The organism is Mesorhizobium sp. B3-1-6 (assembly GCF_006439555.1).
In the GTDB taxonomy this organism is placed as follows: domain Bacteria; phylum Pseudomonadota; class Alphaproteobacteria; order Rhizobiales; family Rhizobiaceae; genus Mesorhizobium.
The window spans coordinates 1-56,390 of record NZ_VFTM01000028.1 but is presented as its reverse complement, the minus strand read 5'-3'; the positions used below and the strand labels follow the sequence as shown (position 1 = coordinate 56,390).

49 protein-coding genes, 3 tRNA genes and 3 pseudogenes (1 of these 55 running past the window's edge) are annotated in these 56,390 nt (G+C 61.7%); 17 read left to right on the top strand and 38 right to left on the bottom strand.

Annotation, left to right across the window (positions count from 1 at the left end):
* Nucleotides 1–1,136, bottom strand: the 5' portion of a protein-coding gene (tig, locus tag FJ414_RS23230) for a trigger factor (RefSeq protein ID WP_140646722.1). Its footprint begins 349 nt before the window's first position; 1,136 of the gene's 1,485 nt are visible here — the first part of the coding sequence; the start codon lies at nucleotides 1,134–1,136; the stop codon falls past the left edge of the window.
* Between the two features lie 441 nt (nucleotides 1,137–1,577).
* Here tig and FJ414_RS23225 point away from each other — a divergent pair.
* Both FJ414_RS23225 and FJ414_RS23220 read left to right on the top strand, forming a co-directional pair.
* Nucleotides 1,578–1,662 (top strand) — tRNA-Leu (locus tag FJ414_RS23225).
* 332 nt (nucleotides 1,663–1,994) lie between these two features.
* Nucleotides 1,995–2,927 (top strand): hypothetical protein, encoded by a 933-nt coding sequence (locus FJ414_RS23220; RefSeq protein ID WP_140646721.1) that lies wholly within the window; start codon nucleotides 1,995–1,997, stop codon nucleotides 2,925–2,927.
* A gap of 47 nt (nucleotides 2,928–2,974) precedes the next feature.
* Here the strand turns inward: FJ414_RS23220 and FJ414_RS23215 are convergent, their stop codons facing one another.
* Both FJ414_RS23215 and FJ414_RS23210 read right to left on the bottom strand, forming a co-directional pair.
* Nucleotides 2,975–3,556 carry a GDYXXLXY domain-containing protein gene (locus tag FJ414_RS23215; protein ID WP_140646720.1) on the bottom strand — a complete coding sequence of 194 codons (582 nt, stop codon included), beginning with the start codon at nucleotides 3,554–3,556 and terminating at the stop codon, nucleotides 2,975–2,977.
* Nucleotides 3,553–4,671, bottom strand: coding sequence for a DUF2157 domain-containing protein (locus tag FJ414_RS23210; protein WP_140646719.1), 1,119 nt, complete (start codon nucleotides 4,669–4,671; stop codon nucleotides 3,553–3,555). Before FJ414_RS23210 ends, FJ414_RS23215 begins: the two co-directional genes overlap by 4 nt.
* Before the next feature lie 234 nt (nucleotides 4,672–4,905).
* Between FJ414_RS23210 and FJ414_RS23205 the strand changes: the two genes are divergently transcribed.
* The 5 genes from FJ414_RS23205 to FJ414_RS23185 all read left to right on the top strand — a co-directional run bounded on the left by FJ414_RS23205 (nucleotide 4,906) and on the right by FJ414_RS23185 (nucleotide 7,728).
* Nucleotides 4,906–5,046, top strand: a complete 141-nt coding sequence (locus tag FJ414_RS23205; protein WP_095765031.1) for a DUF1127 domain-containing protein — start codon at nucleotides 4,906–4,908, stop codon at nucleotides 5,044–5,046.
* A 51-nt stretch (nucleotides 5,047–5,097) separates the two neighbouring features.
* The gene (locus FJ414_RS23200) at nucleotides 5,098–5,238 is read left to right on the top strand and encodes a DUF1127 domain-containing protein (protein WP_084508100.1); all 141 of its coding nucleotides are present in this window, start codon (nucleotides 5,098–5,100) and stop codon (nucleotides 5,236–5,238) included.
* A gap of 402 nt (nucleotides 5,239–5,640) precedes the next feature.
* Complete coding sequence (gene trmFO / locus FJ414_RS23195; RefSeq protein WP_140646718.1) at nucleotides 5,641–7,050, top strand: methylenetetrahydrofolate--tRNA-(uracil(54)-C(5))-methyltransferase (FADH(2)-oxidizing) TrmFO; 1,410 nt, start codon at nucleotides 5,641–5,643, stop codon at nucleotides 7,048–7,050.
* Nucleotides 7,051–7,121: 71 nt separating this feature from the next.
* Entirely contained in the window at nucleotides 7,122–7,412 is a 291-nt protein-coding gene (locus FJ414_RS23190; RefSeq protein WP_140646717.1) for a type II toxin-antitoxin system ParD family antitoxin, read from the top strand.
* On the top strand, nucleotides 7,396–7,728 hold the full coding sequence (locus tag FJ414_RS23185; protein WP_181181690.1) for a type II toxin-antitoxin system RelE/ParE family toxin: 333 nt from the start codon (nucleotides 7,396–7,398) through the stop codon (nucleotides 7,726–7,728). Before FJ414_RS23190 ends, FJ414_RS23185 begins: the two co-directional genes overlap by 17 nt.
* A 7-nt stretch (nucleotides 7,729–7,735) precedes the next feature.
* Here FJ414_RS23185 and FJ414_RS23180 read toward each other — a convergent pair whose 3' ends face one another.
* The 7 genes from FJ414_RS23180 to yajC form a co-directional block, all read right to left on the bottom strand.
* Nucleotides 7,736–8,686, bottom strand: coding sequence for a sterol desaturase family protein (locus tag FJ414_RS23180; protein WP_181181689.1), 951 nt, complete (start codon nucleotides 8,684–8,686; stop codon nucleotides 7,736–7,738).
* A complete protein-coding gene (locus FJ414_RS23175) occupies nucleotides 8,686–9,111 on the bottom strand; it encodes a hypothetical protein (protein ID WP_140646715.1) in 426 nt (141 codons plus the stop codon). Before FJ414_RS23175 ends, FJ414_RS23180 begins: the two co-directional genes overlap by 1 nt.
* An 82-nt stretch (nucleotides 9,112–9,193) precedes the next feature.
* On the bottom strand, nucleotides 9,194–10,060 hold the full coding sequence (locus tag FJ414_RS23170) for a phytoene/squalene synthase family protein (protein WP_246672482.1): 867 nt from the start codon (nucleotides 10,058–10,060) through the stop codon (nucleotides 9,194–9,196).
* On the bottom strand, nucleotides 10,061–10,450 hold the full coding sequence (locus tag FJ414_RS23165) for an Mth938-like domain-containing protein (protein ID WP_140646714.1): 390 nt from the start codon (nucleotides 10,448–10,450) through the stop codon (nucleotides 10,061–10,063).
* 125 nt (nucleotides 10,451–10,575) lie between these two features.
* Nucleotides 10,576–13,125, bottom strand: coding sequence for a protein translocase subunit SecDF (secDF, locus tag FJ414_RS23160; protein WP_140646713.1), 2,550 nt, complete (start codon nucleotides 13,123–13,125; stop codon nucleotides 10,576–10,578).
* 89 nt (nucleotides 13,126–13,214) lie between these two features.
* Nucleotides 13,215–14,228, bottom strand: coding sequence for a hypothetical protein (locus FJ414_RS23155; protein WP_140646712.1), 1,014 nt, complete (start codon nucleotides 14,226–14,228; stop codon nucleotides 13,215–13,217).
* Between the two features lie 52 nt (nucleotides 14,229–14,280).
* The gene (gene yajC, locus FJ414_RS23150; RefSeq protein WP_095765024.1) at nucleotides 14,281–14,619 is read right to left on the bottom strand and encodes a preprotein translocase subunit YajC; all 339 of its coding nucleotides are present in this window, start codon (nucleotides 14,617–14,619) and stop codon (nucleotides 14,281–14,283) included.
* A gap of 267 nt (nucleotides 14,620–14,886) precedes the next feature.
* Here yajC and FJ414_RS23145 point away from each other — a divergent pair, with 267 nt between their 5' ends.
* Nucleotides 14,887–15,759, top strand: a complete 873-nt coding sequence (locus FJ414_RS23145) for an ATP-binding protein (RefSeq protein ID WP_140646711.1) — start codon at nucleotides 14,887–14,889, stop codon at nucleotides 15,757–15,759.
* A 135-nt stretch (nucleotides 15,760–15,894) separates the two neighbouring features.
* Here the strand turns inward: FJ414_RS23145 and FJ414_RS23140 are convergent, their stop codons facing one another.
* A complete protein-coding gene (locus tag FJ414_RS23140) occupies nucleotides 15,895–17,406 on the bottom strand; it encodes a peptidoglycan DD-metalloendopeptidase family protein (protein ID WP_140646710.1) in 1,512 nt (503 codons plus the stop codon).
* Between the two features lie 382 nt (nucleotides 17,407–17,788).
* Between FJ414_RS23140 and FJ414_RS23135 the strand changes: the two genes are divergently transcribed.
* On the top strand, nucleotides 17,789–18,496 hold the full coding sequence (locus FJ414_RS23135) for an outer membrane beta-barrel protein (RefSeq protein ID WP_140646709.1): 708 nt from the start codon (nucleotides 17,789–17,791) through the stop codon (nucleotides 18,494–18,496).
* Between the two features lie 110 nt (nucleotides 18,497–18,606).
* Here FJ414_RS23135 and FJ414_RS23130 read toward each other — a convergent pair whose 3' ends face one another.
* The 12 genes from FJ414_RS23130 to FJ414_RS23075 all read right to left on the bottom strand — a co-directional run bounded on the left by FJ414_RS23130 (nucleotide 18,607) and on the right by FJ414_RS23075 (nucleotide 33,308).
* Nucleotides 18,607–19,260, bottom strand: a complete 654-nt coding sequence (locus FJ414_RS23130) for a protein-L-isoaspartate(D-aspartate) O-methyltransferase (protein WP_140646708.1) — start codon at nucleotides 19,258–19,260, stop codon at nucleotides 18,607–18,609.
* Nucleotides 19,261–19,290: 30 nt separating this feature from the next.
* Nucleotides 19,291–20,049, bottom strand: a complete 759-nt coding sequence (gene surE, locus FJ414_RS23125) for a 5'/3'-nucleotidase SurE (protein ID WP_140646707.1) — start codon at nucleotides 20,047–20,049, stop codon at nucleotides 19,291–19,293.
* Nucleotides 20,050–20,053: 4 nt separating this feature from the next.
* Nucleotides 20,054–21,679: a serine--tRNA ligase gene (gene serS / locus FJ414_RS23120; RefSeq protein WP_140646706.1), complete on the bottom strand. Its 1,626-nt coding sequence runs from the start codon at nucleotides 21,677–21,679 to the stop codon at nucleotides 20,054–20,056.
* 190 nt (nucleotides 21,680–21,869) lie between these two features.
* A complete protein-coding gene (gene tatC / locus FJ414_RS23115) occupies nucleotides 21,870–22,733 on the bottom strand; it encodes a twin-arginine translocase subunit TatC (protein WP_140646705.1) in 864 nt (287 codons plus the stop codon).
* The gene (tatB, locus tag FJ414_RS23110; RefSeq protein ID WP_140646704.1) at nucleotides 22,730–23,443 is read right to left on the bottom strand and encodes a Sec-independent protein translocase protein TatB; all 714 of its coding nucleotides are present in this window, start codon (nucleotides 23,441–23,443) and stop codon (nucleotides 22,730–22,732) included. The genes tatC and tatB overlap by 4 nt, the downstream gene beginning before the upstream one ends.
* 83 nt (nucleotides 23,444–23,526) lie before the next feature.
* Nucleotides 23,527–23,745 (bottom strand): twin-arginine translocase TatA/TatE family subunit, encoded by a 219-nt coding sequence (locus FJ414_RS23105; protein WP_027167260.1) that lies wholly within the window; start codon nucleotides 23,743–23,745, stop codon nucleotides 23,527–23,529.
* Between the two features lie 179 nt (nucleotides 23,746–23,924).
* Nucleotides 23,925–24,680, bottom strand: a complete 756-nt coding sequence (scpB, locus tag FJ414_RS23100) for an SMC-Scp complex subunit ScpB (RefSeq protein ID WP_095765016.1) — start codon at nucleotides 24,678–24,680, stop codon at nucleotides 23,925–23,927.
* Complete coding sequence (locus FJ414_RS23095) at nucleotides 24,677–25,477, bottom strand: ScpA family protein (protein ID WP_140646762.1); 801 nt, start codon at nucleotides 25,475–25,477, stop codon at nucleotides 24,677–24,679. The genes scpB and FJ414_RS23095 overlap by 4 nt, the downstream gene beginning before the upstream one ends.
* Nucleotides 25,478–25,539: 62 nt before the next feature.
* Entirely contained in the window at nucleotides 25,540–26,559 is a 1,020-nt protein-coding gene (gene nagZ, locus FJ414_RS23090) for a beta-N-acetylhexosaminidase (RefSeq protein WP_140646703.1), read from the bottom strand.
* 132 nt (nucleotides 26,560–26,691) lie between these two features.
* Complete coding sequence (locus FJ414_RS23085) at nucleotides 26,692–30,156, bottom strand: SPOR domain-containing protein (protein WP_140646702.1); 3,465 nt, start codon at nucleotides 30,154–30,156, stop codon at nucleotides 26,692–26,694.
* A 103-nt stretch (nucleotides 30,157–30,259) separates the two neighbouring features.
* Nucleotides 30,260–32,017, bottom strand: coding sequence for an arginine--tRNA ligase (gene argS / locus FJ414_RS23080; RefSeq protein ID WP_140646701.1), 1,758 nt, complete (start codon nucleotides 32,015–32,017; stop codon nucleotides 30,260–30,262).
* A gap of 61 nt (nucleotides 32,018–32,078) precedes the next feature.
* Nucleotides 32,079–33,308 (bottom strand): deoxyguanosinetriphosphate triphosphohydrolase, encoded by a 1,230-nt coding sequence (locus FJ414_RS23075; RefSeq protein ID WP_140646700.1) that lies wholly within the window; start codon nucleotides 33,306–33,308, stop codon nucleotides 32,079–32,081.
* Between the two features lie 70 nt (nucleotides 33,309–33,378).
* On the opposite strand from FJ414_RS23075, the gene erpA reads away from it, so the two are divergent.
* From erpA to FJ414_RS23055, 4 genes are all read left to right on the top strand, one after another.
* Nucleotides 33,379–33,726, top strand: coding sequence for an iron-sulfur cluster insertion protein ErpA (gene erpA, locus FJ414_RS23070; protein ID WP_140646699.1), 348 nt, complete (start codon nucleotides 33,379–33,381; stop codon nucleotides 33,724–33,726).
* A gap of 4 nt (nucleotides 33,727–33,730) precedes the next feature.
* A complete protein-coding gene (locus FJ414_RS23065; protein WP_140646698.1) occupies nucleotides 33,731–34,123 on the top strand; it encodes a VOC family protein in 393 nt (130 codons plus the stop codon).
* Nucleotides 34,124–34,130: 7 nt separating this feature from the next.
* Complete coding sequence (gene xth, locus FJ414_RS23060) at nucleotides 34,131–34,925, top strand: exodeoxyribonuclease III (protein ID WP_095765010.1); 795 nt, start codon at nucleotides 34,131–34,133, stop codon at nucleotides 34,923–34,925.
* A gap of 71 nt (nucleotides 34,926–34,996) precedes the next feature.
* Nucleotides 34,997–35,290, top strand: coding sequence for a hypothetical protein (locus FJ414_RS23055; RefSeq protein WP_140646697.1), 294 nt, complete (start codon nucleotides 34,997–34,999; stop codon nucleotides 35,288–35,290).
* Nucleotides 35,291–35,613: 323 nt separating this feature from the next.
* Here the strand turns inward: FJ414_RS23055 and FJ414_RS23050 are convergent, their stop codons facing one another.
* From FJ414_RS23050 to FJ414_RS23010, 9 genes are all read right to left on the bottom strand, one after another.
* Nucleotides 35,614–36,453, bottom strand: a complete 840-nt coding sequence (locus tag FJ414_RS23050; RefSeq protein WP_140646696.1) for a tetratricopeptide repeat protein — start codon at nucleotides 36,451–36,453, stop codon at nucleotides 35,614–35,616.
* Complete coding sequence (gene ilvD / locus FJ414_RS23045; protein ID WP_140646761.1) at nucleotides 36,440–38,164, bottom strand: dihydroxy-acid dehydratase; 1,725 nt, start codon at nucleotides 38,162–38,164, stop codon at nucleotides 36,440–36,442. The genes FJ414_RS23050 and ilvD overlap by 14 nt, the downstream gene beginning before the upstream one ends.
* A 290-nt stretch (nucleotides 38,165–38,454) precedes the next feature.
* Nucleotides 38,455–39,699, bottom strand: coding sequence for an OmpP1/FadL family transporter (locus FJ414_RS23040; RefSeq protein ID WP_140646695.1), 1,245 nt, complete (start codon nucleotides 39,697–39,699; stop codon nucleotides 38,455–38,457).
* A gap of 363 nt (nucleotides 39,700–40,062) precedes the next feature.
* Nucleotides 40,063–42,846: a valine--tRNA ligase gene (locus FJ414_RS23035; protein ID WP_140646694.1), complete on the bottom strand. Its 2,784-nt coding sequence runs from the start codon at nucleotides 42,844–42,846 to the stop codon at nucleotides 40,063–40,065.
* Between the two features lie 235 nt (nucleotides 42,847–43,081).
* Nucleotides 43,082–43,879 (bottom strand): PopZ family protein, encoded by a 798-nt coding sequence (locus FJ414_RS23030; protein WP_140646693.1) that lies wholly within the window; start codon nucleotides 43,877–43,879, stop codon nucleotides 43,082–43,084.
* A gap of 285 nt (nucleotides 43,880–44,164) precedes the next feature.
* Complete coding sequence (locus tag FJ414_RS23025) at nucleotides 44,165–45,547, bottom strand: TolC family outer membrane protein (RefSeq protein WP_140646692.1); 1,383 nt, start codon at nucleotides 45,545–45,547, stop codon at nucleotides 44,165–44,167.
* 186 nt (nucleotides 45,548–45,733) lie between these two features.
* Complete coding sequence (locus FJ414_RS23020; protein WP_140646691.1) at nucleotides 45,734–46,408, bottom strand: protein-L-isoaspartate O-methyltransferase; 675 nt, start codon at nucleotides 46,406–46,408, stop codon at nucleotides 45,734–45,736.
* Nucleotides 46,409–46,500: 92 nt separating this feature from the next.
* Nucleotides 46,501–46,574 (bottom strand) — tRNA-Cys (locus FJ414_RS23015).
* 164 nt (nucleotides 46,575–46,738) lie between these two features.
* Nucleotides 46,739–46,999 carry a hypothetical protein gene (locus FJ414_RS23010; RefSeq protein WP_140646690.1) on the bottom strand — a complete coding sequence of 87 codons (261 nt, stop codon included), beginning with the start codon at nucleotides 46,997–46,999 and terminating at the stop codon, nucleotides 46,739–46,741.
* Nucleotides 47,000–47,207: 208 nt separating this feature from the next.
* On the opposite strand from FJ414_RS23010, the gene FJ414_RS23005 reads away from it, so the two are divergent.
* Together FJ414_RS23005 and FJ414_RS31575 are read left to right on the top strand one after the other, a co-directional pair.
* Nucleotides 47,208–47,282: transfer RNA gene (locus FJ414_RS23005), tRNA-Asn, on the top strand.
* Nucleotides 47,283–47,479: 197 nt separating this feature from the next.
* A complete protein-coding gene (locus FJ414_RS31575) occupies nucleotides 47,480–48,541 on the top strand; it encodes a hypothetical protein (protein ID WP_181181688.1) in 1,062 nt (353 codons plus the stop codon).
* Nucleotides 48,542–49,030: 489 nt separating this feature from the next.
* Here the strand turns inward: FJ414_RS31575 and FJ414_RS22995 are convergent, their stop codons facing one another.
* Complete coding sequence (locus FJ414_RS22995) at nucleotides 49,031–49,615, bottom strand: hypothetical protein (protein WP_140646688.1); 585 nt, start codon at nucleotides 49,613–49,615, stop codon at nucleotides 49,031–49,033.
* Nucleotides 49,616–50,245: 630 nt separating this feature from the next.
* Here FJ414_RS22995 and FJ414_RS22990 point away from each other — a divergent pair.
* A complete protein-coding gene (locus tag FJ414_RS22990; RefSeq protein ID WP_140646687.1) occupies nucleotides 50,246–50,740 on the top strand; it encodes a hypothetical protein in 495 nt (164 codons plus the stop codon).
* 104 nt (nucleotides 50,741–50,844) lie between these two features.
* Here the strand turns inward: FJ414_RS22990 and FJ414_RS22985 are convergent.
* The 4 genes and pseudogenes from FJ414_RS22985 to FJ414_RS22970 form a co-directional block, all read right to left on the bottom strand.
* Nucleotides 50,845–51,759, bottom strand: a pseudogene (locus FJ414_RS22985) (IS630 family transposase).
* 379 nt (nucleotides 51,760–52,138) lie between these two features.
* Nucleotides 52,139–52,719, bottom strand: a pseudogene (locus FJ414_RS31675) (transposase); the annotation flags it as partial.
* 28 nt (nucleotides 52,720–52,747) lie between these two features.
* Nucleotides 52,748–52,879, bottom strand: a pseudogene (locus FJ414_RS22975) (phage integrase N-terminal SAM-like domain-containing protein); the annotation flags it as partial.
* Between the two features lie 342 nt (nucleotides 52,880–53,221).
* Entirely contained in the window at nucleotides 53,222–54,919 is a 1,698-nt protein-coding gene (locus FJ414_RS22970) for a hypothetical protein (protein WP_140646686.1), read from the bottom strand.
* A 172-nt stretch (nucleotides 54,920–55,091) separates the two neighbouring features.
* Here FJ414_RS22970 and FJ414_RS32030 point away from each other — a divergent pair, with 172 nt between their 5' ends.
* Nucleotides 55,092–55,226, top strand: coding sequence for a hypothetical protein (locus FJ414_RS32030; RefSeq protein WP_281405805.1), 135 nt, complete (start codon nucleotides 55,092–55,094; stop codon nucleotides 55,224–55,226).
* A 65-nt stretch (nucleotides 55,227–55,291) separates the two neighbouring features.
* On the opposite strand, the gene FJ414_RS31570 is transcribed toward FJ414_RS32030, so the two are convergent.
* Complete coding sequence (locus tag FJ414_RS31570; protein WP_181181687.1) at nucleotides 55,292–55,480, bottom strand: hypothetical protein; 189 nt, start codon at nucleotides 55,478–55,480, stop codon at nucleotides 55,292–55,294.
* Nucleotides 55,481–56,390 lie beyond the last annotated feature (910 nt).

Here is a 56,390-nt window from a genome sequence, read left to right as displayed (position 1 = left end):
AGTTCCTCGTCCGACACGGTGACGCCGGCCTTCTCGCCGATCTCGGCGAGCACGAGGCCAAGGCGCACGCGACGCTCGGCAAGACGCATATATTCGGCGCGCGCCTCTTCTTCCGTCGTCTCCTCGTCGGCGAAGGTCCGGCCGGCGGCTTCGAGGTCGCGGTTGACCTGGGCCCAGATGTTGTTGAACTCGGCCTCGACGAGCTTGGAGGGCGCTTCGAACGAGTAGGACGCGTCGAGCTGGTCGAGCAGCTGGCGCTTCACCTTCTGGCGGGTCATCGAGCCGAACTGGTTCTCGATCTGGCCGCGCACGATCTCGCGCAGGCGCTCCAGCGATTCCAGGCCGAGATTCTTGGCCGTCTCGTCATTGACCTCGAGCGCGCCGGGCGCCGACACCTCCTTGACGGTGACGTCGAAGGTGGCTTCCTTGCCGGCCAGATGCGCCGCCTGGTAGTTTTCCGGGAACGTGACGGTGACCTGTTTCTCGTCGCCGGCCTTCGCGCCGATCAGCTGGTCCTCGAAGCCGGGGATGAACTCCTTTGAGCCGAGCACCAGCGGCTGGTCGGTGCCGGCGCCGCCGGCGAAAGCCTCGCCGTCGATCTTGCCGACATAGTCGATGCTCACACGGTCGCCCTCGGCGGCCTTGCCGGTCTTCGGCTCGTAGCTGCGCGCCGATTCCGCAACGCGCTTGACCTGGTCGTCGACTTCCGATTCCGGCACGTCATAGACTTGACGCGTCACCTTGATGTCGGAGAAATTCTTGATCTCGATCGGCGGGATGACTTCGTAGTTGAGGCTGAATTCGAAATCGGCGCCGCCGGCCAGGATCTTCTCGGCCTCTTTCTCGTCCTCGGTCATGATCACTTCGGGCTGCATGGCGGCCTTTTCGCCGCGCCCCGAAATGATCGAACGGGTCGAGTCGTTGAGGATCTCGTTGACGACCTCGGCCATGAACGACTTGCCGTACATTTTGCGCAGGTGCTGCACCGGCACCTTGCCCGGGCGGAAGCCGTTGATGCGCACCTTGTCGCGGGCGTCGGTCAGCCGCGCCATCAGCTTGGCTTCCATGTCACCGGCCGGCACGGTGATCTTGATCTCGCGCTTGAGACCGGAGTTGAGCGTTTCGGTGACCTGCATCCTAGAACCTTTGTTTTCAACAATGAGACTGCCAAACGGTTCTTAGCCGTTTACAGCCTGCCGGTATGATCTTGCCGGAAATGGCTTTTGGGACGGAACCTGGCGATTTGACCGCTAATGCGGTTCAAATCCTCCTGAACTGCGCCTTGCCAAATGCGAATAAGTTCTTGTTTTTACTATAACTTTTCGCACCTTGCAGAGGCGGAAATTCACATTCCGTCACATTCGACACGCCTTTTGTCACAGGCTAGGCTAATTTTCAACCATCTTCGCTTCAATGCATGCCGCCCAAAAGTGCGCGGCGGTTTTGGGCGAAAGGCATGCATCAAAAGACTTAAAGCGCGTCACCTGAATCCATTTCGACGCGACGCGCTTTAACGGATAGCATGACTTGGGCGCCGACATTGACAGAATGATGGCTACATGGGATTGCCGGGGAAAGCGGATGTGGCGGAATTGGTAGACGCCCTGGATTTAGGTTCCAGTGCCGAAAGGCGTGGGGGTTCGAGTCCCTTCATCCGCACCATCCTTCGCTCTTCGAGCTTCGGATGGCAGGCCACCACCTGAGGCTCGAAGAGCCGAAGGTATCCTCCGAAGCCTTGTCGAAGGAGGACCGGCGCCATCTCCTGGCGGCGCACGCAAGGCCCTCACGCTCTCGGAGACAACCCCGCTTTGCTCATCCAGATGCACTTGAAATAGCCCTTTAACCGGTTCTTACTTGCAATAGGCGGGTCGGGGCTCTGTCAGATTGTGCGTGTAATTTCTCTAGTCCTGGGGGTTGGGTCAGCTCTCGCGGCAGCAGCGTCTCAGGTTGAGGCGTTGGAGTACACTCCTGCTTCTCTTCCGGGTCAGCGGCCAATGCTCATTGTCTCCGGTGAGTTTGGCGCCAATGAGTCCTTGAACGGCTTCAGCCGCGCGGTTGTGAGCAGCGGGGCCAAGGTGATTGTATTCAACTCCCCTGGTGGCAATGTGGGCGGTGCTATTCGGTTGGGGCGTATGATCCGCGCAGCAGGTTTGGATACGCTTCAGGTTAGCCAATTGCAGTGCGCTTCAGCCTGCTCACTGGCCTTCCTGGGTGGCATACACCGTGTTGCCGAACCAAGTTCTATCGGCATTCACCGGGCGTTTCTCAAACCGGCTGACAGGATGTCCACCGAAGAAGCGAAGGCCCGCGTCCAGCTCGGAACGGCTGCAATCACATCCTATGTGGTCGAGATGGGAGTGGACCCCAAGCTGATAGAATTGGGTTCGAGCTATGGCAAGCATGACATAAGGTATCTATCGGCCAGCGAAATGGCTGAGTTGCGTGTGACCAATGCCGCAGCGAACCAATCGCCGGCAGATATTTCACAGGTGTTAACGAGGCCAAATCCTGCGCCCGTGTCCGCTCCTGCACCAGACGCCAGGCAACTGCCGGAAAGCATTGCGGTCGCCTTCGTCAGGGATCTCATCGAGCATCATGGCGACAACGACGATTTCGCTCTTGCCCAAGTTCAGGCGTCCTACGCTCCCAAGGTCGATTATTATGGCAGGCTGACGAACTTGAGGTCGATCATTGACAACAAGAGGAACTATTACCGGCGATGGCCTGAACGCGGATATAGCGTCCGCAATGACAGCATCGTGGTCACCTGCACTAAGGATCGCTGCATGGTCTCGGGCGTCTACGACTGGGCTGTGCGCAGCCCCTCGAAACACAAGCAGGAAAAAGGCGCAGCAAACTTTAGCTATACGATTTCGATCGGTCCCTATCCCAAAATTATCGCAGAGACAGGGAGTGTCCAGCGATAACCGGACCACCGATAGCGCGGACACTGACCTCAAGCCCTCTATACACTCTAATAAAGCGGCTCCTCGAACAGCGTCTTGTCGCCGTCCATCAGCGCCTTGATCTGTGTCGTGCCGTCGGACGCGAGCGCGAGCTTGATGCCGAACGGCCGCACACGCATATCGTCCTGGATAGCCACTCCTTCGCCTTCCGGTAGATAGAAGCGGTCGATCCCATAGTCGGGCGCGATCGTCGCTTCCGGATCACGAAGGTCCCAGCCCTCCGCGACGCGTCCGCCAATGTTGGCTTCGTCCGGGCCGGCAGGCGCCGGCGCCCGGCCGAACCACGCCGCGGCTGGCTGCCAATAACCGTCGGCGCCCTTTTTCAGCCGGACCACGATCGATGTGTCATCGCTGGAGAACTTGCCTTGCGGGACATTGGCGATCAGCTTCACCGGGATGCGTGAAATGTTGTTGTTGAGCGAGATATAGTCGCCGCGCAGGAGATCGCGCGGATCGACGGGTTGGACTTTCAGGAGCACTTCCTTGCCGTTGCGCAGGATCGCGGCCCGGCCGGCGATGATCCAACTGAGGAAGCCGATCTGGACGAGCGCCAGCACCAGCGCCGAGATGATGAGTTTGTTGCCGGTCATGCGGCTGCTCCTGTCTCGGCGGGCGCTCTCATGCGCTTCTCGATGCGGATGATGATCAGCGCCAGTATGCCGAGCAGCACGGCAGCCGCCAGGAAGAAGCCGGCCGTATCCAGCATCGACCGCAAGGTGACGCCATAGATAATGGCGAGTTCGAAGGCGAAGCCGGCATAGGCCAGCCAGCGCAGGCCCCTGCTCTCGCGGCCGGCCAGCATGATCGCCGCCACGATGCCGGCAAGCGCCACGATCGAGGCGACGGCGAAACCATTGTTGTAAGTGCTTTCATCCGCCAGCTCGAACTGGACGATCGCCATGCCGGTGAGGAAGCCGAACAAGGCGTGCAAGGGCAACCGGCCGCCCAGCTGAAGGATCCTGTCGATCGGATCGCCCGTAAAGACCGAAGCGGCAAACAGCAGCGCCGATATGACGGCCAGCGAAACCGCCACCGGCAGCGTGTCGTGATCCGTCGCCAGCAAAACCAGATAGAAAATGACAGACAGAATGATGAGGTGGCGCGCGGCCCGGCTGCGCGTCCAGAACGAAATGGCGAACAGCACGACCGCCATGACGATGAAGAGATGCGGGATCTCCGCGCGCCAGTAGAAGCCGAACCCCTTGAGGACCAGCCAGGCGTCGGCGATGCCGACCGCCGCCACGGTCAGCGGATTGGAACGCAGCGCCACCGCCGCCAGCGCCGTGCCGGCGCACCATGTCAACAGCGCCGAGGCCTCGTCGCCCGAGAGGTGGTACATCTGGCCGATGAGTGCGATCGAGCCGCCGAAGGCGGCGGCGGCGACGATCCACAGCGCCTCGCCGACCGCGGCATGGTCGCGCGTCTTCAGCACCGCGCCGCCGACATAGCCTGCGAGGATGACGGCAAACAGGGCCGCCACGCGAACGAGCCGCGGGATGGCCTCCCAGTTGGCGGCGACGAAAATCAGGATCGCTGCGCCGAACAAAAGCGCCGCCATCATCGCCAGGATGGAGCCGAAACTCAGTGACGCCCGCTCGTTGGCGGCGACGTCGCGTGTCAATGCCTCCGCCGTGGCGGGATCGATCAGCCCGGCCTCCCGCCATCGCGCGATATCCGCCCTAACCTGTGTTGCATAGCCCGCCATGCTTTCCCCCGAAGCCTGGTCATTTCCTTAGCCGGAACAGCCAAGCCGTTGACGCGGCGGCATTTTCCGATTCGGCCTTCTTTGTGACGCAGGCGTGAATGGCCGTTAATGTTGCATTGCACAATTTGCATTGCTGCCATGCGCCAACGGCACTTTTAAACCGATATGATCCCACCTATTTTCTGTTCGTACGCAAACGGAATGATCCGAACCAAAGACGAAACGAGAAGTACCATGAACCTGATCCGCAACTACCGCAACTGGCGCCGCTACCGGGACACCGTCTCCGAGCTGAACCGCCTGTCGAACCGTGAACTGACCGACCTCGGCATCAGCCGCAGCGACATCCACTACGTCGCCCGCAAGGCGGTCTAATCCGCTTCGGACCGCAAATGGTCCGAACCAGTTTTGAAGAGAGTTAAGACAATGAACCTGATCCGCAGCTATCGTAACTGGCGCGTCTATCGCGACACCGTTACTGAGCTGGGTCGGCTTTCGAACCGCCAGCTCCACGATCTCGGCATCGTTCGCGACGAGATCAAGATGGTCGCCCGCAAGGCGATCTAAGGAATTTCGCCAGGGTCGACCTCCTCCCCGACCCTGACGGATACGGTCAACCTTCACCTCCTCCCGAGGGTTGACCACTGAAACGGCGCCCGCCGGACCTCCTCCCCCGGCGGGCGTTGTTCCCGAAGCGAACGTAGTTCGTCTTCGAAGGTTTCGCCCCTTCTCAAAGGCGAAAAGAATTTTCGTCCTCAAGGGCGATAAGGAATTTCGTCAAAGCCGACCTCCTCCCCGGCAATGGCGAATAAGGTCGATCTTCACCTCCTCCCGAGGATCGACCCCCAAAACGACACCCGCCGGACCTCCTCCCCCGGCGGGTGTTGTTGTTTTCGGCGCAGGCTTCTGACTTCGCCCGTTGCCGGCCGGCAATTGCAATCGTGCCGCCAAGCGACTATTGCGGCGCTCATGAGCAAAAATCCCGTACATGTCATTGGCGGCGGCCTCGCCGGTTCCGAGGCTGCATGGCAGATCGCTGAGGCCGGCGTTCCGGTCGTGCTGCATGAAATGCGCCCGGTGCGCGGCACCGACGCCCACAAGACCGACAGTCTGGCCGAGCTCGTCTGCTCGAACTCCTTCCGCTCCGACGACGCCGAAAACAATGCGGTCGGCCTGCTGCATGCCGAAATGCGGCTTGCCGGCTCGCTGATCATGAGCGCCGGCGACGCCAACCAGGTTCCGGCCGGCGGTGCGCTGGCGGTCGACCGCGACGGCTTTTCCGATGCGGTCACCGCGAAGATCGAGGCGCATCCGCTGATCGCCATCCAGCGCGAGGAAGTGCCGGGACTGCCGCCCAAGGATTGGGACCAGGCGATCATCGCCACCGGCCCGCTGACGGCGCCTTCGCTGGCGCAGTCGATCGCCGAGGCGACCGGCGCCGATGCGCTCGCTTTCTTCGACGCGATCGCGCCGATCGTGCATTTCGACACGATCGACATGAACACGGCCTGGTTCCAGTCGCGCTACGACAAGGTCGGCCCCGGCGGCACCGGCAAGGACTACATCAACTGCCCGATGGACAAGGACCAGTATCTCGCCTTCGTCCAGGCGCTGCTCGACGGCCAAAAGACCGAGTTCAAAGAGTGGGAAGGCACGCCCTATTTCGACGGCTGCCTGCCGATCGAGGTGATGGCCGAGCGCGGTGTCGAGACCCTGCGCTACGGGCCGATGAAGCCGATGGGGCTGACCAACGTCCACAACCCGACGGTCAAGGCCTATGCGGTGGTGCAGCTTCGCCAGGACAATGCGCTGGGCACGCTCTACAACATGGTCGGCTTCCAGACCAAGCTGAAGCATGCCGAGCAGGTGCGCATCTTCCGCACCATCCCCGGCCTTGAAAACGCGGACTTCGCGCGTCTCGGCGGCCTGCACCGCAACACCTACATCAACTCGCCGACGCTGCTCGATCCGTCGCTGCAGCTCAAATCGCGTCCGGGCCTGCGCTTTGCCGGCCAGATCACCGGCTGCGAAGGCTATGTCGAAAGCGCCGCCATCGGCCTGCTCGCCGGCCGCTTCGCCGCCGCCGAACGGCTTGGCCAGATGCCCGCCCTGCCGCCGCCGACCACCGCCTTCGGCGCACTGCTCAACCACATCACCGGCGGCCACATCGTCTCGGACGACGAGCCCGGCAAACGCTCCTTCCAGCCGATGAACGTCAATTTCGGCCTGTTTCCACCCGTGGAAGCAACGAAGACCGAAGGCAAGCGTCTGCGCGGCAAGGACAAGACCGTCGCCAAAAGGCACGCCATCACCTCCCGCGCCCTGGCTGAATGCAGGGCATGGTTGGGGCTGCCGGGCAGAGCTGAGGCAGCCGAATAAGCTTTTCTCTCCCACTGGCCATGCATATAAAGTAGGATATCATCCCACTTTATATACATGGAGCGATGTCAATGGAATCTGCCGAGAAACTATCCATCACCGTAACGCCTGCCATGGCGCGCATGATCCGCGAGAAAGTCGAGGACGGGTCTTTCGGCTCGGCCAGCGAAGTCGTCCGCGCAGCGCTCCGCGCCTTCCAGCGCGAAGAGGAAGAACATGCCGAGCGAATGGCATCGATCCGGGCGCGGGTGAAGGCTTCGATCGAGGACAAGAGGCCGAACCTTTCAGGAGAACAGGTGCGCGCTCATCTTCAAGGGCTGTTTGCCGAGTATTCGAGCCCCGACGATGATTCAGCGGCTTGAAGTCGAATACAGCCAAAGCGCGAGAGATGATCTCGCTAATATTTTCAGACACATAGTCGAGGCTAGCGGAAACCCTCACGTCGCGTTGAAATTCGTTCTGCGCATCGAAGACCGCTGCCAGAACATCGGCAACGCCCCTCGCGGCGGCCGAACTCGCGACGATATCGTACTAGGCTTGCGAACCGTCCCTTTCGAGCATTCTGCCGTCATCATCTACGTTGTCGAAAGCGATGTCGTTCGCATCATCAACATCTTCTACGGCGGTCGCGACTACGAGACATTGATTCGAGACGGTGGGTCGAGCGCTCCATCCTGAAGGGGTCCTACTCCGCCGGCTCGGCACCCATCCCTGGCAATCCGGGCTTTCCTGCCTCTCCCGGATTCCTCCGCACATAAGCCGCCTTCAGCGTCTCGGACGTATCGCGCGAGCCGTCATGGCTCCAGCCCGGCGGCTGGATGAGATAGTTCAACCGCTGGGCAAGCGTCAGCCCCGGCGCAAGCGCATCCTTGAACATGCCGATCCATTCATGGAATGCCACCTTCAGCGGATTGAAGGTGCCGATGTTCTTGACGATGCCGTAGCGCGGCCGGTCCTGCTCCAGTTCCTCGACGAAGGTGCCGAACATGCGATCCCAGATGATCAGCGTGCCGGCATAGTTGGCGTCGAGATAGCGCGGATTGGTGGCGTGATGGACGCGGTGATGCGAGGGCGTGTTGAAGATGAATTCGAACCAGCCCCACATCTTGCCGATCGTCTCGGTATGGATCCAGAACTGCCAGACAAGGTTGAAGCCGAAGACGAAGGCGATCACCGCCGGATGGAAACCGAGCAGCACCAGCGGCGCTTGCAGGATGAAGGTGAAGGTGAATAGCCCTGTCCAGCTTTGCCTCAGCGCCGTCGAGAGATTGTAGTGCTGGCTGGAGTGATGGTTGACGTGCTCGGCCCACACCCAGCGCACCCGGTGCGCGATGCGGTGATAGACATAGTAGCGCAAATCATCGAGCAGGAAGGCGGCCAAAAACACCCAGATCGACGGGCCGAGATTGAAGAAGCGGAACTGCCAAAGCCAGAGCAGCGCCCAGTAGGACACGACGCCGAGCAGCAGTCCGGCGACGACATTGCCCGTTCCCATCATCAGGCTGGTCAGCGTATCGCGCGTTTCGAACGATCCCTTGGCGCGGCCGCTGCGCACCAGCCAGAGCTCGATCAGGATCGCCGCGACGAAGAACGGAATGGCAAGCTGGGTGACCTGCGGGAAATTATACTCATCCATCACGCAGCCTTTCGGATCTGATCACGGCCTTGCAGCGCCGCCGCCACGGCCAGCGCGCCGGCCTCGTCGGCAAAGACGAACGTGCCGCCCTTCCAGGTGAAATCGTTCGACCGCATCGACACCACATTCCCCTCCCTGGCCAGCACCAGAACGTCTCGCGGCCTGACGATGCGCGTCAGAAAACAGTCGCCTATGCTCTGGACGATGCCGCAACGCTGCGGGCCAAGATCGAGAAACGCGGCATGGCTGTCGGCTGTCAGCCGCACGATACTCGGCCTCTCGTCGGGAAAATCCTCGGCAAAGCGTGCGAGCGCCTGATCCGGTCCGGCAAGCATCGCGGTCGTCGTACCGCCGGTGAAGTGCACGGCGGCGACGGACAAGGCGATGCCGAACACGACAAGAACGACCAGGACTGGCAGGCTCATGGAAAGGCTACTCCTCCGGCGGCCCGCATTTCTTCGACGCGAGTCCACATAGACGGAATCCCTAGCATGATTGACGTTTACGTCAAAGGGGCGTCCAGCCCCGCATCGCATGACGCAGGAGCAGCCAATGGCGGCGCAGGGTGGAGAGCGTCGTCGTCGAGCCGAGCGGCGACCCGCCCGCCTTCTCCATCTTGTCGAGATAGGCGCGCGTCAGCGCCAACGGCAGGAAAGCAGGCCGCAGCGCAACAGGAAGCGCCGGCGCGCCTTTCTCGAAGGCGCTGAGATGCTCCCGCGCCAGCGCGATCATAGCAGCGACCGCGCGTTCGGCGCCGGCCCCGCCCTCGCCTTTGACGAACTCTTCCGGCGTCGTGCCGGCGGCCGCCAGGATGTCCGCGGGCACGAAACACTGGCCGCGCCGGCGATGCAGCGGCAGCAGAAGCAGCAGGCCGGTGATGGCCTGAGCGCAACCGGCCCGGCCCGCCAGTTCGGCAAAGCGCGGCGCCACGACCGGATCGAGCGCCATGGCCGCAAGCTGGATCAGCGCAGCGGCCGTTTCGCCGCAATAGCCCTCAAGGTCGGTTCGCGACGGCATCGGATCGTCATAGAGATCGAAGATGCGCGCCTCGAGCATGTTGTCGAAAGCGGATTTCGGCAGATGATTGCCGACGATCGCGGCCTTCAGGGCATCGGCGATCGGATGGCCGGTCTCCTCCGGCCCGTCGGTCGCGATGACGTCGCGCCACCATTGCAGCCTGACCTCACCCGGCAGTGGCTCGTGGATGCGATCGCGCACGCCGGCGATCTCGGCGTTGAAGGCGTAGAGCGCGAGCAGCATGTCGCGCCTGTCCGCCGGCGCGTAGAGCGCCGACAGATACCGGTCATGGTCGGCGGCGCGCACCGCATCCATGACGACGTCGCCATTCTTGGCGATGTTGGACGTGCCGGCCATTCAGTCGACGGCGATCAGCGCTGCGGCCACCGCGCGGTCTTCGGCGAGCAGCACGTTGTAGGTCCGCACCGCCGCCCCGGTCGACATCGGGTCTGCCGAGATCCCGGCCTCCTTGAGAGCGGCGCGCAGCGCCGCCGGCAGCGGCCGCAATTCCTTGCCCATGCCGACCAGCAGGATCTCCACCCTGCCGGCCTCGGCGAACAGCCTGTCGAAATCCGAGGCCTTCAGCGCCAGCGGATCGGCCGGCTCCCAACCATGGATGCCCGACGGCAGGACGAGCAGCGAGCCCCGATGCGACATGTCGGCAAAACGGAAGCCGCCATTGCCATAGGCCTCGATCGGCGCCTTGCCCGGGAAATGCGCCTCGCGGATGATGATGCCTTTGGCCATGGGTCTAGAGCATGATGCCGAAAAGTGTGGAGCGGTTTTCGGACGACATCATGCTCTATCTCTTTGATTTGGAGCCGGATGATTTTCAGGTCGGCTCGACCTGAAATCATCCGGCTCTGACGGCGTCAGGTCGCCACGGCCTTGCCGTTCACCGGCTTCTTCTCTTCTTCGGTCGCGGCCTGCGGCCGCAACCGGAACAGGATCAGCAGCGGCGCGGCGATGAAGATCGACGAATAGGTGCCGAACACCACGCCGAACAGCATTGCCAGCGTGAAGGAGCGGATCACCTCGCCGCCGAACAGCACCAGCGCCAACAGCGCCAGGGATGTGGTGACAGAGGTCAGCGTGGTTCTCGACAGCGTCTCGTTGATGGCGTTGTTCAAGAGCTGCGGCAGCGGCATCTTCTTGTATTTTCGCAGATCCTCGCGCACGCGGTCATAGACGACGATGGTGTCGTTCAGCGAATAGCCGATGATGGTCAGGATCGCCGCCAGCGACGATTGGTTGAACTCAAGTCCTGTCAGGACGAAGAAGCCGATCGTCATCACCACATCGTGCACCGTGGCGACGATGGCGCCGACGGCGAACTGCCATTCGAAGCGGAACCAGACATAGAGCAGGATGCCGGCCAGAGCGATCAGCATGGCGATGGTGCCCTGCTTGGCGAGCTCGCCGGAAACCGTCGGACCCACCACTTCGACGCGGCGGAAATCATACTGGTCCTGCAATTCGCCCCGCACCTTGTCGATGACGGTCTGCTCGGCGTTCTCGCCGGCGTCCTGCGTGCCGACACGGATCAGCACGTCGTTCGGCGCGCCGAACTGCTGCACCTGGATCTCGCCGATGTTGAGCTCGGAGAGCCTGCTGCGGATATCGCCAAGATCGGCATCGCCCTTTTTGGACTGCACCTCGATCAGCGAGCCGCCCTTGAAGTCGATGCCGTAGTTGATGCCAAGTGTCAGGAACCCGACGACCGACAGGATCGACAACGTGCTGGAGAGAGCAAATGTCCAGCGGCGGATGCCCATGAACGGGATCTTCGTGCCCGGCGGAATGAAGGTGACCGGCGCGCGCGGCAATTCCTTCGGACGAGCGCGGCGCAGCCAGATCGACACCAGCATGCGGGTGAAGGTGAAGGCGGTGAAGACCGTCGTCAGAATGCCGATGGCATAGGTGATGGCGAAGCCCTTCACGGGACCGGTGCCCAGAAAGAACAGCACGACGGTCGCGATCAGCGAGGTGACGTTGGAATCGACGATTGTCGCAAGCGCCTTGGAGAAGCCGGTGTCGATCGCCTGGATGACCGAGCGGCCGTTGCGCCGCTCCTCGCGGATGCGTTCATAGATCAGAACGTTGGAGTCCACCGCCATGCCGATGGTGAGCACGATACCGGCGATACCGGGCAAGGTCAGCGTGGCGCCGAGCAGCGACAGCGCGCCGACGATCATCGCCACGTGCACGGCCAAAGCGATATTGGCGATGAAACCGAGGAAACCATAGGCGACGAACATGAAGGCGACGACGAGGATTGAGCCGATCACACCCGCCACCTTGCCGGCGTGGATGGAGTCCTGACCAAGGCCCGGGCCGACGGTACGCTCTTCGATGATGGTCAATTTGGCCGGCAGGGCGCCGGCGCGCAGCAAGACGGCGAGGTCGTTGGCGCTCTCGGCCGTGAAATTGCCGGAGATCTGCCCGCTGCCGCCGAGGATCGGCTCGCGGATCACCGGCGCCGAAATCACCTGGTTGTCGAGCACGATGGCGAATGGCTTGCCGACATTCTGCTGGGTCGCCTGGCCGAACCGCGTCGCGCCGCGGGAATTGAAGGTGAACGAAACCACCGGCTCATTGGTCTGTGAATTATAAGTCGGCGTCGCATTCGACAGGTCTTCGCCCGAGACGATAACGCGGTTCTCGACCAGGTAAGGAACCGGAGGATCGTCCTGCGAATAAAGGATCGAGTCGCCAGCCGGCGGGCGATTCTTCATCGCGTCCTGGACCGGCACCGACGTGTCGACCATCTGGAACGTCAGCTTGGCGGTCTGGCCGATAATGTCCTTGAGCCTTTGCGGATTCTGGAGCCCGGGCACCTGGACCAGGATGCGATCGTCGCCCTGCCGCTGCACGATCGGCTCGGTCGTGCCTAGCGCGTTGACGCGTCGCTCCACCACTTCAATCGCCTGCGAAAGCGCGGTCGAGGTACGATATTTGATGCCGGCATCCGTAACGGTGAACTTCAACAGCCCCGGCTCGGAATCGTCCAGCGCCATCGACTGCACGGAACCACCGGCAAACAGACCGGCCGTGACCGGGTTGGTTATCGGCTTCAGCGCGGTCTTGGCGGCGTCGACCTGGCTCGCATCGTTGATGCGGACCTGCACGGTTCGGCCTGTTCCGCCAAGGCCGGTATATTGGATCTTGGCGTCGCGCAGCAGCGTCCTGATCTCGTCGCGCGTCGTCTGCAGTTGATCCTTGATCAGGTCGTTCTGATCCATCTGCAGCAGGATGTGCGAGCCGCCCTGAAGGTCGAGGCCGAGCGTCATCTGCCGCTTCGGCACCCAGCTCGGCAGTTGCGCCAGCGTGCTTGCCGGGAAAAGGTTGGGCGCGGCGAGGATCACTGTGATGGCCACGGCGAGCCAGATCAGGATCATCTTCAGGCGCGAGAAATAGAGCATTCGTTCTTATCCGTTCAGGCGTACAAGCGGCAGCGTTCCGCCATCGGCTAGATTATCAGCTATGGTTTGCGTTCCAACCACGGTCGGCCCTATCGTGCTTCCTCGACGATTGTCAATCTCGCCGGCAGCGCGCCGGTGCGGAATAACAGGGCAAGCTCCTTGGCGCTGTCGGCCGTGAAATTTCCCGATATCTGCACGGTGCCATGCTCGATGGGTTCACGGATCATAGGTGCCGAAATCACCTGACCGTCCAAAATCACCGCAAATGGCTTGCCGATATTCCGAGTGGTTGCCCACTTGAAACGTTGCGTACCCTTGGAATCGAGCCGGAATGCGACGACAAACTGTTCTGTCGAACTGTCGCGGATCGCTTCCGCGTCCAGAACGCTGTCACCCGACACGAGCACCCGGTCTTCGACCAGATAGGGAACTGGCGGATCATCCAGCGTGTAAAGCACGCTTGAACCGGCAGGCGCCTGGCCGTTGACCGCATCGTTCACAGGCGTCGACGTATCGACCAATTGGAAGCTCAGTCGGCCTTGCCGCTCAAGGGTTTGCGCCAAGCTGTGCAAATCCGCGACGCCTGGCGCCTGAACCAGTATGCCGTCATCCGTCAACTGGACCGCGGGATCGGCCACGCCAAGTTCGTTGAGGCGATTTTTGATGACCTCGATCGACTGTGTGAGCGCGGCATAGGTTCGATACTTCGCGCCGGCATCGGTCATGGTGAACTTCAACAGGCCGCGCTCGCTATCGTCCAGCGCAAACTCCTGGACCGGACCTTCCTTGCCCGCAATGGAATCGATCACCGCCTTGAGTGCCGCTTTGGCGGTCTCGACTTGCGCGGGATCGCCAATGCGCAGTTGAACCGTGAGGCCCGATACGACAAGGCCGCTATAGCTGATCCTGGGTTCGGCGTCGCGAAGCAGCGTCCTGATCTGGTCGCGCATTGCTTCCAGCCGGCGGGTTTTTACCTGGTCGGTATCCAGGCGAAACAAGATATGCGCGCCGGGCACCGCGGCGAGAACATTCGGCGCGCCGAAGGCCATCGAGATCAGGGCAAGCCCGATCAAAATGACCTTCAGGCGCGAAAGATAGACCATATGCCGCCGTTCGTCAGAACCCTGCCCGCGGCCATCACCGCTGGGATTTCGCCTACTTCTTGGCGTTCTGGTTCGCCACCGGTTCGCCCTTGACGCGCACGTCCGAGATCGTCGAGCGCAGCGCGGTCACCTTGGTTCCGCCGCCAAGGTCGATCTCCAGCTCATTGTCGTCGATCACCTTGGTCACCTTGCCGACGAAGCCGCCGCCGGTCACCACCGTGTCGCCGCGGCGCACCGCCGAAAGCATTTCCTGGCGCTTCTTCAGCTGCGCGCGCTGCGGCCGGATGATCAGAAAATACATGATCACGAAAATCAGGACAAACGGCAAAATCGAGATAAGCATGTCTGGCGAAGCGCCGACGCCCTGGGCGTATGCCGGTGTAACGAACATCAAGAAACTCCTGGATGGTGAAATACCGCCGGGGCGGCCCCGCGAAAATTTGGCCGGAATATAGTCGGTAAACTTGCCAATGCAACTGCGCTGCGAGGCCAATCCGTTGCTTTTCCAGCCGTTTGCGGCGTGCTAGAGCGTCGCAGCGGAAGCCGCTTCGAGGCCACCGAAAAGATCATGCTCCAACAAAAGCTTGGACCTGGTTCTTGCAGCGACGCCGTGGAAGCTGCTCCCACATGCTGAAATATCACAACAAAAAGACCTGATATGACCGACAGCCTGGATACATTGAACAAGAAACTCGACCGCCTGATCGAAGCGGTTTCCCGCCTCGCCCCGCCGCCGGTTCCGCAGACCGACCTAGGCGTTGCCGACTGCTTCGTCTGGCAGGCGGACCCTGGCTTTCTGGAACCGGTGCGCAAGGTCAATCGCGTCGACATCGGCCTGATCCGCGGCGTCGACCGCGTGCGCGATATCCTGCGCGACAACACCGAGCGCTTCGCATCCGGCTATGCGGCCAACAACGTGCTTTTGTGGGGCGCGCGCGGCATGGGCAAATCATCCCTGGTCAAGGCCGTGCATGCCACCGTCAACGCCTCCGACAAGCTCGACCGGCCGCTGAAGCTGATCGAGATCCACCGCGAGGACATCGACACGCTGCCCAAGCTGATGGGCCTCCTGAAGGCAGCGCCCTACCGCTTCATCCTCTTCTGCGACGACCTCTCCTTCGACCATGACGACACGTCATACAAGTCGCTGAAGGCGGCGCTCGAAGGCGGCGTCGAGGGCCGCCCCGCCAACGTCATCTTCTACGCCACGTCCAACCGGCGGCATCTGTTGCCGCGCGACATGATCGACAATGAGCGCTCGACCGCCATCAACCCCTCGGAAGCGGTGGAGGAAAAAGTCTCGCTTTCCGACCGTTTCGGCCTGTGGCTCGGCTTCCACAAATGCTCGCAGGACGAGTATCTCGACATGATCGACGGCTATGTCCGCTATCACGGCCTGGCGACCGACCCCGAGCAGCTGCGCGCCGAGGCGCTGGAATGGGCAACCACGCGCGGCAGCCGCTCCGGGCGTGTCGCCTGGCAGTTCACCCAGGACCTCGCCGGCCGGCTTGGCAAGCCGCTGAAGGATTAGGCCTGGCCATGATCGCGAACCGAGCCTTCGGTTCTCACGGCCAAAGCAAAAACTGAAAAAGCCCGCTCCTTGCGGAGCGGGCTGAAGACGGCGGGGCGGACTGGAGGTCAGGCGGCCCGCAAAACGGTTCTTGTTCTATTCGAGATAGCCGGTCGGATCGACCGGGGCCGAATTCTTGCGCACTTCGAAGTGCAGCTTGGGCGAGTCGGTCGTGCCGCTCATGCCCGACAGCGCGATCTCCTGGCCGCGCTTGACCTTCTGGCCGCGCTGCACCTCGATCGAGCTTGCGTGGCCATAGACGGTGACCAGGCCGTTCTCGTGCCGCACCAGCACGGTGTTGCCGAATTCCTTGAGACCGTCGCCGGCATAGATGACGACGCCGTTCTCGGCCGCCTTGATCGGCGTTCCTTCCGGCACCGCGATGTCGACGCCGTCCTTGCCGGAACCGAAGCCGGAGATCACGCGGCCGCGCACCGGCCAGCGCATCTTGCCGATGCCGGTCGCGTCGGGCGCCACCGCATCGTCGTCCTCGGCCTGCTGGATGACCTTGGCGTCTTTCTTCGGCGGCGTATAGGAGGCGAGCGTCTGCGACGGCGTGGTCTTCGCCGGCGGCGGCGTCGTCGCGGTTGTCACAGGATCGACGGCAGGCTTGGCAGCGGCAGACTTGGCGGATGCCACGACCGTGCCGCCGGCCGGAACCTTGAGCGTCTGGCCGATCTTGAGGAGGCCGTCCTGCATGCCGTTGGCCTGCTTCAGCGCCACGACGCTGACGCCGGTCTTCCTGGCGATCGAGGACAGCGAGTCGCCCTGCTGCACGGTGTAGGAGCCGCCGGCGCCAGCCGGCTTGGCCTCGGCCATCCGCGGCACGGGCTTGGGGTTCTTCGAGCCGCTGGCCGCGGCCGATGCATCGACCTGAGCGGCCGACTTGCCGTCCTTGACCTTGGGCTGCTGCGGCAGCACAGCGACCTTTTCCGGCACGGGCTGCTTCGGCGTGTTCGTCGGCTTGCCTTCGGCGACCCTTGGCTCCGTCTTGCTGGAATAGGCATAGGCGGGAATGACGATCTTCTGGCCGCTGCGAATGCCCTTCTTCGGATCGATCCCGTTGACCTTGGCGATGGCATCGGCCGGCACATGGTAGTGCGCTGCCAGGCCCGAAAGTGTCTCGCCGTCCCGCACCACGATTTCGGTCGCGTGCGGCGCAGCGCTCGCATCGGGCTCGGCGGTCTTGAACGGCTTGGCCGCGGCAACCGTGCCGGTGGCCGTCCTGTCGAGATGCGGCGCAGGAGCAAGCGCCGGAGCCGGCGCGAGGGCGGGAGCCGAAGCGGTACGCATCGGCTTTGCCGCAGCCGGCGCCGACGGAGGCGGCAGTTGCTGGGCGGTGACCGGCTCGAGGCTGGAGCGGCTCACCGACTGGGTGTGGGTGCCGTCAACCGGCGCAGGCGCGACAGTGTCGCCCGGATAGGGCTGGTCGACATTCTGCTTGTTGATGATGGCACGCTGATTGTTGGTGGAGGATGTGAAGACATCATCGACACCGTTGAAGCGCATCGACTGGGAACTGCACCCGGCCGCCGCGCCGGCAATCATCAGGACAGCGCAACCGCGCGCCAGATTGCGTCTGTTTGCCTTCAAGTGATTGAATTGCATCGCACTAACCCGCACAGACCCGGTACAAACTGGCTGTAATTAAAGCGCGTTAATGTTACTGGCCGGTTAACCCATTAGAATCCGGCGAAAATTTTCTTAAAACATTGGCGGAAATTTTGGCGCGGCCAAAATCCGGGCGACGGCGACGCGGACATCCCGGCTTTCCGGCGCATTCGCGGCTGGTTCTTGGGACCGTGGGCTTCGCTTCATTTGCCGGGCCGGGAACAAAGTTCAATCGCCGAACATCGAAGTGATCGGCCCGGACGCCGCAGTCTCCTATCCAAGTATAGTTTGGATTCAAATATTCCCGAGTGTTGCTTCCAGGTAACGGGATTTCCGGATCGAGTTCCGATACCGTCAGGGAACTTGGGAGGGTCCTTCAATGAAATGTTTTCTCGTCGCCGCGGCGTTTGCCGCTGCCTTGGCCGCGGCTGCGCCTGCATCCGCCGCCGATCTCACCGAAACGCCTGTCGCCGCGAGCTATGACTGGAGTGGCTTCTACATCGGCGCCAATGGCGGCTGGGGATCGAGCCACTCATGCTGGGACGCTCAACTTGCCGGCCTGTCTTTCAGTGAGGGCTGTCGCAACGCCACCGGCGGCACCGTCGGCGCACAGCTTGGCTATCGCTGGCAGCGCAACGACTGGGTGTTCGGGCTCGAAGCGCAAGGCAATTGGGCCGATCTGAAGGGTTCCAATGTCAGCGAATTCATTCCCCCTTTTATAGATCGTTCCCGCGTCGACTGGTTTGGGCTGCTGACGGCCCAGGTCGGATACAGCGTCGACAACGCTCTCTTTTACGTCAAAGGCGGCGCGGCCGTGACTCACGACCGTTTTGAGGTCCTCTTTCCCCCGGATATCCCCGCTGGCAAGACCGGCGATCAGACCCGGTGGGGCGGCGCGCTGGGCGCGGGCCTCGAATACGGCTTCGCCCCGAATTGGTCACTCGCAATCGAATACGATCACCTGTTCATGCCCGACAAGACCACTGCTTTCGCGGCCGTCGGGCTGCCCTTTCCGTTCGGCACGGATCGGATCGGCCAGGACGTCGATCTGGTCGGCTTGCGGCTGAACTTCCACTGGAACGGTTGAGAAAAGCTAATGCATGTCGCGCAAAAGTGTGCAGCGGTTTTGCGATAACGACATGCATGAAAACAAAGCCTTAAAGCGCGTCGCCTGAATCCGTTTCGACGCGACGCGCTTTAGATCACCGCGGCGATGCTGCGCAGGATCGGCTGCAGCCTGACCATGCCGATGTCCTCGCGCTCGAAGCGGCTGCCCACCTTGGTGAGTTTGGCCAGCACCTGCTCGCCCTCCTCCGGGCCGATCGGCGCGATGACGATGCCGCCGCTCGACAGTTGGTCGAGCAGGAAGCGCGGCAGGTTGTCGAAGGCCGCCCAGGCGACGATGCGGTCGAACGGCCCTTCATTGGGCAGGCCGTTGGAGCCATCGGCCTGGCGGGTGATGACGTTGCTGATGGCAAGCGCCTCGAAGCGCTGCTTGGCCTGCTCGGTCAGGGTTTTGTAGCGGTCGATGGTGATGATGCGCGCCGCAAGCCGCGACATGACGGCTGCCGTGTAACCCGAGCCGGTGCCGATCTCGAGCACGCGATTGCCCGGCTCGATGTGAAGCGCTGCGATCACCGCCGCCTGCAGATCGGCGCCCTCGATTGCTTCGCCGCATTCGATCGGCAGCATGCCGTCCGACCAGGCGATCGCATGGAACTGGGCCGACAGGAAACCACGCCTTGGCGTCGCCTCGAAGGCCGCGACCAGCGCTTTCGGCGCCGTGCCCCTGCCCCGCAGCCTGAGCAGGAAAGCGGCGAAACCTTCGCGGTCGTCCATGCCCGTGTTCATGCCAAAACCGTGTTCATGCCAACGCCTTGTTCATGACAGCGCCTTGGTCAGCTGGTCGCGGAGTTCATGGGCGGTGAGGTCGAGTTGCAGCGGCGTCACCGACACCAGCCGGTTGCGCATTGCATAAAGGTCCGTGCCCTTCTTGCCTTCGACCGGCTCGCGGCCGAAACGCAGCCAGTAGTAAGGCAGGCCGCGCCCGTCGCGCCGCTCGTCGACCCACAGGCTGTGCACCAGCTTGCCCTGCGCGGTGACGACGGTGCCCTCCACTTCGTCGGGGGCGCAGTTGGGGAAATTGACATTGAGCAGCACGCCTTCCGGCAGCGGCGTTTCCACCAGGCGCTTGAGCAGCGCCGGCGCCAGCGCCTCGGTCGTCTCGTAAGGAACGACGCGGTCCTCGCCGACATAGGAATAGGCCTGGCTGACCGCGATCGAGCGCACGCCGAGCAGCGCTCCTTCCATGGCGCCCGCAACGGTGCCGGAATAGGTGACGTCGTCGGCGATGTTGGCACCGGAATTGACGCCGGACAGGATCAGGTCCGGCGGTCCGGGCAGGATCTTTTTCGTGCCCATGATGACGCAGTCGGTCGGCGTGCCGCGCACGGCGTAATGCTTCTCGCCGATCTTGCGCAGCCGGAGCGGCTCCGAAATCGACAGCGAATGCGCATAGCCGGACTGGTCCTGCTCGGGCGCCACCACCCAGACATCGTCCGACAGCGTGCGGGCTATGCGTTCGAGCGACGCCAGCCCCTCAGCGTGGATGCCGTCATCGTTGGTCAGGAGAATGCGCATGCGGTCACTTCGATTCGATCTTGGTAAGACCACCCATGTAAGGCCGCAGCACTTCAGGAATGGTTACGCTGCCATCCTCATTCTGGTAGTTTTCGATGACGGCTATGAGAGCGCGGCCGACCGCGGTGCCCGAGCCGTTCAACGTATGGACGAAGCGATTGCCCTTGCCGTCCTTGTCCTTGTAGCGGGCATCCATGCGCCTGGCCTGGAAATCGCCGCAGACCGAGCAGGACGAGATTTCGCGATAGGCGTTCTGCCCCGGCAGCCAGACCTCGATGTCGTAGGTCTTGCGCGCGCCGAAACCCATGTCGCCGGTGCATAGCGTCACCGTGCGGAACGGCAGTTCTAGTTTTTTCAAAACCGCCTCGGCGCACTCCGTCATGCGCTCATGTTCTTTGATCGAGTTCTCTTGGTCGGTGATCGAGACCAGCTCTACCTTGTAGAACTGGTGCTGGCGAAGCATGCCCCGCGTGTCGCGGCCGGCCGAGCCTGCTTCAAGACGGAAACAAGGCGTCAGTGCTACGTATCGAAGAGGCAATGAATCACTATCGAGAATTTGACCACGCACCATGTTCGTGAGAGGCACCTCTGCAGTTGGGATCATCCAAAGTTTGGTAGGCGTTCCCTGTTTCGTGTTCTTTGCTTGCCTCTCCAAAGCACGCTTCCATCGAGGCGATGGGAGCTTAACATCAGATTGCGCCAACGCATTGAGAGCTACGCTATACACAAAATCCTGAGAGAAATTATCTTTGAGAGAATTAATGACAGAGCTAAATGATTGTATCTTGGTATTAGCGCTATTCTTCTTAAAGTTCTGAAAAAGGAAAACAGAGCTCTTTAAAGCTTTTTCTAACTGATCTACCTGCCTCTTTTCAGTACTAAAAAATAAGTCCTCTCCAAACTTTGGAAGCTGACCAGTACCATACATAGCATCAGAGTTGACCAGTAGTGGCGGCTGTATCTCGGTATATTCGTGCTCGTTAGTATGCAGGTTGAGCATGAACTGGCCAAGCGCGCGCTCCAGGCGCGCCAGTCCACCCTTCAGCACCGTGAAACGGGAGCCGGAAAGTTTTGCCGCCCGCTCGAAATCCATCATGCCAAGCGCTTCGCCAATTTCGAAGTGCTCCCGCGGACGAGGGGCGTTTGAGAGGCTAGTTTCCGAATGTTTTACGAACGGAAAACTCGGAGGCCTCATCGCAAGCGGCTTCTCCAAGTCTAGAAAGTCTCTCGGAAATCTGTGCCTCTCCTCGTTATTGTGTTCGTCCTTGCCGACCGGCACGTCGTCGAGCGGCACGTTGGGCAGCACGGCAAGCGCGTCGTCCAGCGCCTTGTCGAGCTCGCGCTCGCGCGCCTCGCCATTCTGGATGAACACCTTGATGTCGCTAACTTCGCCCTTGAGCTTCTCGGCAAGCGCTAAATCGCCCGAACGCATGGCGTTGCCGATCTCCTTCGAGGCGGCGTTGCGACGCTCCTGCTTGACCTGCAGCTCGCTGAGATGCGAACGCCGCGCCTCGTCCTTCGCGACCAGATCGTCGACCGTGGACTGCGCCTCGCCCGCCGGCCACGAGCGCTTCACCAGCGCCTCGACAAGGGCCTTCGGGTTGTCGCGAATCCATTTGATGTCAAGCATGGTCGATCCTCAAACTAATGCATGTCGCCCACAAGTGCGCCGCGGTTCTGGGCAACGACATGCATGAAAATAGAGACTTAAACCGCGTCGCGCGCTTTAAGGATCGAGGGCGTAAACCGCATCCGTCGTCGATGCAAGACGGCGGGTAAATGGACCGCTGCGATTTCCTGCCCAGGCGGCGCCGTTTAGGTCAGGAGGCCGAGGTGTCCGGCGTGTCGCTCGAAACCGAACTCCCCGCCTCCGCCTGCTCGCGCGCCAGGCGGTCGCGCGCCTGGGCGCGCTCGATCATGCGCGAGGACCAGATGGCGACCTCGTAGAGGATGATGGTCGGAATGGCGAGGCCGCACTGGCTCATCGGATCGGGCGGCGTCAGCACCGCCGCAACGACGAAGGAAAGGACGATCGCCCATTTGCGCTTCTCGGCCAGCGCCTGCGACGACAATATGCCGACGCGCGTCAAAAGGCTGGTCACCACCGGCAACTGGAACACCAGGCCGAAGGAGAAGATCAGAGTCATGATCAGGCTGAGATATTCCGACACCTTCGGCAGCAGCGAGATCTGCACCTGGTCGTTGGTGCCGGTCTGCTGCATGGCCAGGAAGAACCACATCACCATCGGGGTGAAGAAGAAATAGACCAGCGAGGCGCCCATCAGGAATAGGATGGGCGAGGCGATCAGGAACGGCAGGAAGGCGCTGCGCTCGTTCTTGTAGAGGCCCGGCGCGATGAACTTGTAGATCTGCGTGGCAATCAGCGGGAAAGCGATCACCATGCCGCCGAACATGGCGAGCTTCACCTGGGTGAAGAAGAACTCCTGTGGCGCGGTGTAGATCAGCTCGACCTTGTGCGGGTCGAGGCCTGCCCATTGCGTCGCCCATTTGAAAGGGATGACCAAAAGGTTGAACAGGCGCTTGGCGAAGAAGAAGCAGACGAGAAAGGCGACAAAGAAGCCGCCCAGCGACCAGATCAGCCGGCGGCGCAGCTCGATCAGGTGTTCGATCAGCGGCGCGGACGATTTTTCGATTTCTTCCTTTTCCTTGTCCGAAACGCTCACTTGGTGTCGCCCGCCATCTTCTTGCTGTCGGTTGCCTTCTTCGCCGTGGCTGGCTTTGCCTCAGCCTTGGGCGCCGCCTTCCTGGCGGGCGCGGCGACTTTAACCGAGGCCGATGAGGGTTTGGCCGGCGCCTTTGCGGCCGGTGCCTTCGCTGCCGCAACTGCCTTTGCCGTGGCGCCAGTCGTCTTTGCCTTGACGGTCGCAGCCTTTTTCGCCGGCCGGGCCGGCGCGGCGGTCTCGGAAACCGGTGCGGTGACGGAGGCGTCGGTCATGGCAGGGAAGACCGGAGTGGCTGAGGCAGCCTCGGTTCCGTTGGTGCCGGGCATGTCCGTCGCGCCGTTCTTGAGCGGCTCGGCGGCCTGCGGAGTCTCTGCCGCCGCTGCTGTCGGATCGGCGGCCGGCTTGGGCTTCATCATCGTATCGACGCCGGACCGCACGTCGGCCGCTGCCTGCTCGAACGGATTGAGCTGCTTGCGCACCTCGTTCAGCGGATTGAGACCGCGAAGGCTATCGATCGAACTCTTGACGTCATCGAGTTCGGCTTCCTTCAGCGCCTCGTTGAACTGCTTCTGGAAGTCGCCGGCCATGGCGCGCAATTTCGCCGCGGTGCGGCCGAAGGTGCGCAGCATGTTGGGCAAATCCTTAGGCCCGACGACCACGATCATGACGACCGCGATCACCAGCAGTTCGCTCCAACCGACTTCAAACATGACAATCTATTCCGACGAGTGCCTGCCGCCCAAAAATGCGAAGCGGTTTTGGGACAACGGCATGCTCAAACCAACAACCGGGATCAGCTCTTGCTGACCTTTTCCTTGGCCGGCGAAACAGTCTCGTCAGCGCGATGTTCGACGGTACGCTTGTCGTCGGCGTCGTCGTCGGCCATGCCCTTCTTGAAGCTCTTGATGCCCTTGGCCATGTCGCCCATCAGTTCCGGGATCTTGCCGCGGCCGAACACCAGAAGCACGATGACCAGCACGATCATCCAGTGCCAAATCGAAAATGAACCCATTGCTATTCTCTCTCGAATGTTTTCCCTGGCGATGATCTATGCGTTTTCGCTCGGGGATTCAAACACAACCGCTAGGAAGTTGATAAAATGGCTAGCGGATGTCACGCACTTTCGGCGTGAGCGGCTTGCTACCAATCCGCGCAGCCTCTGCTAATAGACCATTCGCGGCGATTTGATGGTCACTCGTCAGTGACGCGCGGCGTCAACAGCCCGAGTTCCTCGAGGTCGATATCGGTCAGCGCGTCCTCGTCTTCGGCGAGCGCATCGGGATCGGCCGGCGGCACCGGCATCGAGAAATTGGCCGGCATGCGCGTCGAGAGCAGGCCAGCGCCCTTCAGCTCCTCCATGCCGGGCAGATCGCGGATCTCTTCCAGCGCGAAATGATCCAGGAAAGCGTCGGTGGTGCCATAGGTCACAGGCCGCCCGGGCGTGCGGCGGCGGCCGCGCATCCTGACCCACTCCGTTTCGAGCAGCGTATCGAGTGTGCCTTTCGACGTCTCGACGCCTCTAATGTCTTCGATCTCGGCGCGCGTCACCGGCTGGTGATAGGCGATGATCGCCAGCACTTCGAGGGCCGCGCGCGAAAGCTTTCTCTGCTGGACCGAGTCCCGGCTCATCAGGAAAGCCAGGTCGCCTGCGGTGCGGAAAGCCCAGGCATCGCCGACCCGTACCAGGTTTACGCCGCGCTTGGCATAGATTTCCTGCAGATCCGCCATTGCGGCGGCAATGTTCACGCCTTCCGGCAGGCGCGCGGCAAGCTGCTTTTCGCTGACCGGCTCGGCGCTGGCGAAAATGATCGCCTCGGCCATGCGCACGGCTTCCGACAATTGCAGCCGCTCGGCCGGGTTCTCGATGGAACCCTGCTCCGCCATCTCGTCTTCCGGTTCGTCCTCGACCTTGAACGGGATGACCGAAGCGTTGGCGCGTTCGCTCATGATACCACCTCGACTGCCCTTACCCCTTGCGCGCGGCCGCGCAGATAGATCGGCGCGAACACCTGGTCCTGCCGCATGTCCAATTTGCCCTCGCGCACCATTTCCAGCGTCGCCGCGAAGGAACTGGCCATCGCCGTGCGCTTCTCTTCCGGCGCGGCCAGATATTCGATCAGAAAACTGTCGAGCGTCGTCCAGTCGCCGACCGAGCCGATCAGCCGCGCCAGCACCTCACGCGCATCCTTCAACGACCAAACGGCGCGCCGGGCGATCGTCACATTGTTGATCGCTTGCTTCTGGCGCTGCTGCGCATAGGCGGTGAGCAGGTCGTAGAGCGAGGCCGAAAAGCTGTTGCGCTTCTCGATGATCACCATTTCCGGCATGCCGCGCGAAAAGACGTCGCGGCCGAGACGGTTGCGGTTGACCAGATGCGCCGCGGCGTCGCGCATGGCTTCCAGCCGCTTCAGCCGGAATTGCAGCACCGCCGCGAGTTCCTCGCCGCTTTCGCCCTCTTCGCCCGGCTGCTTCGGGATCAGCAGCTTCGATTTCAGGAAGGCGAGCCACGCCGCCATCACCAGATAGTCGGCGGCAAGCTCGAGTCTCAGCGCCCGCACCTTCTCGACGAAGGCCAGATATTGCTCGGCGAGCGCCAGGATCGAAATGCGCGCCAGATCCACCTTCTGGTTGCGGGCTAGATGCAAGAGAAGATCGAGCGGACCTTCGAAGCCGGCCACATCGACGACCAGCGACGGGTCGCCGGTCAGGCGTGAATCGTCGTTCTCGGCCCACAGACGGTCCATCGGTGCGGCCTTCGCGGCCCTGCCTTCCAATGTCTCCGCCACTTGCCCTTCGTCCCTTCGGTTCAGGCCACCGCTTCGAAATAGGTGGCGAATTCTGCGCGTATCGCCGTTTCGTCGGCGACGTCGCGATCCTTTATATAGGTCAGCGCCCGCTCGGCTCTCGCCAAGGACTTGCCCGACAGCGCCGTCGTGCGCGAGGCGATCCCCGACATCTCCTCGAAAACGCCGTTGCAGTGAAGGACGAGATCGCAGCCGGCCGCAAGGATCGAGGCCGCCTTTGTCGGGAAATCCCCAGAAAGTGCCTTCATCGAGGTGTCGTCGCTCATCAGCAGCCCGTCGAAGCCGATCTCGCCGCGGATCACCTGATCGACGACCTTGGCGGATGTGGTCGCCGGATTGTCGGGGTCGACGGCGCTGTAGACGACATGCGCCGTCATCGCCATCGGCAGTTCCCTGAGCGCCTTGAACGGGGCGAAATCATGCCGGCGGAGCTCCTCCAGCGGCGTATCGACGGTCGGCAGCGCGAAATGCGTGTCGGCAAAGGCGCGGCCGTGGCCGGGAATATGCTTCATCACCGGCAGCACGCCGCCGGACATCAGCCCCTCGGCCGAAGCCCGGCCAAGCTCGATCGCGGCATTGGGCTCCTTGCCATAGGCGCGCGCGCCGATGACGTCGCTGGCGCCTTCGACCGGCACATCGAGCACTGGCAGGCAGTCGGCGGTGATGCCTAGGCGCGAGAGATCGAAGGCATGCAGTCGCGCCATCAGCCAGGCGGCGCGGCGGCCGGCCTCGCGATCGTCGCGCCACAACGCGCCAAGCGCGCCGCCGGCCGGATAGTTCGGCGCCAGCGGCGGACGCAGCCGCTGCACCCGGCCGCCTTCCTGGTCGATGAAGACCGGAGCGTCCGGGCGGCCGACGCTGTCGCGCATCGAGGCGACAAGGTCGCGGATCTGCCCGGCTTCGCCGATGTTGCGCGCAAACAGGATGAAGCCCCAGGGACGTTCATCGCGATAGAAGCGAATTTCGTCTTCGGCGAGGGATTTCCCGGCGCAGCCGAGGATCATGGATTTTGATTCGCTCATGCACCAAAGCTTAAGGCTTTGGGCGGGCAAAGGGAATCACCCCTGCCCTTCGACCAGCCAAAGCCCACAACCGTCCACAACGAAAAGCCGGCGCGGCCTTGCGGCGGCGCCGGCTTTGGAAGCTGAAACCTGTCAGCGCGATACGAAGCAGTTGCCGCCGGCCGCCTTGTAGCTGGTGCAAAGGTTGATCGCATCGTTGCGCGACTGGGCCGGAACGCGGACGCGGTAGAAGGTGCCCTTGCCCGCGACCTCGGCCTTGACGATGTTGGCGGTGCGGCCGGAGAGCACGCTGCCGTAGCGGCGTTGCAGATCCTGATAGGTCGACTGCGCACTTTCGACCGTCGGCTGTGAGGCGATCTGCATCGACCACGAGCCGCCGCCGGCAGCTACCGCCGGATCGATCGAAGCGACCTGGTCCGGCTTGACCTCACCGACGATATCGACCGGCTGGTCGGACGGACGCGCCGGCGCCACCGGCACCACCGCCGGCGTGTTGGCCGACTGAGCCTTGGCTTCAACCTTCTTCGCGGGCTTCGCCGGCTTGGCGGCAGGCGCATCGGCCTGGTCCGCGTCGGAAGCCACGGTTCCCGTCTGCTGGCCGTCGGAGGCCGGCGCGACATGCTGCGGCATCGGATCGCTCGGCTCGGCCGCCGCGACCTTTGGCGCGGCCGGGGCCGGGTCTTCACGCGGCACCAGCGAGCCGTCAGGCTTCACCATCATGGTCTTCACCTTGCGCGGCGCGACGGCGACGACGTCGTTGTTGACGGTGTTGTCGGCATCCTGCTGCAGCACCTGGGCGATGCGGTCTTCCGCCTTCGGCGCCGGCGCTGCCGGCTGCGCGCTTGCCGGCGCGGCAGGTTGCGCGCTTTGCGGCGCGGCAGGTTGCGCGCTTTGCGGCACGGTCGCTTGCGCGACGCCAGGCAGGGCTGTAGCTGAATCGTCGGCGGCGTCAGTGCCGGCCGCGGCGTCGTTGTCGTTGGGCGCGAGATCGACGACCCGGCTCGGCGGCGGTTCCTTCGATGCCAGGTCCACGGGCTGCTCGGTGGTGTTCACCAGCTTCTGCTGCACCGGCTCGGCGGGCTTGGCCGCGCCAGCGCCCTTGGCCACCGCGTCATAAACCTTGTTGTCCTGGTTCGGCACCACCGTGCCGCCCGGATTTTCGGGCTTCACCTTGATCGGCGAATTGTCGGCCTTGACGATAATTGGAGCCTCGCTGCCGCCCTTGCCGCCGAAGGAGAAGGCCAGCGCGCCAAGGCCGCCGAGAACCACCACGGCGCCGACCAGCGCCGCGATCATCACGCCGCGCCGGCGCGGCTGCGCCGCCTCGCGCTCGGCAAGCCCGGGGATCGCCATCGCTTCCTCGAGCTCGGGATCGTAGTCGAGCTCATCGGCGGCGAAATCCTCCGCCTGAGAAACCGGCCGGCTGCCGGGCAGGTCGCCGGCGTCGTAATCGTTGGCGACGGCAAACGACGCCGGGGCTACCGGAGCCGCCGGAGCCTCGGTGCGCAAGTCGCGACGGTCATAACCGTTGAAGCCGGCGCTGTAGGATTCGTCATCATAGCCCCGGTTCTGCGCGGGCGCCGACGCGATCTCCGTCGCATTCATGTCGGTGAGCAGGCTGGCGAATTCCGCATCGAGATCGTCATAAGCGGGCGCCGCCGGCTGATCTTCCTCGAAGCTGAGCTCCGGAATGTCGAGGTCGTCCGCGAGCGCGACCACGCGCTCCGGCACATCGACCGTCTCGACATCCGGCACATCTTCGTGCTGGCGAAGCGGCGACGAAGGCACCGGCGGCTGCGCCGGCATGGCATAGGCGGAATAATCCGTCGCCGGTTCGCTGCGGTAGGCTGGCGCCGCCACCTGCACTGGCGCTGAAGGCGCGGCCATCTGCGCCGGAGCCGAGGGCGCCGGCTGCGCGGCAAACGAAGCCTGCACCGGCGGAGCCGAGGTCGGGGTCGAACGGCTCCACGACTTGCCTGATTCCGTAGGCGTCGAATGCAGCCAATCGGAGGAGTTTACCGGAGACCTTGCCGTGGCGGCAGCTGCCTGTTCAGCTTCGATGCTCTTGGCGAAAGCAGCGCCGAAATCGTCATCGAAATCAACATCGGCCTCGGTTTTGGCCGAGCTTGAGAAATCCTGGCGATCGAGTTCGCTGGCAAGCAGGTCGTCCATGTCGCTTTCTGCCGGCTGAGCGCCCTGCCCGTTCTGCGCCGACTGGTGCTCGTCGAGATCCCAGTCGAGATCATCAGCCGCCGCCTTCCCGCCAGCGTAGCTCGCGGATTCCGCAACCAGACGTGGCGCGGGAGCGGGCTCCTTGACCGCGGGCATCGGTCGCGCGGTCATCGCGCCGAGCAGCGCATTGAGCTCGTCTTCCAGGCTTCGTTCGCTGGCCGCCGGCCTCGCCGGTTCGACGGCGGCGACAGGCGAAACCAGCGCGGCGGCGACAGGCGGAACCGGAGCGGCGACGACAGGAGCCGGCTCGACCGCGGCAGCAGGCTCGACGGCCGGAGCTTGCGGCTCCTCGTTCAGCGCATCGCGGAAACTCAGTTCGAAATCGTCATCGAGGGTCAGCGCCGCGGCAGGTTCAGGCGCGGCGAACTCCGGCTCGGCGGCGAAATGGGCCATCTCGGTCGCTGCCTCGACCATCGGCGCCGGGTCATCGTCAACCGCCGGCTCCGGCTCCTGAAAATCCTGAGCCTGGCCGAGATTGACATCGACATCGGTCATCGTCTGGTCGAAGTGACCGGCAAAATCGTCCTCGGAAATCAGCGGATCGGCCGCGGAGACTTCGACCGGCTCGACGGCTTGCGCCTGCTGCTCCGGCTCGTGGCTCTCAAACGACAGCTCGTCTTCGAGCGACATCTGAACGGCATTGTCGAAATCGGCGTTGAACGCCTCTTCACTTGCGGCTTGCACGGCTTCGACGGCGGCCTGACGGGCGTCAGCCGGCTCGTGATAGTCGAGATTGGCGGGTTCGTGATGGTCGAGCTGGAAATCCTGGTCCAGCGAAGCCGCCATTTCCTGATCGATAGGAAGTTCGTCTTCGAGCGGCGAGGCATCCAGCGAACTGGCGACGGCCTTGTCGAAATCATCGTCAAAAGCGACTTCCGGCTCGGGAGCTTCTTGTGGCTCCGGCGCGAAATGCGGCTCAGCTGCAAAATGCGCCTCCGGCGCGCCTTCCGGCTCCGGCGCGAAATCCGCCTCCGGCACATGGGCCACGGCGAAATCGGCATGATCCGCCGCGTCGTCGAACACGAAATCCTGCTCGAAGGACGCAGTCAGCTCGTCGTCATTCGCGGCGGAGCTGGCGGCCTCGAAAGCCGGCTCATAGCCGATCTGATGCAGGGCAGCCTGCTGAGCGACCGGCTCGCTTTCCTCGACGGAATCGAACTCTCCCATCAACTCCTTTTCGAGGTCGATGTCGAAATCGTCCGCCGCTGGAGCCTGATTGGCCGGCGCGGCCTTCTCGACCGCAGGAGCCGGCTGCCGCACCGGCTGGCGCGGGTCGAAACCCATGATCCGGGTCAGTTCCGCGAACGGATCATCGTCGGCGATGTCGTTGTGGTCGGCTACTTTCAGCGGGGTTCTGTCTGCCATTATTGTTCCCGAACTCGCACACAGTCGGACGCCATGGACGTCGCGCAGGGTTGGCCCTTACCAGCGCAATGTGGGCAAAAGGTGACAGGTTTTTTAGTTAAACCTAACGCATTTCAGTGGGCGCGTCTGCCCCGATCAGCGTCAGGCCGGAGGTCAAAACATCCGAAACAGCCTGCACCAGCCCTAGTCTGGCATAGGTTGATTCTCGGTCGTTAACCTTAACAAAACGTAAGTCCTGGTTGTCGTGGCCGCGATTCCACTGTGCATGGAAGCCGGAAGCCAGATCGTAGAGGTAGAATGCGAGCCGGTGAGGCTCCAGCGAAAGCGCCGCGGATTCGATCAACCTTGGATATTCAGCCAGCTTCCGGATCAGCGCGATTTCGCCCTCGTCGGTCAGCGCAGCCACGGAAGCCGCCAGCCGGTTGCGGTCGAAATTCGCCTCGCCGAGCTGCTCGCTCGCCTGCCTGAAAACGGAATGGCAGCGCGCCGACGCGTACTGCACATAGAACACCGGATTGTCCTTCGACTGCTCCGTGACCTTGGCGAAGTCGAAATCGAGCGGCGCATCGTTCTTGCGGTAAAGCATCATGAAGCGGATCGGGTCGCGGCCGACCTCTTCCACCACATCGCGCAGGGTGACGAAATCGCCGGACCGCTTCGACATCCGGACAGGCTCGCCGTCGCGGAACAGTTTCACGAGCTGGCAAAGCAGCACGGTGAGCTTGACCGTGTCGCCTGCAACCGCCCGCGCCAGCGCCTCCAGCCGCTTCACATAGCCGCCATGGTCGGCGCCGAGCACATAGATCAGGTCGACGAAGCCGCGCTCGACCTTGTCCTTCAGATAGGCGACGTCGGCGGCGAAATAGGTGAACGAGCCATCGGACTTGACCAGCGCCCGGTCCATGTCGTCGCCGACCGCCGTCGAGCGGAATAGCGTCTGCTCGCGGTCTTCCCAGTCGTCCGGCTTCTCGCCCTTGGGCGGCGGCAGCTTGCCCTTGTAGATGTGCCCTTTCAGCGTCAGGTCGGCGATCGCCGCCCGGATTCTCTTGGCGTTGTCGGCATGCAGCGTGCGCTCGGAGAAGAACACGTCGTGATGCACGTTGAGCAGCGCCAGATCCTCACGGATCATCGCCATCATCGCGTCGACGGTGCGGTCCTTGACGATCGCCAGCGCTTCCTCTTCCGGCATCTGCAGCAGGCCGCGGCCGAATTCCTTGGCCAGCGCCTGGCCGACGGGGACCAGATAGTCGCCCGGATAGAGACCGGACGGGATCTCGCCGATATCGTCGCCGAGCGCCTCGCGATAGCGCAGGAACGCCGAGCGGCCGAGCACGTCGATCTGCGAGCCGGCGTCGTTGATGACATATTCCTTGGTCACGTCGTAGCCGGCGAAGGCCATCAGATTGGCCAAGGTGTCGCCGACCACGGCGCCCCGGCAATGGCCGACATGCATAGGGCCAGTCGGGTTAGCCGAAACATATTCGACATTGGCCTTGCGGCCGCCGCCGATGGTCGAGCGGCCATAGTTGCGCCCCTCGCCGAGCAACGTCGTCAGATGCGCGTGCCAGAACGCGTCCTTGAGCCTGAGATTGACGAAGCCCGGCCCGGCGATCTCGGCCGAGGCGACGTCTGCATCGGCGCGGAGCGCTTCGGCCAGCCTTTCGGCAAGCGCGCGCGGGTTCTGTCCAGTGGGCTTGGCCAGCACCATCGCCGCATTGGTAGCGAGATCGCCATGGCTTGCATCGCGCGGCGGCTCGACCGCGACACGCGAGAGGTCGAGCGCAGCCCCCTCCTTGTCCTTGAGATCAAGGGCTTCGACGGCCTTTACGATCCGCGCGTTGAAATCGGCGAAGATATTCATTGGATATGCTCTGGGCTTTAAGAGACGACCGGCAGCGTGGCCGGCAAAATCGAGGCTCGCCCTAGCTCAAATCGGGCGTATGGTCAAACAGACGCCGATGTTCCTTGAGCGCATAGGTGTCGGTCATGCCGGCCAGGAAGTCGGCGACGCTGCGCGCCTTGATGCGATCCTCGGCCCTGTCGAGCCCTTCGCGCCAGCCGTCGGGCATGGCGCGCGGATCGGCGAAATAGACGTCGAACAGCTCGCGCACGATGCGCTCGGCCTCGGCTCGCACCCGCATCACTTCCGGGTGCCGGTAGAGATGCTTGTAGAGGAAAGCCTTCAATTCCTTTTCGGCCGCGGCCATCCCTGGCGAAAAGGTCACCAGGGTCTCGCCCGCCGCGCGCACCGCATCGGCGCTGTCCGGTTTGAGACGCTCGACATTGGCAGCGGTCGATGCAATGACATCCTCGACCATCAGCGTGATCTGCCGGCGCAACAGTTCGTGGCCGGTGCGGACATCGTCGAGCTGAGGATATTTGGCGCGCACACCGTCCAGGATCGAGCCCGGCAGGCCGACGCCTTGCAGCATGTCCAGCGTCAGCAGTCCGGCGCGCAGGCCATCGTCGATGTCATGGGTGTTGTAGGCGATGTCGTCGGCGATCGCGGCGCACTGCGCCTCGATGCCGGCGAAGCGGTCGAGCTCGAGGTCGTGCAGTTCGGAATAGTCGCGGATCGCCTGCGGCACCGGACCTTTGAGCCCCTTCCCGCTCGCATCGGTCAACGGGCCGTTATGCTTGACCAGCCCTTCCAGCATTTCCCACGTGAGGTTCAGACCGTCGAACTCGGCATAGCGCCGCTCGAGCCGCGTGACCACGCGCAGCGACTGGGCGTTGTGGTCGAAGCCGCCCCAGGCGGCCATCTTCTCGTTGAGCGCGTCCTCTCCCGTATGGCCGAAGGGCGTGTGGCCGAAATCATGGACAAGGGCGACTGCTTCGGCGAGATCCTCGTCGCCGCGCAGCGCCCGCGCCAGTGCTCGTGCGATCTGCGCCACCTCGATTGAATGCGTCAGCCGCGTGCGGAAGTGATCGCCCTCATGCGCCACGAACACCTGCGTCTTGTGCTTCAGCCGGCGGAATGCGGTGGAATGGATGATGCGGTCGCGGTCGCGCTGGAACGGCGTGCGGGTCGGACTCTCGGCCTCCTCGAACAGGCGTCCGCGCGAGCGCGCCGGATCGCTCGCATAGACCGCGCGCGGCCGATAGCCGAACCCGATGTCGCCGAGAGCATCCTTGCCCTGCCGCTCGTCCATTGATCCACCAGTTGACTTGGCCACGCCCGCTTCATACCTATCATGTGAAACCGAAAGCAAGGTGACGCCGATGGGCGCGGATGCCAAGACTGCCATGAAGGTCGAAATGACCGATGCCGCGGCCAAGCGGATCGCCAGGATCGTTGCCGGCGAACCGGGCAAGACGGCGTTGCGCGTCTCCGTCGAAGGCGGCGGTTGCTCCGGCTTTTCCTACAAATTCGATCTCGTCGGCAGCCGCAACGATGACGATGTCGCCATCGAGAAGGACGGCGCGACCGTCCTGATCGACGACCTCTCGCTGGTCTATATGGGCGGCTCGGTGATCGACTTCGTCGACGATCTGATGGGCCAGTCCTTCCAGATCAGGAACCCCAACGCGGTCGCGTCCTGCGGCTGCGGCACCAGCTTCTCCATATAGCCCAATGCCTGCCATCGGCGCGGTCCGTCAGGTCGCGCTCTCGGCTGGCCGCGACCTCGATGCGACGCTTGCTTTCTGGCGCGACGTGCTCAGTCTGAACCTGCACGCCCGCTACGACCCGCCCGGTATTGCCTTCATTATGGCCGGTGATGTACGCCTGCTCTTCACCGACGGCGTGCCGGCCGGAACCGTCTATTTCGACATCACCGGCCTCGAAGCCTTCTACGCGGAAGCGAAAGCCGCGGGCATTCCCTTCACCGCTCCGCCGACGCTCGTCCACCGCGACACCGAGGGGCAGTTCGGCCCGGCGGGAGAAAGCGAATGGATGGCCTTTCTAAAGGATCCCGCAGGCAATACGATCGGCCTGGTCGAACGCCTGCCGTCCGAAGAGCTTTGAGGTCCTCATGAAGATCGTCACCTGGAACATCAACGGCGTTCGCGCCCGCATCGGCAACCTCACCCACTGGCTGACCGAAAGCGCGCCGGACATCGTGTGCCTGCAGGAGATCAAGACGGTCGACGACCAGTTCCCGCGCGCCGAGATCGAGGCGCTGGGCTACAATGTCGAGACCAACGGCCAGAAGAGTTTTAACGGCGTCGCTCTTCTGTCGAAGCTTCCCTTCGACGAGGTCAACCGCGGCCTGCCGGGCGACGATGCGGATGATCATGCCCGCTTCATCGAAGGCGTTTTTTCCACCGACCAGGGCGCCTTGCGCGTCGCTTCGCTTTATCTGCCGAACGGCAATCCGGTCGACGATGAACGGAAGTTTTCTTACAAGCTCGCCTGGATGGCGCGGCTGGAGCGTTGGGCGCAGGAGCGGCTGCGCCTCGAGGAAGCGCTGGTGCTGGCTGGCGACTACAACGTCATTCCCGAGCCCGCCGATGCCCGGTTTCCCGAAAACTGGCTGGGTGACGCGCTCTTCCAGCCGCAGACGAGGCAGGCCTTCCGCCGGCTGAAGAATCTCGGCTTCACCGAAGCTGTGCGCGCCGTGACCGACTCGGCCGGCGTCTACACCTTCTGGGATTATCAGGCCGGCGCCTGGCAGAAGAACAACGGCATCCGCATCGACCACCTGCTGCTCTCGCCCGAAGCCGCCAACCGCTTCTCGTCGGCCTCGGTGGAAAAGCACGTCCGCGCCTGGGAAAAGCCGTCCGACCACGTGCCGGTCGCTATCGACCTCAGCCTTCAGCCCGCCTGAGACGTTGCCAGGCTCCCGGACCCAGTATCGCCACAAATCCCGTCTTTGATGCGGCTTGCTGTGGGGGTTGAATGGCAATCCGATTTCTTTTCTGGCCAGCCGGCCTTGCCTTGGCGCTTGCCGCGCCGACGCCGTTGCTGGCGGCGCCAACCTGTCTTGCCAACGGCAAGTCCTTCAACGTCGGCGAGACGGCGTGCCTGATGCTGGCCGGCGAGAGCTACCTCGCCCGTTGCGACATGGTTCTCAACAACACGTCCTGGACCAGGATTAAGGACGAATGTCCGGGCGAAGCGCCAAAGCCGCACCCGACGTCGCTTTCCACCCCGACGCCCGGCCAGACGCCGACGGAGCCGACCGAGAACTGAGGCTTCGTTGATCTCCCCACCATCCAGGTTACGCTATGCACACATCTTCTGTGACTGGCGCGACTGATCAGGCCGAGGCTTGATTGCCAGGTGGTTCCCCCAATCCGTCGCCGCTTCGCAGCGCCACCTTTCCCCCCTCCGGAGGGAAAGGAAGGGAGCGTTGCCGGACGGGCGTTGACGGCAAAAAAGCTTGGCGCCTTTCCTCTACCCCGTCGATCGGGGGAGAGGTGGCTCGGCGAAGCCGAGACGGAGTGGGGGTCGACCAGCGCTGCATTAGCCATTGCATGCGCCAAGCTGCCATGCACGCTATCGCCAACCTGCGCTTACTGGTCGCCGTTGTTGCCCTTGGTCAGGATATCGTCGGCGAGCGAGATCGCGGTCCGGCGATCGGCCTCGCCGGCCGCGGCGAACGCCTCTTCCTGCATGTTGCGGATCCAGGGCTGGTCGGCCGCCGGAGCCCGCTCGAGTGCGGCCGTCATCATCGCCAGGCCGCGCACCACCTTGCCGCTCTGGAACAGGAGGTTGCCGAGCGTCGCCTGCGCGCCGGCATGGCCCTTCTCGGCCGCGAGTTGCAGCCAGCGGCCGGCTTGCTTGACGCTGGCCTTCACGCCGCCCTCGCCCTTGAGGAACATCTGGCCGATCTCGAACTGTGCGTTCGGATTGCGGTAGTTGGCGGCGGCGCGCATGTAATATTCCTGCGCCGCGACGTCGTTCTCCTCGACCGGCGTGCCGGGAATGCCCTTGCGCAGATAGTCGCCCAGCGCCACCAGCGCGTCCGACACATAGCTCTCTTCCGGCGAGCCGGGCTCGACATCCTGATCGACGATTTCCGAGAAGAACTTGAAGGCGGCGTAGTCGTCGCGCGTCACGCCGTCGCCTTCGGCATACATGCGCGCAAGCTTCCAGGTGGCGCCGATCTGGCCGTTCTCGGCAGCGTATTTATAGGCTTCGACCGCCTGTTCCTTATGGCCGCTCTTGTAGGCGGAGAAGCCGAACTGGAATACCGCCCAGGGGCTCGACTGCGGCTTCACGCCGGTCTTGTCGTCGAACACCTTGTCGTCGAAGGCCATGGCCTGCCCGACGGCGCCCAAGGTCGCGCCAAGACCGGCGATCACGACCAGTGCCGAAAAGACAGACGACCTCAACACCTCAGATGTCCGCATAGCAGTGCGTTTCTTCTGCGGCGCCCGGATGGGTCACCGCGCCGTCGCGGGCCGGCCCTACGGCCTGCGCATATTTCCAGATCGCGCCGGACTGATAGTCGGTCTTTCGCGCCTTCCAACTCTTTGCCCGGGCCGCCAGCTCGGCGTCCGACAGGGCCACTTCGATCGTGCCTTTCACGGCGTCGATCGAGATCACTTCGCCGTCCTTAATCAGCCCGATCGGCCCGCCGACCGCCGCCTCCGGCCCGACATGGCCGATGCAGAAGCCGCGCGTGGCGCCGGAGAAGCGCCCGTCGGTGATCAGCGCCACCTTGCCGCCCATGCCCTGGCCGTAGAGTGCGGCCGTCGTCGACAGCATCTCGCGCATGCCCGGACCGCCGCGCGGCCCCTCGTAGCGGATAACGAGAACCTCGCCTTCGCGGTAGTTGCGCTGCGTGACCGCTTCGAAGCACTCCTCTTCCGAATCGAAGCAACGCGCCGGACCGGAGAATTTCAGTTCCGACATGCCCGCGACCTTCACGATCGCACCTTCGGGGGCAAGGTTGCCCTTCAAGCCCACAACGCCGCCTGTCTTGGTGATTGGCCGATTGGCGGGACGCACAACATCCTGGCTCTCATTCCAGGCAACGTGCTCCATATTTTCGGCCAAAGTGCGGCCAGTGACCGTCATGCAGTCGCCATGCAGATAGCCATGGTCGAGCAGCGTCTTCATTAGGAGCGGAATGCCGCCGGCCTCGAACATGTCCTTGGCGACATATTTGCCGCCCGGCTTGAGGTCGGCGATGTAGGGCGTCTTCTCGAAGATCGCCGCTACGTCGAACAGGTCGAACTTGATGCCGGCCTCATGCGCGATCGCCGGCAGATGCAGCGCCGCATTGGTCGAGCCGCCGGTGGCCGACACCACGGTCGCCGCGTTCTCCAGCGCCTTGCGCGTGACGATGTCGCGCGGCCGGATGTTCTTGGCGATCAGCTCCATCACCTTTTCGCCCGAAGCGAAATTGAAGCGGTCGCGCATTTCGTAGGGCGCCGGCGCGCCGCAGGAATAGGGCAGCGCGAGGCCAATTGCTTCAGCAACGGTCGCCATCGTGTTGGCGGTGAACTGGGCGCCGCAGGAACCGGCGGAAGGACAGGCCGCCTGCTCGATCTCGAGCAATTCGGCATCGCTGATCGTGCCGACCGAATGCTGGCCGACCGCCTCGAACACGTCCTGCACGGTGATCTGCCGGCCGCGATAGCTGCCGGGCAGGATCGAGCCGCCATAGATGAAGATCGAGGGCACGTTGAGACGCACCATCGCCATCATCATGCCGGGCAGCGACTTGTCACAGCCGGCGAGTCCGACAAGGGCATCGTAGCAATGGCCGCGCATGGTGAGCTCGACCGAATCGGCGATCACCTCACGCGACACCAGCGACGACTTCATGCCCTGGTGGCCCATGGCGATGCCGTCGGTGACGGTGATGGTGCAGAACTCGCGCGGCGTGCCGTTGGCGGCCGCAACGCCCTTCTTGACCACTTGCGCCTGGCGCATCAGCGAGATGTTGCAGGGCGCCGCTTCGTTCCAGCAGCTGGCGACGCCGACCAAAGGCTGCGCGATCTCGGCCGCCGACAGGCCCATAGCATAGAGGTACGAACGATGCGGCGCGCGCGCCGGACCAACGGTCACGTGGCGGCTGGGCAGCTTGGCCTTGGAGATTGCCTTGGCGTCCATCATCGTCCTTGCCGCACACCCCGCGGCCGGTCCCCTCGCCGCGCCAACCTGGCACGCATCCCGGGACATATCTCGGGTGCTCCGGGTTTATGGCGGGAAATGGGCAGGTCCCTCTGTCAGACTTCTACAGCAGGGGTTGTTCAGAAAGTGTTGCCGAAACGTCACAATCGCATCGGGCGCCGGTTCGCGACGAATCTGCAACAGCGGGTTGAAGGGGCGAAGCCGAAGCGTCATTGACCCAACAAAAAAGGCCGAGCACTGCCCGGCCTTTTTGATGAATTTTCAGAAACTTAGAACTTGATCTTGATTCCGCCTGAAATCGCCGTGATCAGATCATTGCCGACGTCATAGGTAGCGTCTTCGCCCGCGGTATAGCCATTCTCGTCGGTAAGCGTGCCAGAATGGCCGCTGGTCATGACGCCGATAGCACCAGCCAAGCGTAGCTCGATGTTTGGCCGAGGCGTGTAGGCAACACCGCCGCCGAGCGTCCAGGTATCGGTTTGGACGCCATAGCCGTGCGACGTGCCGCGATCCCAGGTAAGCTGACCAGCGGCGCTCCATTCATCATTGAACTTGTGACCTATGCCGCCGGAAACGGTCCAGCCGTCGCGATACATCAGGTCGAGAGAGGTAAGCCGAACCGGAAGGGGAGAAACGGTTGTACACGCAGCCAAACCTTTGGTCTGTTCGGAACAGATCGGAACACTTTGCAGAGTGCTCCAGTTAACCCACTTGATCGAACCAAAGGCCAGCCAGCCGGGAGCGATACCCGACTGCAATTTCAACTCGACCGAGTCAGGCATGTACTGCGTCGAGCCATAGATTGGCGTGGCTGTGGTCCCTCCCAAGCCGTCCGGCAAAGTCAGCGTTCCAGAGATGTTGTCAAGCTTGACCTGCGAATTGTAGACCAAGCTGGCCCGAAGCGCGATCTCAGGGATTTCGTAGGCAATACCGGCTCGCCAGCCCCAGCCGCTGGCCTCTAGGTCGACGCGACCAATCGGTGACGGCCCAAATGGATTGAAGCCCACCAAGCTTTCCTTGAAGCCTGAAATGTCCTGATAAAACACGCCGCCGATAAAACGTAGCTGGCCCTTGCCGGCATCAAACTTGTAGGAGCATGTACCGGCGTAGTTATTGCTCTTAATATCCGTTTCGACGTTCGAAAAAGCGCCATTCCACGACGCGCCAGGGGCGGTGTGGGCGCCCCAAGGCTGTGAATAGTCGACCATACAGTCGACGCCTTGAACAACTTGGGCTTTGACCCCAATGCGCGGTACCCAATAGGGCTCGGCCCCATCTGCCGTGGAACTGAGAAAGTTGAAGCCCCCCGGACCAGTCGCATTCTTGTACTTGCGATCCGGCATCACATAGGTCGCTTCAGCTTCCGTCGCGACCTGCGAAGGATCGAAAAGCAGGTCGATGTCGTAGCCGCCGCGCTCTAGGCCGCCGGCATGCGCGGGATGCATCGCCGCGCCGATCAACGCGATCGAAAAGCAGCCTGCCCCCGCCAGAGCTTTGAGCCGCAAGATGTTCATGGAAATCCCTCCCCGAAATACAAGTGGCTCAAAGCTAGAACCAATTCGGGTTAACGACGCAACAACGATTTCAAGAGCTGTACATGTACATCTTGACAGCACGTATTTTCGCCATGGTGGCTGGCACCGCAATCGGCGCCTGAATCGCGCCAGCCGGGGTCGAACGATCGAAAAAATCCGAAGAAACTACCCAAAATAGGGCAAAAACAGCCGATTTTAGGGATCGCGGGCCGCATTGTTACATTATGGCAACAATGGGGCGCAAACTTTCCGTTTACGTCAAAATTAACGTAGCGGCACGCCCATTTTCGAGGCAGCTAACGTACCGGAAAGCACCTTTGGAGCGAGGCCGAATCTTGCCTTTCAGCCGGCGTCGCGGACCCTGGTCAAAGCCACCGAAAGCTTCTCCTGCGCCTCGCGATATTCGGCGAGTTTCTCACGCTCGGCCCCGACCACCTCTTCCGGCGCATTGGCGACGAACTTTTCGTTCGACAGCTTCTTGTGCAGGCGGGCGATCTCTTCGGTCACCTTCGCCAGTTCCTTCTGCAACCGCGCGGCCTCCGCCTGGAGATCGATCAGGCTGCCGAGCGGCAGGCTCACCGTCGCCTCGTTGAGCACGATCTGGGCCGAGCCCTTGGGCGGTGCATCGGCGAGCGCAATATCGCCGACGCGCGCCAGCCGCTTGATCGCCTGGGCGTGACGCTCCAGCCGCTCTTGCGTAAGCGTGTTGGCGCCGATCACCATCAGCGGCGCGATTGCCGCCGGCGGCACATTCATTTCCGAACGTACCGAGCGGATGCCCGAAACGAGGTCGACCAGCCAATTGATGTCGGCGGCGGCCTCTTCGTCCCCGAAGTCGGGCGACGGCCAGGCGGCGTGGCAAAGCAGCGACGAGCGCTGCTTGCCCTCGCCGGCGGTCTGCGCCCACAGTTCCTCGGTCATGAACGGCATCATCGGATGCAGGAGCTTGTAGATCTCGTCCAGGACGAAGGCGACGCATGCCCGGCTCTCGGCCTTGGCGGCTTCGTCCGTGCCCATGAACACCGGCTTCAACAATTCCAGGTACCAGTCGCAGAACAGGTTCCAGACGAACCGATAGGCCGCGCCCGCCGCCTCGTTGAACCGGTAGCTGGTGATGCCTTCGGTGACAGCGCGCGCCGCTCGCGTCAGCTCGGTCAGGATCCAGCGGTTGACCGGCAGCTTGGCGTCGTTCAGCCAGAACTCGTCGTCGCGCGCGACCTCGTTCATCTCGGCGAAGCGCGTCGCGTTCCACAGCTTGGTGCCGAAATTGCGGTAGCCGGCGATGCGGGCCGGATCGAGCTTCACGTCGCGCCCTTGCGCCGCCATGACAGTCAGCGTGAAGCGCAGCGCGTCGGCGCCATATTCGTCGATCAGGTCGAGCGGATCGATGACGTTGCCTTTCGACTTCGACATCTTCTGCCCGTTCTTGTCGCGCACCAGCGCGTGCACATAGACGGTGTGGAACGGCTCCTCGTCCATGAAGTGCAGGCCCATCATCATCATGCGGGCGACCCAGAAGAAGATGATGTCGAAGCCGGTCACCAGCACGTCGGTCTGGTAATAGGTCTTGAGCTCCGGCGTCTGATCGGGCCAGCCGAGCGTCGAGAACGGCCACAGCGCCGACGAGAACCAGGTGTCGAGCACGTCCTCGTCGCGGGTCAGGATCTCGCCCGGCTGGAAGTTTTCCAGCTTGTCCTCGACCCAGGCCTTCCACGGCCCTTCCAGCGCAAGGTAATATTCGATCGCCGCGGCTAAAGCCTCTTCCTCGGTCTTTTCGACGAAGACATGCCCGTCCGGCCCGTACCAGGCCGGGATCTGGTGCCCCCACCAGAGCTGGCGCGAGATGCACCAGGGCTGGATGTTCTCCATCCAGTCGAAATAGGTCTTCTCCCAGTTCTTCGGCACGAAATTGGTGCGGCCTTCGCGCACCGAGGCAATCGCCGGCTTGGCGAGCTCGGCGGCGTTGACATACCACTGGTCGGTCAGGAATGGCTCGATCGGCACGCCCCCGCGGTCGCCATGCGGAACGGCATGGCGATGCGGCTCGACCTTTTCCAGAAAGCCGCCGGCCTCCATCAGCTCGACGATCTTCTTGCGCGCGGCGAAACGGTCGAGCCCGTCCAGCTCGTCCCACAGGGCCTGGCGCTCCGGCGTGACCTCGAGACCGGCGAGGAAATCCTCATTGTCCTTGAGCTTGACGGCCGCCTCAACCGTCAGGATGTTGATCGCCGGCAGCTTGTGGCGCTTGCCGACCTCGAAGTCGTTGAAGTCATGCGCCGGCGTGATCTTGACCGCGCCGGAGCCTTTCTCCGGATCGGAATACTCGTCCGCGATGATCGGAATCTTGCGGCCGACGATCGGCAGCACGACGTGGCTACCGACCAGATCGGTGAAGCGCTCGTCGTCCGGATGCACGGCCACGGCGGTGTCGCCGAGCATCGTCTCGGGACGCGTCGTCGCCACCGTGATGAACGTCTTCGGGTTCTCAGGGTCGAACGCCTCGCCTTCGATCGGGTAGCGGAAGTGCCAGAGATTGCCGTTGACCTCATGCTGCTCGACCTCGAGGTCGGAAATGGCGGTAAGCAGCTTCGGGTCCCAGTTCACAAGGCGCTTGTCCTTGTAGATGAGGCCTTCCTTGTAGAGCGTGACGAAGACTTCCAGCACCGCCTTGGACAGGCCTTCATCCATGGTGAAGCGTTCGCGCGACCAGTCGGCCGAGGCGCCGAGCCGCTTCAGCTGGTTGAAGATCGCGCCGCCCGATTCGGCCTTCCACTCCCAGACCTTCTCGATGAACTCTTCACGCGTCAGATCGCGGCGGTGGATCTGCTTTTCCATGAGCTGGCGCTCGACCACCATCTGCGTTGCGATGCCGGCGTGATCCATGCCGGGCTGCCAAAGCACATTCTTGCCGCGCATGCGCTCGAAGCGCACGAGAATGTCCTGCAGCGTGTTGTTGAGCGCATGGCCCATATGCAGCGAGCCGGTGACGTTCGGCGGCGGGATGACGATGGTGAAGGCTTCGGCCCCCTCTTCCGCGCCGGCGCCTGCCCGGAAGGCATCCGCCTCTTCCCAGATTTTGGCGATCTTCGGCTCGACGGCTTTGGCGTCGTAGGTCTTATCAAGCATGGAGGAGGTCCGAACTGTCGGGAACAAGCGTCCGGTGTAAATCGGAAGGTCTTGGCCGAGTCAACCGCGAGAACTGCGATCGCTCTTACAGATAGGCATGCCGCGACCGGCGACAATCCCGGCCGGTGCCGCAATGGCGGCTCGCCTGATGCATGTCGACTGCAAGGGCGCAGCGGGTCCCAAAGCAAAAGCGCCGCCCGAAGGCGGCGCTTTTCAGCGTGCGTGTTGCGGCAGCTTACTGCGCCCCGCGCGCCACGCGCTCGATCTCCTCGCGCACCAGCCTTTCGACCAGCGTCGGCAGGTTGTTGTCGAGCCAATCCTGCAGCATAGGCCGCAGCATCTCCTCGGCCATCTCGTCGAAACTCTTCTTGCCGCGGCTGGCAAAAGCATCGGAAAGCTCGCCGAAAGCCGCGGCAACCTGCCGGCCCGTATGCTCGGAGAGGATCGCGGGCCGGGCCGGCTGCGTCTCCGGTTCGGATGCCCGGGGAGCGCTGGCATGCGCGGCAGCTTCAAACGCCGGCTCTTGCTTCTCGATCTCGACCCTCGGCGCGGCTTCCGGGACCCGGACGGCCGGTCTCGCGGTAACCGTGCTGCCGCCGACCGCCGCTATTTCGCGCCGCCAATCGGCGACGATGGTCTCGGCCGACTGCGTCGCATTTGCCGCGGCCGGGCTGCTCGTGGCCGCTTGCGCGCTCGGCTCGGTGCCCTCGGGATTGGCCGTGGCCGGAGCCTCCTTGACCGGCCCGGGACGAGCCTCGACGCGTGCGACCGCCGGATCGGCCGCAGCCAGCTGGGCCTGGACCTCCGCCAGCGTCGCTGGCTTGCGCGGGCCGGCGTCGGCATGCAATTCGGAACGAAAGGCGTCGACCTCGACCGTGGGTACGCTAACCGCGGCCGGCTCCAGATCCTGGCGCAGTTCACCAGCCTCGGCCGGCTGCTTGCGCCCGGTGTCGCTGTCTTCGATGATCCTTCGGATGGAAGCCAGTATCTCTTCCATGGAAGGTTCGCGCTGCGCGCTGCTTGCCGTCGCCATCGTCACATCCGCCGCCCCAGTGACCTGCCCAAGAACTCGACCCTGTCCAAGAACTGACCCGTTCAAGAACTTGACCCATTCAGGAATTCCGTTCCTGCCCGGGTCGGAATTCGAATCAATGGCGACAGCGTAACCGACCTATCGTCATCCGAGAATCCCCAATCTGGGGACGCGTTGGATTTCAACAGATTAGGCGGTTCGCGGCCCGACGAGCCCGTGCCATCGATAAAGAAAAACGCCGCGCGTCCATCGGACACGCGGCGCTTGCTGGAAGCATACCGGAAATCAGCGTCCGTCGGGCGTGCGCAGTCCGAACCACTTGTCCTTGACGGCGTTGTAATGCTCTTCGGGCCTGTATTTGGTGACCGCCAGCCCAAGACGATCGACCGACAGCCGGCCCATCGCCGACAGGATGGCATAGCTCGCCACGACCACGTCGCGTTCGGAGCTGGCCTGGTTGATCTTGGCGGTGATGACCGCGTTCTGCGCGTTCAACACATCCAGCGTCGTGCGCTGGCCGACATTGCGCTCTTCGATGACGCCGTTGAGCGCCAGTTGCGCGGCATCGATCACCTGCCTGTTGGCATCCACGCTTTGGCGCGCGGCGACATATTGCGTCCAGGCCGAGACCACGGCCTGGCGCACCTGGTCGCGGCTGACATCGACCTGGATGCGCGCCTCGCCCAGTGATTCCTTGCTCTGCCGCACCAGCGCCGAGGTCCGGCCACCCGAATAGATCGGAATGGTGAGCGAAGCGCCGATATTGGCCGATGTCGAACTACCGTTGGGGCTGCTGATGGAACTGGGAACGGTGTGGCTGTAGTCGTCCGAAACGCCGGCCGAGGCCGTCACCTGCGGCAGCAGCGCGCCTTCCGACGACTTCACCGAAAAGGCGGCGGCATCGACGAGATGCTGTGTGGCCAGAATGGCGGGATGTTCGGCGGAAGCGATGGCCAAGGCCGAATCGACGCCACCTGGCAGCAGCTTGCCAAGCGGCGAGGCTGCCTTGAGCTTGCCCGGCTCGTCGCCGACGATCTGGTGGTAGGTTGCGGCGCTTGCCAGCGCCGTCGCGCGGGCGGCGCTCAACTGCGCCACGGCCGTCGCGCGGGAGGCATCGGCCTGGGCGACGTCGGTGCGGGTGCCCTCGCCGACCTCGAAGCGCGAGCGGGCGGCGCGCGCCTGCTCGGTCAGGAACTGCAGGTTCTGCTCGGTCAGCACCGCGATCTGACGGTCGCGAATCACGTCCATATAGGCGCTGGCCGCGTTGAACAGGATGTTCTCTTCGGTGTTGCGCAGGCTTTCGACCGAAGCCTTCACCTGCGATTCCGCGGCGGCGACATTGTTCTTGGTCTGAAACCCGTCGAACAGCGTCTGGTTGATCTGCACGCCGAAGCTGCCCGTCGTTATTCTCCTGCTGGTGCCAAAGCCATGTATGTTGGTGTAGTCGATGTTGGCCGAACCGGTGACGGTCGGACGCCAGCCCGACTTGGCAATGGCTACGCCCTCGTCAGTGACGCGCACGCCAGCGCGGGCAGCATTCAACTGCGAGTTATACTGATAGGCTTTGGCGAGCGCGCCCGTAATGGTTTCAGCGGAGGCGGCCAACGGCGAAAGCGCGGTGGCCGAAACAAGGATAGCTACTAAAACACTCTTGCGTAGAGGCGGCACGTTATTTCCCTCATTCGTTTTGCATGGGAACCACGCCACGTCAGCCTACCCATACGGATCGGCCGGCGCCGCGTTGTTTATCGTTCCCCCGCTGACGGCTTCCCGAAAACACCCGGTTAACCAAATCAGCAACGATTGTCAGGCGCAAGCCATCATGACAGCGCATTCGCTGCAAGGCAAAAACGCTCAGAATTCAAACGCGTGAGCACGTTCGAAGCCCGGTAGTGGCTTAATTGCCGCATTAAAGGCCCTTCTTCCGGTTACAACCCCTCCTGCCTTGAAAAACAGACGGGCCACGCCAGAGTTGCCCCGCCCTTCGACCACAACCAGGCGGCCTTCTTCCGCAAGCTGGTCGAGCAATGCCGGCGGCACTTCCTCGACGCTGCCGCCGATGAAAATGGCGTTGTAGGGCCCCTTGGCGGCCTGCCCCTGCGGCAGCGGCCCGGTGACCACCGTGACGTTCTGGCAGCCAAGACTGGAAAGCGTGGATTTGGCGGCCTCCGCCAGCGCGGGATCGCTCTCGAGCGCGACGACCGAGCGCGCGAGCCTGGACAGCAACGCGGCGGAATAGCCGGTGCCGCAACCGACATCGAGCACCGAATCGCTCGCGTCGATTTCAGCCAGTTGCAAAAGCTTGGCGAGCGGCGACGGCTCCATCAGGTAGCGTGCGCCGCCGCCATTCGCGCCATCGGAAATGCGGATGTCTTCGTCGATATAGGCCAGATCCCGCTGTCCGGCGCCGACGAAGGCCTCGCGCGGGACAGTCAGCATCGCCTCGATGAGCGGCGCGCTGGTGACATCGGTGGTGCGGACCTGGCCGTCGACCATCTTCACGCGGCGTTCGGAGAAATCAGCGTTCATGTCCCAACAATCCGCTCCCCGCGCCAGGCGCGCGGCCAAAACTTCGACTGGAACCCCGCTCCGGCGCGGTTGCGCTGGAGCCCGCAAGCATCTGGAGGCCTCGCCCGGAATCGAACCGGGGTGCAAGGATTTGCAGTCCTCTGCGTAACCACTCCGCCACGAGGCCTCGCAATGCTCCCGGCGTTCCGAGCGAACTCATTATGTTGGCGCTCAAAGGTCGTCAAGCGCTCGCGCGTCATTCCCGACGCTTTCGCATGGAGCAGCCAAAGTGGTGATTACCAATCGGTTGTCATGGGTCCGGCATCGCCGCGGCGGAGCCGCCGCAGGCGCTCAGTCGGGCCGGCGCCGGCGTTCCCACCAGACGACGAAACGCCGCCGGTGGCGCCGGATCATGGCGAATTCGTAGGACAGCACCAGAAGACCGAGCGGAACCATCCAGAAGCCGAGAATCGGCAGAAAGCCCAGAATCCCGCCAAGGGTGAGCAGCATGCCGATCGCGATTCGCCAGCCGCGCGAGCGCGGCATGGTGAACTCGCGGCCGAAAACCGAAATCTTCCGCGCCGGGGCACTGTCGTCGTCAGCTGCCGTCATTCAAAATCAGATCCCATCTGCCGCCAATGCCATGTCAAAGGCCAACCGGCCGCTTTGTTCCGTGCCGGTGTGAAGCCCTTCATATGTGGGCATGTTGAACGATGGCACAAATAGCCGCATTAAAAACTGGAGAAAAATTGCGAATTGCTGCTTTGCAAAGCCGAAAGGTGTTTGCTATAGGCTGCGCCACTCACGTCAGAGCCTCCGTTCCCCGGTAGCTCAGTGGTAGAGCAACCGGCTGTTAACCGGTTGGTCGCTGGTTCGAATCCGGCCCGGGGAGCCAACATTTCCAAGGTATGCAGGGTTTTCAGATTTGGCCGAAAAACGGCTGATCTACAGCATATCTACACAACTCGACTTCGCTAGACGCCGATCTACACGCGAGATCGCCCGAAGGAGAGAAACCTATGGATCATATTTTTGATGACCTGATCGGCCTGCAGAGAACGCGGCCGATATGGGAATTTGCGCGCAGTTGCTTTGGCGATTCGCTTCGCCGGCAACTTGGCGGACGGCATCGCGATGGGTGTGGGAATTGCGGTCGGGATCCCTTACGGGCAGGCCCGAAAGATTTCGATTCACTGCGCAAACCTGAAATTTGAAGCCGGTAGTTCGCTGAGTTCAATCAGCACGTTGGACATACGCATCAGCGAATTAATAAGCGGCCCGGTGAAGATCGTGAACACCCGTGGCAGCAATGGTGCCGATGCGCCTCCCACGCCGGATATCTGGGCTATCCGCAAGGTGCCTGATGGCCGTGGCGGCTTAAATGGCTTGAGCGGAATAAATGCAACTGGTTGTGAAACAAGTCCTGACAGTCCGACTAACCATACGTCGGAACGCGGCGCGAATGGTCAGCGGGGCGAAGACGGCACACCTGGAACTATGTGGCAAGCTTCAAAGGGTGCATCGGGGCAACGAGGATCAAACGCCGCTGACATCGTTCTATTGTCCAAATCGGTTTCCGCTACCACAACGTTTGAACTGATCGCGATGGGCGGAAATGGCGGCCGCGGGGGAACAGGCGGACGTGGTGCCGATGGGGGCGACGGCGGCAAGGGAGGGAGCGGCGGAAAAGGTGGCGATGGCAATGAGTGTCATATGGCATCCAGCGGCGGGGTTGGAGGCAATGGTGGCGACGGCGGCAACGGTGGGGATGGTGGCCAAGGAGACGACGGTGGCGATGGCGGTAATGGAGGAGCGGTTACCCTTGGCCTCCAGGAAGCAGGCGACGTACCGACGCCCATCATAAAAAACTTTGGTGGTCGTGGAGGCGATCCTGGTGAGGGTGGAGAAAGAGGCGATGGGAGTGAAGCTGGCGAAGGCGGTGAAGGGGGCCCGCCTGGCAAAAACACGATCTCGTATCACTTCTTTGCCGGCAATGGGAATGCCGAGGTGGGCGCGCCAGGGATGTCAGGACATCGCTCTTCAAAATCTGGGAATCTCGGTGTGCCGGGCCAAAGTGGCTCCCCCGGGCGCACAGCCAAAGGATTGGCAGGAACTCTATCTGACCAACAGTTCGAAAAGCTGGTCGGTCACTGAATACGAGAAGTAGTATTTCTACTTATGGAGGCATAGAATGAGCTTGTCGGCGGCATCCAAGGGCGCCTGATGGGCCACGAAATCACCTTCAGCCTTCGTGCGGAGCGCAGCGTCGATAAGATCTACGCCGAGCACTTCGCGGACTTCCCGGAGTGACCGCAGTGCCACGCGCTCACCGTTCGACCGCAGGACCGTTGCGCATTGAGAGCCAAATAGCTTCGGCGAGCTTGCTGCTCACGTCATAGCAGCTCGGTCAAGTTGTGGGCATCCTGCCAGTTGCGTCACACGGCTACCGCGCGATCGGACGTCCTTTTCGGTCTTTCGACCGTGGTGGATTTCGATAGACAGCGATGTGATACCGTTTCCGTAAGATGCCAAGATAGCATTCGCACCGCTCTTGAGGCGGGCGGCGTCGAGTTCATAAACGGCGCGAGCGCAAAGCTGCGCGTAGGGCGCGCTTCCGCTGTGAGACGGGCGCCCCCAAGAATACTACGGTACAACTGGATCGCTAGGCGGCGGAGGCGGCTTCTGCTTGGGGATGCTCGCAATAGGCACCTGTGCGCCATAAATGTATTTTTCAAACACGGTCTTCATATCACATTTTTGAGTCATACGAAACGTGGAGCTGACCTCATTGAAACTATTGAACGTGTCATTTAGAGCGTTAAGCGAAGATAACAATTTTTCTGTAGCCGCCTCAGAATGCAACTGCTGTCGCAAAGAGGCAAATTCCGCATAGTCTTTAAGGCTCTTGCCATCTATTATAATTTCGTAATCAACATACCTTTTGAACAGCTCATCGATCGACACACCAGGATATTGTTTTGAATCATTAGCGACTTTATCAAGAATTGCCTTAAATGAATCCGCGTCTCCTTTATTAAGAGAATTTTGTGATACTTTTTGGAGCCTGTCATTTAACTCGGAACGCAAGACATTATACTCCGATATGAGTCTCATGGAATCGGCCATGCATTGACGGTGATTTGTCAAATAGGAACCAGCGGCGGTGATCAAGCTAGCGGAAGCGAGCCATAGAAAGAATGGGCTGTTTACGAACGTCCAGATGCCCATAGGTTTCCTAGCCTCTAAGGCTGAGATGATCCTTGCCTGGAAATCACGGTCATTTTGACGTGGCGAAGGCATCAGAATGCCTTAAGAAACATAGCAAAGGATTGAAGTGGCTGTTCAATTGTGGGCGCAAAGCGTTGAGGTGGCAATGGAGAACATCAAGAATATTTGCATTCGCTAAAACAGCCGCGCAGGGGCGAGCGTGAGTTACCATCTGGAGCAAAGGCGAATCCGCCTACGGATACCAATTTACCCAATCAAAACAGAGAGCGCGTTTTGCAAAAGCCGGAGACAGGTTCCGCTAATTCCCGGACAGCGATTTCGCTTATGTCGGGACAGTTTGGCGGCGTCGGTCCTCGGGTGCCTTGTTGCGTTCACGGATGATGATTTCGCCGTTTTCGGCACCGGTCAAGAGGGGCGCGGCCGTTACCCGCCGACCGTGCTTCCTACTTTCCCTACACGGCCGACTTTGCGCCGGGCCTTCTGATCTTCAATGTCATGTTGTTCGTGACCGCCTGGTTGCGCTGTCGATGGGATCGTCCTTGGTGGGACTGAACATCTGGGCCAGACACAAGACCGACATGCCAACTTTTTCCAAATATATAGTGTCAATATCCTCCATCGGATGGTCAATTGAAGGGCGTGACCGACGATGATCGCTGGTCGGCGCGCCGCCGAAGCTACTGGTGTTCGCTTCCCTCCAAATCCGTTCTCTGCCAGTATCTTCTGTGCACCCACATTCGCTCAAGCCAGGAGGAACTCACTATGCGAGTGGTAGCAATGTCATTGGAAATCGCACTCGGCCTTATATTGTTCGCCTCATACCCGGCTCACGGCGAAGAAACTGTGGTAGAGAGCATCGATCTGCCAGGGGCGAGCATGGAACAGGAGGTGACCTACTCGACGTCAAAAGCCGACTACCAATCAACACGCGATGCAATTCTAGAGCGGCTTAAAGATGGCGATCCATCAGCAATGGTAAACCCAAGTGATGGACCATGGATGCGCGTGGAGACAACCGCAAAAATTGGTTTTGAATACCATGGAGTCGGCTTGGCGTCTGGACGAAAACTCCTCCGCCAAATCTCCGCCGCCGAAGAGGCTCTCTACCTCTATGAGCGAAAGTAGTAGTCCCGGCAAACCGACTGACTATGAATGTGGTCCGCCGTGCAAAAAAGCCGGCGCCGACAAACTGGCGACGGAAGTAGCACAAACATTTTGGCTAGAGTCTTTCACGTTTTGACGGAAGCGTACCCTGCGTTTGCGAAGTAGTTGTTGCATTCGGCTGCCTCGATCGTTTCGACGAGGTGGCCTATGTGGCGCCAAGTATCTCGACGGTGCGTTTCTGCGCTTGGCGCATCCAATGTTTGATCTTGGCGAAGGCCTGCTCGATCGGATTGAGGTCTGGCGAGTAGGGCGGCAGATACCAAAGCCTGGCGCCAGCGGCCTTGATCATCTGCCTGATGGCCGCCGACTTATGGCTTCCCAGGTTATCCATGATGACGATGTCGCCGGGCTTCAGCACGGTGATGAGCTGCTGCTCGACATAAGCGCGGAAGCATTGGCGAGCCGATCCCAGCGCAGAGCGCCGAGGAAGGTCAGCGTGCGCCAATGGCCGTGCGGAGCCAGGCCGCGTAGCCGCTTGCCCTTCGGTCCCCAACCGCGCAGCGGAGCCATGTTGGTCTTGATCCAGGTCTCATCGATGAAGACCAGGCACCGCGGATCGAGGCCGGCCTGCCAGGATCGCCATCGTTGGCGTCTGCGGGCAATATCAGCGCGCACCTGCTCAAGGGCGAACAGCGTTTTTTTGAAGCCCAGACCCTCGCGGCGCAGGAACTGCCACACCGCGTTGTGCAAGACCTTGACCCCGCGCGGCCGGCTAACTCATCCTGCAGACCGTGCAGCGTCAGATGCGGCGTCTCACGCATACGTACCTCGATGAAGGCACGGTGCGGCTCCAGCACCCTCTTGCGATGCCCGCCCATCTTGCCAGGCGCAACCGAGCCGGTTGCCCGATGGCGCTGCAACAACTTAACTGCCGCTGAAACCGAAATGCCAAACCGTTTGGCCGCCGACCGCCGGCTCTCACCACTCAAAACCGCCGCAACAACTCGCTCGCGAAGATCATTAGAAAGAGGTCGGGTCATCAGATGCTGGCCTTCACTCCAGCCACCATCTTGAATCTGGAGGTTTCTGTGAGGTCGCGAGCACCGAGAGTACGGCCGGAATGATGCGGCGACCTCATAGAAACCTGATTGAACTGAACCGCGGGCCGCCGCTGCGAGCTATGGGGATTTGATCGCGGCTATCAGCTTGTAGAGGGTATTGATCCGGCTCGATGACGACTGACGGGCGGCGGCTTGGCTGTAGCGAAGGTTTGATATGCAGCCGGCCTTGCTCGCGGAGATCGGCACGGCGGGGAGAAGTGCGACCCGATGAGCCTCTGGGCCGGATTGGGGCACAAAGCTTCGCTGCCTCCCGGAGACGCCGCCGCGAATATCGCACAAATCTGGGCGCAGGAACGGCTCATGAGGTGTTCCATGCGGCAAATGGCCTGCGGGGTAGCGAACCGCGAGCGAACATACGTCCGCCGCAGCAAGGGCAGACGTCCAACGACTTGCCGGTGAGTTGATGATAGCGCAGGCGATAGTCGGCGGCGCTGTGGGCCGGCTCAGACGGGGGCACGTCGAGCAGTTGCCGGCACAGGGCGAGCTTGGCGGCTCGTTGGCCGTTTGCAAGGAAGCCATAGTGGCGGATGCGGTGAAAGCCATCGGGCAGGCTGTGCAGCAGGAAGCGGCGGATGAACTCGTCCGCTGCCAGGAACATGGTCTTGGTCTTGCTATGGTGGCGGTAATCCTTCCAGCGGAACCCGACCTGCTGGCCATCGAGGTGAGTGAGCCGGCTATTGGTGATGGCCACGCGGTGGGTGTAGCGGCCGAGATAGGCCAAAACCTGCTCAGGCCCGCCAAAGGCGGCTTCGAGTAGACGACCCAGCTGGCGCGCTTGAGTTCAGCGATTCGGTGAGCGAAGGCAGAAGGATCAACCGAGCCGGCAAGCTCGCCAGAGAAGCGCAATTGGCCAGCGGTAAAGGCGCTCTGCAAGGCTTGAGGTGCGAACTTCTTCGTATCCGAGCTAATCCGGCGACCGTTTAAAGAAACGGCTGAACTTTGCGACATGGTGGATGTAGGATCGCTGCGTTGCCGGCGACAGATTGCGGACCGTCATGTCCTCGATCATGCGTCGACGTAGAGGGCTCAACTCGGCCATCTGGGGTTCTCCTGTCTGAAAGGTTGGCTCGACACCAAACTTTGTCAGACAGGGGCCCTCCTCACGCCAAGGCTACTCGCCTCCTACCGCGATAGCGGTTTAGTTCAATCACAAAACCGGCTGATACGGAATCCCATTCGATTCTATCAAATCGTGAACCGCTCTAGGTCTATTGCCCGGCCAGGCTGCGGATACCCCATCGGCCGGACAGACCGACGCAACGGCCCGGCCGCACCTTGGTATTGTCGTCTGGGAACGACACTCCGAAACGTCTCTGCCTCGGAACGCGTGGACGTGATTCACTTGGGGCGCTTTTACTCACTCCACCTGAACCAAGGCGGATCAATCTGACAACTTACAATCTCTCATGTCCGGGTACCCAATCACCTCATCAACCTGGATCCCGGCAACCGTCCTGAATCGAAGGAAATAGACACTTCTTGCGACGTCTTTCCGCTGATTGTCGAGCTTATTCCAGTCCAGCTGGCCATTTGCATCAACCACGTCTTCGTTGTGCAGGGTCCGGCGATATACATCGAAAGCAGCGCTTGTCGTTCCATCCTCATGCTCGTTTGCACGGTACTGATCATGCGTCAGAAACGGAAGTTTTTCGAGCACAAAATCGGGAGTAATTCTGTAGGCCTCGATTCCCACGGTATCAATTTGATCGATATAACGGATTCCCCCGACCCACTGAAGTCCTATTGAAGACAACACCTTGCTTGGTATGGCCGTCTTCGGATTGATTGCCGAAACAATATCTAGCGCTCGGGGGCAAACCGAATCGAACTCTCCCTCGTAAAGAATATCATCTAGCAATAGACCGTCAATTTTAGAAGGAACATCATCACTACAGTCACCCTTTTGCCTACATTTCGCATACGAAGCAACAAGAGTGTTTCTCAAAGCTTCAGCTTTCTCCGTGTAAACTCGAAAATATTTTTCCCAGAGCTGATAATTCTGAGTCTTGTATCCTTGATATATGTCCAGTTGATCATTGACACGAAGAAGCGCCTTATAAATTCTCCCAAGCTCAACAAAACGCTTAGGGTCAAATTTATTGTCATCTGGTTTCAATTGCGGATAGGGCTGAATAACGAACTTTGCCGGCGCTGCGTTTGACAGAGTAAAGTCCGAAGAGGCGTCCGCCATAGCGTCGAAAAGAGTCTTTACCTGTAGCGCGTCCGTTAGGTCAAGCCCCTTCATTATCTTTCCAAGACTGGGGAGGCCGCTGCCGCCAGCTGCCTGAACCTCCACATCTATTTTCCCAACCTTAGATGCAAGCTTCAATGTATCAGCCAGATTCGTACTCACTGTAGCAGAGGTGCTCGCCTTAACTGAAACGATGTTCGCCTTTGCATCAGTCTTACTCGTAAAGGCATCGGAAATCATCGTTTTGCTAGACGAGTTCAAACCAGAGACATTAATAATAACCCGGAGACTTGACGCTTTTTCGACAGCACGAACGAAATTAGTTCCGCATTTTTGTATAAAACCTTGAACGTCCCCCTTATCCAACAGGGACTTGTACTCGTCTTTTATTCCGTAATCCGAAATATATTCACGTCCATGATCAGCGCTCGCCTCGATAACAAAGACGAGAGAAGACCTCTCCTTCTTCAGAAAGCTATCGAACTTAACCGTGCTGGATGCATTTCCGCCGGCAGATAGCCCGGCAAATCCGGCATCCATCGACGCCGATAGCGAAAATGAAAAATTCAACGAATTTTCCAAATCTTCGTAAGTTTTGATCATCGAAAGAGACAACTTACTTGAGACGGCTCCTTTCGTATCAAATTTCACGTTTGCGGTCTCATCATACTTGATACAACGCTCTCGCGGGGAAGTAAGCTCATTTAGCGCGACAGTATCGCCCAGAGCGAATGGACCAGATGAATCGTATTCAAGAGTGGATAACCCATCCAGTATTGTGCCAAGATTATCTTGTCCAAAGACTGAGCCCATAGCCGCAGCAATGAAGGCGCTGGCGAGCGTCACAGTCGCAAGTACCATTGCAGCACGATTGTTGAAGTAAGGCATATCCCGCTCCCAACTAGAACAGATTGTCAAAGTTTTGTTCCGAAAGCGTCCCCCAGCTTCCTTTGCCTATTTTCCCCTTGTGCCCATCATGTCCCCATTGACCTGAGGGACCTTTGTGCCCGTCCTGGCCTCGGTGTCCATCGGGGCCACCGAGCCCGGCGGAACCTGACTCATGGAAAAGCGACCCATCGCCGCCCTGACCGCCAGCTCCGCCTTGACCGCCATTGCCGCCTATTCCTGGATCGCCGCCTTCTCCTGGAGCGCCGCCCTTGCCACCATGATTGTCTATCAGTGGCTCTTCAGTTAGGTTGCCACCGGATCGCAAGGCGACCGTAACATTTCCGCCATCGCCGCCGTCGCCTCCATTGCCGCCTACGCCGCCGTCTCCGCCATTACCACCGTCTCCGCCATTGCCACCTTGCCCCCCACGCCGGGAGAGATGACATTTGCCGCCTGCGCCGCCGTGACCGCCGGGGCCGCCATTCCCTCCATCACCGCCGTCCATGCCGCGTCCACCAAGGCCGCCTTTTCCGCCACCACCGCCCGGGGCGTAAATCTCAACCGTGGCCCCATCTGCGAAAGACCCAACTATGAGCCGGATATCGGATGCGCTCGTTCCTGCTTGGCCATCAGCTCCCGAACTACCAGGGTATCCATCTGGCCCCTTATAGCCGTTCTCTCCGGGTCTTCCGTCGTCAGCGCCACCACCAAATTTCTCACACGGCGCGCCGTCACCACCGGCCGAACCGCCATTTCCATTCGGCGCTGCCGGCCCTTTCCGGGGCGCCCATATTAGCGGGGTTTCTTTGGCGTTCTGACCGCTCGTACCTCTGGTGCTTACGAGATTGATAGGGCCTGCAACTTCAAGCCGAACCTTTATTTCCAAATTGCTCGGGCTCGAAAGAACGGCGTTTGGTTTGAAGAGAAGTTTATCACACCGTATTCGTATCCATTGAGCTGCCTGGGAGGGATCAAGGTCGTCGGGACGAGATATCGTGACCTTGCCATCAACAACAATCTGCCCCGTGTCCTTGTCGCAGGTGAACTGTTCGAATGATTGATCACCCTGCCAAACAACAACTTTCGGATCGGCAGCATAGGCGGGCTGATATGCCACAACCGCCGATGCAACTGACAAAAATGCAAGTGCTGTAGCTTGTTTCATAGCGTCACCCAATCTTGTCGCCCAATTCTCCTAGAGCGTCCGCCTGCCCCGAACCTGCCAGATGCAGCTGACACACTTCGCTGACACACTTCCTAGTCGAACCGCTAAGTCCGCAGCGGCCAATAGCCCGATGGAAAGACATTGCCAGCTCCTTCCAAATCGCCCCGGCCATCAGGCCCACCTTCGCCGTCTAGACCCGGGGCGCCGCCTTCTCGGACGATTCCGCCTCGAAGCGTGCCTTGGCGCCCTCGGCGAACCAGGCGTCGGCGCCTTCCTTCTCGAAAGCCTCCATGATGCGCTCGTTGA

What these genes read in the sequence shown, in the direction of transcription:
- scpB (WP_095765016.1), bottom strand. Translation starts at nt 24,680, where the DNA reads ATGAGCGAACGCGCCAACGCTTCGGTCATCCCGTTCAAGGTCGAGGAC.
- FJ414_RS23085 (WP_140646702.1), bottom strand. Translation starts at nt 30,156, where the DNA reads ATGGCAGACAGAACCCCGCTGAAAGTAGCCGACCACAACGACATCGCC.
- FJ414_RS23055 (WP_140646697.1), top strand. Translation starts at nt 34,997, where the DNA reads ATGGCAATCCGATTTCTTTTCTGGCCAGCCGGCCTTGCCTTGGCGCTT.
- FJ414_RS23180 (WP_181181689.1), bottom strand. Translation starts at nt 8,686, where the DNA reads ATGGATGAGTATAATTTCCCGCAGGTCACCCAGCTTGCCATTCCGTTC.
- FJ414_RS23020 (WP_140646691.1), bottom strand. Translation starts at nt 46,408, where the DNA reads ATGAACGCTGATTTCTCCGAACGCCGCGTGAAGATGGTCGACGGCCAG.
- FJ414_RS23175 (WP_140646715.1), bottom strand. Translation starts at nt 9,111, where the DNA reads ATGAGCCTGCCAGTCCTGGTCGTTCTTGTCGTGTTCGGCATCGCCTTG.
- argS (WP_140646701.1), bottom strand. Translation starts at nt 32,017, where the DNA reads ATGAATATCTTCGCCGATTTCAACGCGCGGATCGTAAAGGCCGTCGAA.
- FJ414_RS23205 (WP_095765031.1), top strand. Translation starts at nt 4,906, where the DNA reads ATGAACCTGATCCGCAACTACCGCAACTGGCGCCGCTACCGGGACACC.
- trmFO (WP_140646718.1), top strand. Translation starts at nt 5,641, where the DNA reads ATGAGCAAAAATCCCGTACATGTCATTGGCGGCGGCCTCGCCGGTTCC.
- FJ414_RS23200 (WP_084508100.1), top strand. Translation starts at nt 5,098, where the DNA reads ATGAACCTGATCCGCAGCTATCGTAACTGGCGCGTCTATCGCGACACC.
- FJ414_RS23065 (WP_140646698.1), top strand. Translation starts at nt 33,731, where the DNA reads ATGCCTGCCATCGGCGCGGTCCGTCAGGTCGCGCTCTCGGCTGGCCGC.
- FJ414_RS32030 (WP_281405805.1), top strand. Translation starts at nt 55,092, where the DNA reads ATGGAAAAGCGACCCATCGCCGCCCTGACCGCCAGCTCCGCCTTGACC.
- FJ414_RS23165 (WP_140646714.1), bottom strand. Translation starts at nt 10,450, where the DNA reads ATGGCCAAAGGCATCATCATCCGCGAGGCGCATTTCCCGGGCAAGGCG.
- erpA (WP_140646699.1), top strand. Translation starts at nt 33,379, where the DNA reads ATGGGCGCGGATGCCAAGACTGCCATGAAGGTCGAAATGACCGATGCC.
- FJ414_RS23040 (WP_140646695.1), bottom strand. Translation starts at nt 39,699, where the DNA reads ATGAACATCTTGCGGCTCAAAGCTCTGGCGGGGGCAGGCTGCTTTTCG.
- FJ414_RS23140 (WP_140646710.1), bottom strand. Translation starts at nt 17,406, where the DNA reads ATGCAATTCAATCACTTGAAGGCAAACAGACGCAATCTGGCGCGCGGT.
- serS (WP_140646706.1), bottom strand. Translation starts at nt 21,679, where the DNA reads ATGCTTGACATCAAATGGATTCGCGACAACCCGAAGGCCCTTGTCGAG.
- secDF (WP_140646713.1), bottom strand. Translation starts at nt 13,125, where the DNA reads ATGCTCTATTTCTCGCGCCTGAAGATGATCCTGATCTGGCTCGCCGTG.
- tatB (WP_140646704.1), bottom strand. Translation starts at nt 23,443, where the DNA reads ATGTTTGAAGTCGGTTGGAGCGAACTGCTGGTGATCGCGGTCGTCATG.
- FJ414_RS23215 (WP_140646720.1), bottom strand. Translation starts at nt 3,556, where the DNA reads ATGACCGGCAACAAACTCATCATCTCGGCGCTGGTGCTGGCGCTCGTC.
- FJ414_RS23220 (WP_140646721.1), top strand. Translation starts at nt 1,995, where the DNA reads ATGCTCATTGTCTCCGGTGAGTTTGGCGCCAATGAGTCCTTGAACGGC.
- xth (WP_095765010.1), top strand. Translation starts at nt 34,131, where the DNA reads ATGAAGATCGTCACCTGGAACATCAACGGCGTTCGCGCCCGCATCGGC.
- FJ414_RS23135 (WP_140646709.1), top strand. Translation starts at nt 17,789, where the DNA reads ATGAAATGTTTTCTCGTCGCCGCGGCGTTTGCCGCTGCCTTGGCCGCG.
- FJ414_RS23035 (WP_140646694.1), bottom strand. Translation starts at nt 42,846, where the DNA reads ATGCTTGATAAGACCTACGACGCCAAAGCCGTCGAGCCGAAGATCGCC.
- yajC (WP_095765024.1), bottom strand. Translation starts at nt 14,619, where the DNA reads ATGTTCGTTACACCGGCATACGCCCAGGGCGTCGGCGCTTCGCCAGAC.
- FJ414_RS23145 (WP_140646711.1), top strand. Translation starts at nt 14,887, where the DNA reads ATGACCGACAGCCTGGATACATTGAACAAGAAACTCGACCGCCTGATC.
- FJ414_RS23130 (WP_140646708.1), bottom strand. Translation starts at nt 19,260, where the DNA reads ATGAACACGGGCATGGACGACCGCGAAGGTTTCGCCGCTTTCCTGCTC.
- FJ414_RS23010 (WP_140646690.1), bottom strand. Translation starts at nt 46,999, where the DNA reads ATGACGGCAGCTGACGACGACAGTGCCCCGGCGCGGAAGATTTCGGTT.
- FJ414_RS22970 (WP_140646686.1), bottom strand. Translation starts at nt 54,919, where the DNA reads ATGCCTTACTTCAACAATCGTGCTGCAATGGTACTTGCGACTGTGACG.
- nagZ (WP_140646703.1), bottom strand. Translation starts at nt 26,559, where the DNA reads ATGAGCGAATCAAAATCCATGATCCTCGGCTGCGCCGGGAAATCCCTC.
- FJ414_RS23075 (WP_140646700.1), bottom strand. Translation starts at nt 33,308, where the DNA reads ATGGACGAGCGGCAGGGCAAGGATGCTCTCGGCGACATCGGGTTCGGC.
- FJ414_RS23105 (WP_027167260.1), bottom strand. Translation starts at nt 23,745, where the DNA reads ATGGGTTCATTTTCGATTTGGCACTGGATGATCGTGCTGGTCATCGTG.
- FJ414_RS23095 (WP_140646762.1), bottom strand. Translation starts at nt 25,477, where the DNA reads ATGGACCGTCTGTGGGCCGAGAACGACGATTCACGCCTGACCGGCGAC.
- ilvD (WP_140646761.1), bottom strand. Translation starts at nt 38,164, where the DNA reads ATGGACGCCAAGGCAATCTCCAAGGCCAAGCTGCCCAGCCGCCACGTG.
- FJ414_RS23050 (WP_140646696.1), bottom strand. Translation starts at nt 36,453, where the DNA reads ATGCGGACATCTGAGGTGTTGAGGTCGTCTGTCTTTTCGGCACTGGTC.
- FJ414_RS23185 (WP_181181690.1), top strand. Translation starts at nt 7,396, where the DNA reads ATGATTCAGCGGCTTGAAGTCGAATACAGCCAAAGCGCGAGAGATGAT.
- FJ414_RS22995 (WP_140646688.1), bottom strand. Translation starts at nt 49,615, where the DNA reads ATGGGCATCTGGACGTTCGTAAACAGCCCATTCTTTCTATGGCTCGCT.
- FJ414_RS23155 (WP_140646712.1), bottom strand. Translation starts at nt 14,228, where the DNA reads ATGGTCTATCTTTCGCGCCTGAAGGTCATTTTGATCGGGCTTGCCCTG.
- surE (WP_140646707.1), bottom strand. Translation starts at nt 20,049, where the DNA reads ATGCGCATTCTCCTGACCAACGATGACGGCATCCACGCTGAGGGGCTG.
- FJ414_RS23210 (WP_140646719.1), bottom strand. Translation starts at nt 4,671, where the DNA reads ATGGCGGGCTATGCAACACAGGTTAGGGCGGATATCGCGCGATGGCGG.
- FJ414_RS23030 (WP_140646693.1), bottom strand. Translation starts at nt 43,879, where the DNA reads ATGGCGACGGCAAGCAGCGCGCAGCGCGAACCTTCCATGGAAGAGATA.
- FJ414_RS23170 (WP_246672482.1), bottom strand. Translation starts at nt 10,060, where the DNA reads ATGGCCGGCACGTCCAACATCGCCAAGAATGGCGACGTCGTCATGGAT.
- FJ414_RS23190 (WP_140646717.1), top strand. Translation starts at nt 7,122, where the DNA reads ATGGAATCTGCCGAGAAACTATCCATCACCGTAACGCCTGCCATGGCG.